General features: G+C 37.4%; 53 protein-coding genes, 1 other RNA gene and 2 pseudogenes (2 of these 56 cut by a window edge). 12 read left to right on the forward strand and 44 right to left on the reverse strand.

Annotated elements, in window-relative coordinates; translation table 11 throughout:
• Positions 1-25, forward strand: partial view of a hypothetical protein gene (locus OZ002_RS03130; protein WP_002293931.1) — the 3' end only. 125 nt of this gene lie to the left of the window's left edge; the window shows 25 of its 150 coding nt (coding positions 126-150); the start codon falls outside the window, past its left edge; it ends in the stop codon at positions 23-25.
• 267 nt (positions 26-292) lie between these two features.
• Entirely contained in the window at positions 293-679 is a 387-nt protein-coding gene (locus OZ002_RS03135; RefSeq protein WP_002288573.1) for a YxeA family protein, read from the forward strand.
• 305 nt (positions 680-984) lie between these two features.
• Here OZ002_RS03135 and OZ002_RS03140 read toward each other — a convergent pair whose 3' ends face one another.
• Both OZ002_RS03140 and gdhA read right to left on the reverse strand, forming a co-directional pair.
• Positions 985-2,331 carry a glucose-6-phosphate isomerase gene (locus tag OZ002_RS03140; protein ID WP_002288574.1) on the reverse strand — a complete coding sequence of 449 codons (1,347 nt, stop codon included), beginning with the start codon at positions 2,329-2,331 and terminating at the stop codon, positions 985-987.
• A 111-nt stretch (positions 2,332-2,442) separates the two neighbouring features.
• Positions 2,443-3,792, reverse strand: coding sequence for an NADP-specific glutamate dehydrogenase (gdhA, locus tag OZ002_RS03145; RefSeq protein ID WP_002306402.1), 1,350 nt, complete (start codon positions 3,790-3,792; stop codon positions 2,443-2,445).
• A 116-nt stretch (positions 3,793-3,908) separates the two neighbouring features.
• Between gdhA and OZ002_RS03150 the strand changes: the two genes are divergently transcribed.
• On the forward strand, positions 3,909-5,162 hold the full coding sequence (locus OZ002_RS03150; RefSeq protein ID WP_002293934.1) for an NAD(P)/FAD-dependent oxidoreductase: 1,254 nt from the start codon (positions 3,909-3,911) through the stop codon (positions 5,160-5,162).
• Positions 5,163-5,232: 70 nt separating this feature from the next.
• Here OZ002_RS03150 and ybaK read toward each other — a convergent pair whose 3' ends face one another.
• Genes ybaK through OZ002_RS03165 form a run of 3 tightly spaced genes read right to left on the reverse strand, consistent with a single transcriptional unit; the run spans position 5,233 to position 7,693 of the window.
• Positions 5,233-5,718, reverse strand: a complete 486-nt coding sequence (gene ybaK / locus OZ002_RS03155; RefSeq protein WP_002306401.1) for a Cys-tRNA(Pro) deacylase — start codon at positions 5,716-5,718, stop codon at positions 5,233-5,235.
• Positions 5,719-5,740: 22 nt separating this feature from the next.
• Positions 5,741-6,499, reverse strand: a complete 759-nt coding sequence (aroD, locus tag OZ002_RS03160; RefSeq protein WP_002293935.1) for a type I 3-dehydroquinate dehydratase — start codon at positions 6,497-6,499, stop codon at positions 5,741-5,743.
• A 15-nt stretch (positions 6,500-6,514) separates the two neighbouring features.
• Entirely contained in the window at positions 6,515-7,693 is a 1,179-nt protein-coding gene (locus OZ002_RS03165; protein WP_325082855.1) for a class I SAM-dependent rRNA methyltransferase, read from the reverse strand.
• 229 nt (positions 7,694-7,922) lie between these two features.
• Here OZ002_RS03165 and OZ002_RS03170 point away from each other — a divergent pair, with 229 nt between their 5' ends.
• The 3 genes from OZ002_RS03170 to OZ002_RS03180 all read left to right on the forward strand — a co-directional run bounded on the left by OZ002_RS03170 (position 7,923) and on the right by OZ002_RS03180 (position 11,490).
• Entirely contained in the window at positions 7,923-10,043 is a 2,121-nt protein-coding gene (locus OZ002_RS03170) for an LTA synthase family protein (protein WP_325082857.1), read from the forward strand.
• Between the two features lie 222 nt (positions 10,044-10,265).
• Positions 10,266-10,991, forward strand: a complete 726-nt coding sequence (locus tag OZ002_RS03175) for a hypothetical protein (protein ID WP_002297641.1) — start codon at positions 10,266-10,268, stop codon at positions 10,989-10,991.
• Positions 10,981-11,490 carry a hypothetical protein gene (locus OZ002_RS03180; protein WP_087625957.1) on the forward strand — a complete coding sequence of 170 codons (510 nt, stop codon included), beginning with the start codon at positions 10,981-10,983 and terminating at the stop codon, positions 11,488-11,490. The genes OZ002_RS03175 and OZ002_RS03180 overlap by 11 nt, the downstream gene beginning before the upstream one ends.
• Before the next feature lie 69 nt (positions 11,491-11,559).
• Here the strand turns inward: OZ002_RS03180 and OZ002_RS03185 are convergent, their stop codons facing one another.
• The 3 genes from OZ002_RS03185 to OZ002_RS03195 are packed head-to-tail and all read right to left on the reverse strand — an operon-like array spanning position 11,560 to position 14,055.
• Positions 11,560-13,008, reverse strand: a complete 1,449-nt coding sequence (locus OZ002_RS03185; protein ID WP_002302594.1) for a sensor histidine kinase — start codon at positions 13,006-13,008, stop codon at positions 11,560-11,562.
• Positions 13,008-13,724, reverse strand: a complete 717-nt coding sequence (locus OZ002_RS03190) for a response regulator transcription factor (RefSeq protein ID WP_002293942.1) — start codon at positions 13,722-13,724, stop codon at positions 13,008-13,010. Before OZ002_RS03190 ends, OZ002_RS03185 begins: the two co-directional genes overlap by 1 nt.
• A complete protein-coding gene (locus tag OZ002_RS03195) occupies positions 13,705-14,055 on the reverse strand; it encodes an SdpI family protein (RefSeq protein WP_002288595.1) in 351 nt (116 codons plus the stop codon). The genes OZ002_RS03190 and OZ002_RS03195 overlap by 20 nt, the downstream gene beginning before the upstream one ends.
• Before the next feature lie 143 nt (positions 14,056-14,198).
• Here OZ002_RS03195 and OZ002_RS03200 point away from each other — a divergent pair, with 143 nt between their 5' ends.
• Positions 14,199-14,972 carry a Cof-type HAD-IIB family hydrolase gene (locus tag OZ002_RS03200; protein ID WP_002288592.1) on the forward strand — a complete coding sequence of 258 codons (774 nt, stop codon included), beginning with the start codon at positions 14,199-14,201 and terminating at the stop codon, positions 14,970-14,972.
• Positions 14,973-15,143: 171 nt separating this feature from the next.
• Positions 15,144-15,510: a transfer-messenger RNA gene (gene ssrA, locus OZ002_RS03205) on the forward strand.
• A gap of 413 nt (positions 15,511-15,923) precedes the next feature.
• Here the strand turns inward: ssrA and OZ002_RS03210 are convergent.
• The gene (locus tag OZ002_RS03210; RefSeq protein WP_113847328.1) at positions 15,924-16,238 is read right to left on the reverse strand and encodes a hypothetical protein; all 315 of its coding nucleotides are present in this window, start codon (positions 16,236-16,238) and stop codon (positions 15,924-15,926) included.
• Between the two features lie 285 nt (positions 16,239-16,523).
• Between OZ002_RS03210 and OZ002_RS03215 the strand changes: the two genes are divergently transcribed.
• Positions 16,524-16,763: a hypothetical protein gene (locus tag OZ002_RS03215; protein ID WP_087625960.1), complete on the forward strand. Its 240-nt coding sequence runs from the start codon at positions 16,524-16,526 to the stop codon at positions 16,761-16,763.
• Positions 16,764-17,124: 361 nt separating this feature from the next.
• Here the strand turns inward: OZ002_RS03215 and OZ002_RS03220 are convergent, their stop codons facing one another.
• The 24 genes from OZ002_RS03220 to OZ002_RS03335 form a co-directional block, all read right to left on the reverse strand.
• Positions 17,125-17,385: a hypothetical protein gene (locus OZ002_RS03220; protein WP_002289617.1), complete on the reverse strand. Its 261-nt coding sequence runs from the start codon at positions 17,383-17,385 to the stop codon at positions 17,125-17,127.
• Between the two features lie 185 nt (positions 17,386-17,570).
• On the reverse strand, positions 17,571-18,068 hold the full coding sequence (locus OZ002_RS03225) for a GAF domain-containing protein (RefSeq protein WP_113847327.1): 498 nt from the start codon (positions 18,066-18,068) through the stop codon (positions 17,571-17,573).
• A gap of 129 nt (positions 18,069-18,197) precedes the next feature.
• Entirely contained in the window at positions 18,198-18,908 is a 711-nt protein-coding gene (gene budA, locus OZ002_RS03230; RefSeq protein WP_325082860.1) for an acetolactate decarboxylase, read from the reverse strand.
• 12 nt (positions 18,909-18,920) lie between these two features.
• Positions 18,921-20,585, reverse strand: coding sequence for an acetolactate synthase AlsS (gene alsS / locus OZ002_RS03235; RefSeq protein ID WP_002319065.1), 1,665 nt, complete (start codon positions 20,583-20,585; stop codon positions 18,921-18,923).
• Between the two features lie 211 nt (positions 20,586-20,796).
• Positions 20,797-21,393 carry a hypothetical protein gene (locus tag OZ002_RS03240; RefSeq protein ID WP_002302581.1) on the reverse strand — a complete coding sequence of 199 codons (597 nt, stop codon included), beginning with the start codon at positions 21,391-21,393 and terminating at the stop codon, positions 20,797-20,799.
• Positions 21,383-22,771 carry a HAMP domain-containing sensor histidine kinase gene (locus tag OZ002_RS03245; protein ID WP_227327122.1) on the reverse strand — a complete coding sequence of 463 codons (1,389 nt, stop codon included), beginning with the start codon at positions 22,769-22,771 and terminating at the stop codon, positions 21,383-21,385. Before OZ002_RS03245 ends, OZ002_RS03240 begins: the two co-directional genes overlap by 11 nt.
• Positions 22,768-23,424, reverse strand: a complete 657-nt coding sequence (locus tag OZ002_RS03250) for a response regulator transcription factor (protein WP_002302578.1) — start codon at positions 23,422-23,424, stop codon at positions 22,768-22,770. Before OZ002_RS03250 ends, OZ002_RS03245 begins: the two co-directional genes overlap by 4 nt.
• Entirely contained in the window at positions 23,399-24,097 is a 699-nt protein-coding gene (locus OZ002_RS03255) for a DUF1361 domain-containing protein (protein ID WP_044144661.1), read from the reverse strand. Before OZ002_RS03255 ends, OZ002_RS03250 begins: the two co-directional genes overlap by 26 nt.
• Positions 24,098-24,119: 22 nt before the next feature.
• Positions 24,120-24,971: a polysaccharide deacetylase family protein gene (locus OZ002_RS03260; RefSeq protein ID WP_002331495.1), complete on the reverse strand. Its 852-nt coding sequence runs from the start codon at positions 24,969-24,971 to the stop codon at positions 24,120-24,122.
• Between the two features lie 16 nt (positions 24,972-24,987).
• Positions 24,988-25,878, reverse strand: coding sequence for an LCP family protein (locus OZ002_RS03265; protein ID WP_044144662.1), 891 nt, complete (start codon positions 25,876-25,878; stop codon positions 24,988-24,990).
• 162 nt (positions 25,879-26,040) lie between these two features.
• Positions 26,041-26,928 carry a polysaccharide deacetylase family protein gene (locus tag OZ002_RS03270; protein WP_142652855.1) on the reverse strand — a complete coding sequence of 296 codons (888 nt, stop codon included), beginning with the start codon at positions 26,926-26,928 and terminating at the stop codon, positions 26,041-26,043.
• Between the two features lie 364 nt (positions 26,929-27,292).
• Entirely contained in the window at positions 27,293-27,787 is a 495-nt protein-coding gene (locus OZ002_RS03275; protein ID WP_325082861.1) for a GNAT family N-acetyltransferase, read from the reverse strand.
• A gap of 94 nt (positions 27,788-27,881) precedes the next feature.
• Positions 27,882-28,697 (reverse strand): PHP domain-containing protein, encoded by an 816-nt coding sequence (locus OZ002_RS03280; RefSeq protein WP_325082862.1) that lies wholly within the window; start codon positions 28,695-28,697, stop codon positions 27,882-27,884.
• 26 nt (positions 28,698-28,723) lie between these two features.
• Positions 28,724-29,611 carry a PhnE/PtxC family ABC transporter permease gene (locus OZ002_RS03285; protein ID WP_325082863.1) on the reverse strand — a complete coding sequence of 296 codons (888 nt, stop codon included), beginning with the start codon at positions 29,609-29,611 and terminating at the stop codon, positions 28,724-28,726.
• Positions 29,611-30,408 (reverse strand): phosphate/phosphonate ABC transporter permease, encoded by a 798-nt coding sequence (locus tag OZ002_RS03290; protein ID WP_002332494.1) that lies wholly within the window; start codon positions 30,406-30,408, stop codon positions 29,611-29,613. The genes OZ002_RS03285 and OZ002_RS03290 overlap by 1 nt, the downstream gene beginning before the upstream one ends.
• An 11-nt stretch (positions 30,409-30,419) precedes the next feature.
• A complete protein-coding gene (gene phnC, locus OZ002_RS03295) occupies positions 30,420-31,172 on the reverse strand; it encodes a phosphonate ABC transporter ATP-binding protein (protein ID WP_002302937.1) in 753 nt (250 codons plus the stop codon).
• Between the two features lie 24 nt (positions 31,173-31,196).
• The gene (locus tag OZ002_RS03300; RefSeq protein WP_002306305.1) at positions 31,197-32,234 is read right to left on the reverse strand and encodes a phosphate/phosphite/phosphonate ABC transporter substrate-binding protein; all 1,038 of its coding nucleotides are present in this window, start codon (positions 32,232-32,234) and stop codon (positions 31,197-31,199) included.
• Positions 32,235-32,553: 319 nt separating this feature from the next.
• Entirely contained in the window at positions 32,554-34,266 is a 1,713-nt protein-coding gene (locus tag OZ002_RS03305; protein ID WP_325082864.1) for a DUF4091 domain-containing protein, read from the reverse strand.
• Positions 34,235-35,791, reverse strand: a complete 1,557-nt coding sequence (locus OZ002_RS03310) for a DUF5597 domain-containing protein (protein WP_142652856.1) — start codon at positions 35,789-35,791, stop codon at positions 34,235-34,237. The genes OZ002_RS03305 and OZ002_RS03310 overlap by 32 nt, the downstream gene beginning before the upstream one ends.
• 37 nt (positions 35,792-35,828) lie before the next feature.
• Entirely contained in the window at positions 35,829-36,794 is a 966-nt protein-coding gene (locus OZ002_RS03315; RefSeq protein ID WP_002302941.1) for an alpha/beta hydrolase, read from the reverse strand.
• Between the two features lie 4 nt (positions 36,795-36,798).
• Entirely contained in the window at positions 36,799-38,166 is a 1,368-nt protein-coding gene (locus OZ002_RS03320) for a glycoside hydrolase family 1 protein (protein WP_002331503.1), read from the reverse strand.
• Positions 38,150-39,064, reverse strand: a complete 915-nt coding sequence (locus OZ002_RS03325; RefSeq protein ID WP_142652859.1) for an ROK family protein — start codon at positions 39,062-39,064, stop codon at positions 38,150-38,152. Before OZ002_RS03325 ends, OZ002_RS03320 begins: the two co-directional genes overlap by 17 nt.
• A complete protein-coding gene (locus tag OZ002_RS03330) occupies positions 39,064-40,410 on the reverse strand; it encodes a PTS sugar transporter subunit IIC (protein ID WP_114003146.1) in 1,347 nt (448 codons plus the stop codon). The genes OZ002_RS03325 and OZ002_RS03330 overlap by 1 nt, the downstream gene beginning before the upstream one ends.
• A gap of 15 nt (positions 40,411-40,425) precedes the next feature.
• Positions 40,426-42,630 (reverse strand): glycoside hydrolase family 3 N-terminal domain-containing protein, encoded by a 2,205-nt coding sequence (locus tag OZ002_RS03335; protein ID WP_002332502.1) that lies wholly within the window; start codon positions 42,628-42,630, stop codon positions 40,426-40,428.
• Between the two features lie 206 nt (positions 42,631-42,836).
• Between OZ002_RS03335 and OZ002_RS03340 the strand changes: the two genes are divergently transcribed.
• Entirely contained in the window at positions 42,837-43,982 is a 1,146-nt protein-coding gene (locus OZ002_RS03340; RefSeq protein WP_002306298.1) for a helix-turn-helix transcriptional regulator, read from the forward strand.
• Positions 43,983-44,101: 119 nt separating this feature from the next.
• Positions 44,102-44,851, forward strand: a pseudogene (locus OZ002_RS03345) (LytR/AlgR family response regulator transcription factor).
• A gap of 52 nt (positions 44,852-44,903) precedes the next feature.
• On the opposite strand, the gene OZ002_RS03350 reads toward OZ002_RS03345, so the two are convergent.
• From OZ002_RS03350 to OZ002_RS03385, 8 genes and pseudogenes are all read right to left on the reverse strand, one after another.
• The gene (locus OZ002_RS03350) at positions 44,904-46,163 is read right to left on the reverse strand and encodes a sensor histidine kinase (RefSeq protein WP_325082866.1); all 1,260 of its coding nucleotides are present in this window, start codon (positions 46,161-46,163) and stop codon (positions 44,904-44,906) included.
• Between the two features lie 76 nt (positions 46,164-46,239).
• Positions 46,240-47,976 carry a hypothetical protein gene (locus OZ002_RS03355; protein ID WP_142652862.1) on the reverse strand — a complete coding sequence of 579 codons (1,737 nt, stop codon included), beginning with the start codon at positions 47,974-47,976 and terminating at the stop codon, positions 46,240-46,242.
• A gap of 13 nt (positions 47,977-47,989) precedes the next feature.
• Positions 47,990-49,006, reverse strand: a complete 1,017-nt coding sequence (locus OZ002_RS03360; protein WP_002346018.1) for a DUF916 and DUF3324 domain-containing protein — start codon at positions 49,004-49,006, stop codon at positions 47,990-47,992.
• 13 nt (positions 49,007-49,019) lie between these two features.
• Positions 49,020-49,730 (reverse strand): WxL domain-containing protein, encoded by a 711-nt coding sequence (locus tag OZ002_RS03365; RefSeq protein WP_002346019.1) that lies wholly within the window; start codon positions 49,728-49,730, stop codon positions 49,020-49,022.
• Positions 49,731-49,771: 41 nt separating this feature from the next.
• Positions 49,772-50,431, reverse strand: a complete 660-nt coding sequence (locus OZ002_RS03370) for a WxL domain-containing protein (protein WP_002331510.1) — start codon at positions 50,429-50,431, stop codon at positions 49,772-49,774.
• Entirely contained in the window at positions 50,428-50,748 is a 321-nt protein-coding gene (locus OZ002_RS03375) for an LPXTG cell wall anchor domain-containing protein (protein WP_142652863.1), read from the reverse strand. The genes OZ002_RS03370 and OZ002_RS03375 overlap by 4 nt, the downstream gene beginning before the upstream one ends.
• Positions 50,749-51,140: 392 nt before the next feature.
• Positions 51,141-52,021 (reverse strand): annotated as a pseudogene (locus OZ002_RS03380) (LysR family transcriptional regulator).
• Positions 52,022-52,041: 20 nt separating this feature from the next.
• The gene (locus OZ002_RS03385) at positions 52,042-52,419 is read right to left on the reverse strand and encodes a MerR family transcriptional regulator (protein WP_002331512.1); all 378 of its coding nucleotides are present in this window, start codon (positions 52,417-52,419) and stop codon (positions 52,042-52,044) included.
• A 222-nt stretch (positions 52,420-52,641) separates the two neighbouring features.
• On the opposite strand from OZ002_RS03385, the gene OZ002_RS03390 reads away from it, so the two are divergent.
• Positions 52,642-53,835 carry an MFS transporter gene (locus OZ002_RS03390; protein ID WP_114003141.1) on the forward strand — a complete coding sequence of 398 codons (1,194 nt, stop codon included), beginning with the start codon at positions 52,642-52,644 and terminating at the stop codon, positions 53,833-53,835.
• 193 nt (positions 53,836-54,028) lie between these two features.
• Here the strand turns inward: OZ002_RS03390 and OZ002_RS03395 are convergent, their stop codons facing one another.
• The 3 genes from OZ002_RS03395 to OZ002_RS03405 all read right to left on the reverse strand — a co-directional run.
• Positions 54,029-55,201 (reverse strand): class C sortase, encoded by a 1,173-nt coding sequence (locus OZ002_RS03395; protein ID WP_200771578.1) that lies wholly within the window; start codon positions 55,199-55,201, stop codon positions 54,029-54,031.
• A 575-nt stretch (positions 55,202-55,776) separates the two neighbouring features.
• The gene (locus tag OZ002_RS03400; protein ID WP_185932191.1) at positions 55,777-57,207 is read right to left on the reverse strand and encodes a SpaH/EbpB family LPXTG-anchored major pilin; all 1,431 of its coding nucleotides are present in this window, start codon (positions 57,205-57,207) and stop codon (positions 55,777-55,779) included.
• On the reverse strand, positions 57,204-57,671 hold the end of the coding sequence (locus OZ002_RS03405) for a SpaH/EbpB family LPXTG-anchored major pilin (RefSeq protein WP_325082869.1). It continues 1,035 nt past the right edge of the window; only the last 468 of its 1,503 coding nucleotides appear in the window; the start codon falls outside the window, past its right edge; its stop codon occupies positions 57,204-57,206. The genes OZ002_RS03400 and OZ002_RS03405 overlap by 4 nt, the downstream gene beginning before the upstream one ends.

The following is a 57,671-nucleotide window of genomic DNA, read 5'->3' on the forward strand; positions in this document are numbered from 1 at the left end:
CCGAGCATTAAACGAATCTAGATAAGGAGTGAACCATTCTAAATGGCGACTGATGAGATCTCGGAAAATCAATAAAAGACGTTTGTAACGGTAATCCGCGACAAACGTCTTTTTGTATTCATTACATATATTTGGAAATTGTCTCTCTTTATCTCTAGATCTAAACAAAAACACAAGTTCTAATATCAACCATCTCGTTTTTTATGACAATTTTGTTAGCTGTTTCGATGATAATATTCCGTTATTATCTGTATAATATTTAATATAATAAAAATAAAAAAGGAGATCTTTCATGAAAAAAATTTTAGGGTTGATCGTTATCATATTGATTGCTTTTATAGGATGGAAAGGTTGGGACTACTATCAGTCTACTTATGTAGGTAAAGATTATTATGCGGTAGTCAAAGCTCCAATGCCTGCAGAAACTGATATCAAAGCAGATAATGGGGAAGTAATTGGAAGAGGTTTTAAATACAACGTAGATGCTTATGCTGAAAACGGTGAAAAAAGACAGTTAGATTTCGATGTCATTACTTCTGGTGACTCTGCCAATGGTTCTGCTTACCCCGAAGGAACGATCTTGCAGTTGAAAGCAAGCGAAAAGCGGATCATAGAGAAAAAAGTAATTACCAGCGATAAGGTACCCTCATCTGTAAAAGAAAAATTAGGCCTATCTTAAGCTAAGAATATATCGTAAAAAAGCACTCGAAGTGAGTGCTTTTTTTTGTTGATTTTAGAAAACGAAAAAATAGAATTGGTCTTCGAAGTCAGCCTCACTGTTCTTAAAGTCCTAAATCAAACTAAAGAACAAGGCAATCAATCGATTTCTATACAAACAAGGGACTGTGACAAAAGTCTTGTCACAGCCCCTTATTCTGAATAAACGATGCAGTATGTTTGAGTACCTAAATGGGTACCAGTTTTCATTTTAAAGCGAACATGTTTCTATCACTGATTTTTTAAATTTAGCGAAAAAACCTTATCTTACAGGCGTTCGTTCAATTCTTTCGCAAGATCTTCAAAGCCTGGTTTGCCTAGAAGTGCGAACATGTTTTTCTTGTAAGCTTCTACACCTGGTTGGTCGAATGGGTTGATTCCATTCAAGTAACCTGAAATACCTACAGCAATTTCAAAGAAGTACATTGTATAACCCAATGTATAAGCATCCATTTCTGGAATTTTGACTAGCAAGTTAGGCACGTCACCGTCTGTATGAGCAAGCAATGTTCCTTCAAATGCTTTTGTATTTACGAAGTCCACTTCTTTTCCTTGCAAGTAGCCTAGACCGTCTAAATCTTCTGCTTGTTCAGGAATTGTGATTGATTTACGAGGTTTTTCAACCTTCACAACTGTTTCAAAAATATTGCGACGTCCTTCTTGGATGAATTGTCCTAAAGAGTGCAAATCAGTTGAGAAGTTTGCGCTTGAAGGATAGATGCCTTTTTGGTCTTTTCCTTCAGATTCACCATACAATTGTTTCCACCATTCTGAGAAGTATTGCATTCCTGGTTCATAGTTGATCAACAACTCAGTTACTTTGCCTTTACGGTAAAGAATGTTGCGCATTGCTGCGTATTGGTAAGCTTCGTTTTCTTCTAGTTTGTCGCTTGAGTATGCTTTGCTTGCATCAGCGGCACCTTGCATCAATGCATCGATATCTGCACCACTAACAGCGATTGGTAACAAACCAACAGCAGTTAATACAGAGAAACGTCCGCCGATGTCATCAGGAATCACGAAAGTTTCCCAACCTTCTGCATCTGCTTCTACTTTAACTGCACCTTTTGCTTTATCTGTTGTAGCGTAGATACGTTTGTTTGCTTCTTCTTGTCCATATTTCTTAACAAGAAGCTCTTTGAATACACGGAACGCAATCGCTGGTTCAGTAGTTGTTCCAGATTTTGAAATAACGTTTACTGAAAAGTCGCGATCACCGATTACTTCGATCAAGTCAGCAATATATGTTGAGCTGATTGAATTTCCGGCAAAGAAGATTTGTGGTGCTTTTCTTGTGTTGCTATCTAATAAATTGAAGAATGTGTGATTCAAGAAGTCGATCGCTGCACGAGCGCCTAAATAAGAACCACCGATACCGATAACAACTAATACTTCAGAATCAGATTGGATTTTTTTAGCTGCTTCTTTGATACGTGCAAATTCTTCTTTGTCATAGTTCGTTGGTAAATCGATCCAGCCGCGGAAGTCGCTTCCTGCGCCAGTACCTTCCCGTAATTCGTTGTGGGCTGCTGTTACTTGGCTTTGCATGTACCCTAACTCTTGTTCGTTGACAAACGGTGCTACTTTTGAATAGTCAAAATGAATGTGTGCCATTTGTTCTCCTCCTTATAGGTTTACTCTACAGGTAATACTTTACGTTTTTTTTTATTATTTTTCAAGCAAATAAACAAAATGCTGACAATATTTCCAAGAAAGTTTCATTTTTCAAACTAAACCTTCTGCTGCCATTGCTTTGGCAACTTTTTCAAATCCAGCAACATTTGCTCCAAGAAGCAGATTTTTTTCGTCGCCGTACTCGGCTGCTGTTTGGCGACACGTATGGTAAATCGTTTCCATGATTTGATCCAGCTGCTCATCCACTTGCTCTCTTTCCCAAGTCAATCGCTGGGCGTTCTGACTCATTTCTAAAGCAGATACTGCCACTCCTCCAGCATTAGCAGCTTTTCCTGGACAATACCACACGCCTGCTTCATGAAGAACAGAAACAGCTTTTACTGTACATGGCATATTAGCGCCTTCTGCTACGATTTTGATCCCATTTTCTACTAAGATTTCGGCCAAGCTTTCGTCTATTTCATTTTGAGTAGCACATGGCAAAGCGATATCCGCTTTTTCTTTCAATGTCCAAACAGATTCTCCAGCATGATAAATAGCAGAAGGACGTTGGTTTGCGTATTCCGTCAAACGTTGTCTATTGATTTCTTTGACTTCTTTCAATAGTTTCACATCTATTCCTTCTGGATCATAGATATACCCGCTAGAATCTGAACATGTAACAACTTTCCCGCCTAGCTCTTGCACTTTTTCGATTGCATAAATGGCTACATTCCCGCTTCCGGAAACAAAAACTGTTTTTTGATTAAATGAATCTTTTTCTTCGTTCAATAGATGTTTGACATAATACACTAATCCATAACCAGTAGCTTCCGTACGTATCTTACTTCCCCAAAAATCCAAAGGTTTACCTGTCAACACACCAGTATCATATTTTTTCAATCGTTTATATTCGCCGAACAAATAGCCGATTTCTCTAGCTCCTACACCGATATCTCCCGCAGGAACATCAATCGATGGGCCGATATGTTTTGACAATTCCAGCATGAAACTTTGACAAAAACGCATGATCTCATTATCAGATTTTCCTTTAGGATCGAAGTCACTTCCGCCTTTTCCTCCACCGATTGGCAGACCGGTTAAACTATTCTTGAAAATCTGTTCGAAAGCCAAAAATTTCAAGATACTTAGATTGACACTAGGATGGAAGCGCAATCCACCTTTATAAGGGCCGATAGCTGAGTTGTATTGGATACGGTACCCTCTATTTACTCGCCAGTTTCCTTCATCATCTTGCCAAGGCACTCGAAATTGAATAATTCTTTCTGGTTCCGTTAAAAGTTCTAAGATATTCTTTTCGATATATTCGGGATGAGTGTCCAAAAAAGACATAACCGTGGGCATGAATTCATCGATTGCTTGTAAAAATTCTTCTTGCCCTTGATCCTTTTGATGTAGCTTTTCTTGAATTGCTTGAACATATTCTGTTGCGTTTGTCATCGTTCCACGCTCCTTTGCTTATCTTCCCTCATTTTAGCTCATTTTCTCTTTTGGCTCAAAACATTTTTTTCTGTTTTCTTTCTTCAGATATGCTACACTTTCCTTGAGGTGAGGGAATGGAAAAACTGTATGATGTGATCGTAGTCGGCGCTGGAACAAGCGGGATGATGGCAGCGATCAGTGCAGCTGAACAAGGCGCACGCGTACTCTTGATCGAAAAAAACAAAAAAGCAGGAAAAAAACTACTGATGACAGGTGGTGGTCGGTGCAATGTTACGAACAATCGTCCTGTTGATGATTTGATTGCACATATTCCTGGAAATGGAAAGTTTTTATATAGTACGTTTGCGCAATGGAATAATTTCGATATCATGAACTTCTTTGAATCACAAGGCGTACATTTAAAAGAAGAGGATCATGGACGGATGTTTCCTGTAACAAATAAATCAAAAACGATTATCGAAGCATTGCTCAATCGTCTGAAAGAACTAGATGTGACGCTTCTATTCTCTACTCGAGTAGAGAAATTGATCCACAAAGAACATAAAATTTACGGTATACGCACGGAATTCGAAGAGTTCCATGCTCCTGCCGTTATCTTAACAACTGGTGGACGGACTTATCCATCTACTGGTTCTACTGGAGATGGGTACAAGATCGTGAAGCGAGTGGGTCACACGGTGACGCCTCTTTATGCGACAGAGTCCCCCTTGATATCGGATGAACCGTATATTCAGGAGAAAACACTTCAAGGGCTTTCTTTACAAGACATCACTTTACGCGTTTTAAATAAAAAAGGTCGTGTATTGACTGAACATACGATGGATTTACTTTTCACCCATTTCGGTATTTCTGGTCCGGCTGCACTGCGTTGTTCAAGTTTTGTCAATAAAGAATTAGAGAAAACGGGAGAACCAGTGACACTTTCTCTGGATTGTTTCCCTACACAAACCAAACAAGAGCTTATTCATTTATTGACAGAAAAAAGTAAAACCACCAAAAAGAACTTGGTAAATGCCTGGCACGGTCTATTACCTGAGCGATTGTTGGTTTTCTTTCTTGAGCGGCTTGAAATGGATCATCTGACAGGACAACAAGCCTCTCAAAAACAAATTCAAGATTTCGTTCAATTATGCAAAGAGTTTAAGCTATCAATCAACAAGACTTTTCCTATTGAGAAATCATTTGTAACTGGCGGAGGGGTTTCTCTAAAGGAAATTCATCCTAAAACGTTGGAGAGTAAAATCATTGATGGTCTGTATTTTGCGGGAGAATTACTGGATGTCAATGGTTATACTGGCGGCTTTAATATCACAGCGGCTTTCGCTACAGGGCATGTAGCAGGAATGAATGCTGGGCAAAGAGCATAATGTATAAAAAAGAAAGAAGAAGACTGGGCAAACAACATCCCGGCCTCCTTCTTTCTTTTATACGTATGATTTATTGTTTTATATCTGCAAATTGTCCGCTCGTTAATGCACAGATATCTTGAGGTGCTAACTCCATCTGTAGCCCTCTTCTGCCAGCCGAGACAATGATTTGTTCATAGCTTTCTGCAATTTGATCAAAATAAGTAGGAAATAGTTTTTTCATACCTATAGGCGAGCAGCCACCACGTATGTATCCGGTCGTTGCTTCCAAATCTTTTAAATGGAGCATTTCTACTTTTTTATTCCCTGAAACTTTTGCTAATTTTTTTAGATTCAATTCGGCTTCTCCCGGTATCACAGCAACAAGAGGCCCCGTCACATTGCCCACAGCAACCAGTGTTTTAAATATACGAGATTGGCTTTCTGGAAGCTGTTCAGCGACCGATGACGCACTTAGGTGGCTTTCGTCCCACTCATATTCGTGCTCTGTATAGGGAATCTTTTTTTGTTCGACCATACGGATTGCATTCGTTTTTACTATTTTTTTCTTTGCCAAAAAATATCACCTCAAACTTGTTCTACAACGGTTCATTTAATAATTGAATAATTTGCTTCAATGCTTTGACCGGTAATTGTCCTGGAGCAGAAGTAGAATCGCTGCTTAAGGAACCAAATGTCATAACGGAACCCGTCGTTCCGCCAGCCAGACGAGAAATTTTACCAAGATTTCCCATGGACATCGTAATAATAGGCATGGAGACAAAAGCATTTGCCCGTCTAGTCAACTCCATCAACCGCAAAACATCTCGTTCATTATTGGGAGTTACTGCCAGTTTTCCGATATCGGCTCCAAAATGTTCCATAACATTCAATCGGTAAAGCAAGACAGGGTCTGCTGGTGTTTCTTTAAAATCATGACTACTGATAATTAAAGGAATGTTTAAAGACTTGATTTCCTCTATCAGTCTTTTTCCTAGACTTTCTACTTTGAACAACTCGATATCGACCATATCTACTAATCCTGTGTGTATCACATGTTCATAAAGGTCGCGATACTGACGGATCGATATGTCTTGTTCTCCGCCTTCAGCTAAGGTACGAAACGTAAATAATAACGGCAGTCCATCAAGCATCTCATGGATAAGAACCAATGTTTCTGCTACTTCATCAAAAGAAAAAACTTCACGATAATGATCGACTCGCCATTCGACTAAATCGGCCCCTGCTTCACGTGCAAGAACTGCTTCACGTAATACTTCCTCTCGGACGGCCCCGATAAGAGGCGCACAAATCTTTGGTCTACCGCTTCCTATATTCAATCCCTTTACCCGAACCATTCTGCATCGCTCCTTCTAATGGTTATTTTTAATTTGATAAACAAACACTTTCAGATAATTGCCTTCTAAAAAGGTATCCGTCGTCTGGAAATCTTTTGGCAGACGATATAAAGCAAGTTGTTCAAAAGAAACATTTTTGGCATGGAATTCCTCTTCAATCATTGTTTGGAATTGTTCTATCGAGACATTCGCAGCATTTGTAGACGCAATAAGTATCCCGTCTTCTGCTAAAATATCCAGACTATCCTTGACCAGTTCCCCATAATCTTTTGCTACGCGAAAGACTTTTTTCTTATTTCTGGCAAAACTTGGTGGATCCAATACAATCATGTCATATAAAAATTGTTTTCTTTTGGCGTATTTGAAATACTCGAATACGTCCATAACAATGATTTTTTGCTGATCGACATCCAAACCATTCACTTCAAACTGTTCCTGTGTTTTTTTTAAACTGCGTTTTGCTAGATCGACACTTGTTGTTTCGATTGCCCCTCCCATTGCGGCAGCAACAGAAAAGGCGCCGGTATAACTAAACATGTTCAAAACTGTTTTCCCAGAAGCGAAACCTTCTGCTAATGATCCCCGTACTTCTTTTTGGTCTAAAAAGATCCCAGTCATTAATCCTTCATTTAAATAAACGGCAAATTTTACTCCGTTTTCTTTTACGATCAAGGGTTCCGGTGCCTCTTTTCCGTAAATGAACTGGCTCTCAGGCAGATTTACTGATTCAAATCGAATTTTCTCATAGCCTCCTACGATTTCCGGGTAGATTTCACGAAAAGCTTGAATCAATAATTCACGATGTGCATATAACGTTTCGTTATACCAAGAAAAAACAGCATAACCTGCATAATAATCAACAATCAGACCGCCGATCCCGTCTCCTTCTCCATTGAATATACGAAAAGCGGTAGTAGAATCATCTGAAAAAAAGAAAGTTCTTTTTTCTTTTGACTTCACAAAAAATTCTTCAAAAAAAGATTGATCAAATGGGATGTTCTGCTGGCTCAATACCCAACCGATTCCCTTATTCTGCTTTCCTAGATATCCTTTTGCGATAAATTGGTTTTGCGAATCAACTAATTCCACCCATTGCGTGGTTTCTTTTTGGGGATGAGCAAGGTCTTCTTTTTGGATCAGTGGATATCCTTTTTTCAATCGATTGCTTGCTCTTTTTTTTACTTGTACTTTCATTCCTTCACCTGCTTTAGCTTTCTCTTCCCAAGTATAACAAAAAACATAGGACTTGTCTTACTGCTCATTTTTTCATGAAGCTTAAAGAAAACCTTAATGAAACAGCATAAACTTCTGGTTTCAATTGACACTATATTGTCATACTAGTAAAATAAATGAGAATAAGTGAGCTGTGTAACATGGTTTCATGACACTTCTGTGATTAAGAAGTGCAGAAAGGAAGATTATCTTGAAATATATAAAAACACCTGCCTTTTTGAATAAGAGGCTCGGATTTTTTTCTTTACTAGTCGTTTTACTTTGGTTGAAAACGATTTTTGCCTATTTAGTTGATTTCCATCTCGGAATCGAAAGTGGCATTCAATACTTTATCTTGTTTATCAACCCTATTGCAACTACATTGTTATTACTTGGAATTGCTCTTTATATCAGACGCCCTAGAATTGCTTATATCACGATGATGGTCATTTATTTTCTTTTGACATTGCTTGTTTTTTCGAATGTCACTTATTATCGAGAATTCACGGACTTCATTACGATCAACACAATTTTAGGTGCTGGGAAAGTAGCGAGTGGTCTGGGAGAAAGTGCCATTCGACTGTTCCGCCCATATGATGTGATCTATTGGATCGATTTTATTATCTTGACTGTTCTGCTGATTGCCAAAAAAATCAAGTTGGACCCTCGCCCGATTCGAGCAAGAATGGCTTTTGCGATCTCTACATTAGCAGTTATGATTTTCTCAGGAAATCTTTTTATGGCGGAAGCTGATCGTCCAGAATTGCTGACTCGAACATTCTCTCGTGATTATTTGGTCAAATATCTTGGCTTGAATGCTTTCATGGTTTATGACGGTGTTCAAACTTACCAGACAAACCAAGTGAGGGCAGAAGCAAGTCCCAATGATATGAAAGAAGTAGAAAATTATGTAAAAGAACATTATGCAGTACCAAATGACGATTTGTTCGGGCTCGCTAAAGGAAAAAATGTGATTTATATCCATTTAGAAAGCTTCCAGCAATTCCTGATCGATTATAAATTGACAGATGAGAATGGTGTCCAGCATGAAGTTACACCTTTCATCAATAGTCTTTACCACAGCAACAGCACGTTCAGTTTTGACAACTTTTTCCATCAAGTAAAAGCAGGAAAAACAAGCGATGCGGAAACGCTGATGGAAAATTCATTGTTTGGCTTGAATCAAGGCTCCTTGTTCACACAATTAGGCGGAAAAAATACTTTCCAAGCTGCACCTGATATTTTAAGTCAAACACAAGGTTACACTAGTGCGGTATTCCATGGGAACGCTGGTACATTCTGGAATCGAAACGAGACCTATAAGAATTTAGGATATGATTATTTCTTTGATTCTTATTATTATGATGTTAATGATGACAATTCGTTCCAATACGGGTTGCATGATAAACCATTTTTCCAACAATCCGTACAATACTTGGAACGTCTGCAACAACCATTTTATTCAAAATTCATTGCTGTATCTAACCATTATCCTTATTCAAAATTCACCAATGACGAAGCAGGATTCCCGTTAGCCAATACAAATGATGAAACGATCAACGGTTACTTTGCGACAGCCAATTATTTAGATACCGCCGTACAAGAATTCTTCAATTATTTGAAAGAAAGCGGCTTGTATGATAATTCAGTCATCGTCCTTTACGGTGACCATTACGGTGTCTCGAATTCAAGAAATAAAAATCTAGCTGAATTAGTTGGAAAAACAAGTTCTACTTGGACAAACTACGACAATGCACAAATGCAGCGTGTCCCTTATATGATCCATATCCCTGGACAAACACAGGGCGGAATCAATCACACTTACGGCGGACAAGTTGATGCCTTGCCTACATTACTTCACTTACTAGGTGTAGATACAAAAAATTATATTCAGTTAGGACAAGATCTATTCTCGAAAGATCATGAACAGCTTGTTTCTTTCCGTGATGGTGATTTTGTTACACCAAAATATACTTACTACGGTGGTACGATCTATAGTAACGAAACTGGTGAAGCTATTACTGAACCTACTGAGGAAGTACAAAATGAAATTGATTCACTGAAAGAAAAAGTTGATAAACAGTTAGCTGTTTCTGACCAAATCAATAATGGTGATCTTCTTCGGTTCTATACGAATAGTGGATTAGACCCAATTGATACCAGTGATTATGACTACAAGAATGGCTTAGAGAAATTAAAAGAAGCTGAAAAATCTCTAGGTGACAAATCAACTAGTGTCTTTAGTCAACACAACGGACAATCAACTGTTGATCTTTATAAAACACAAACGTATCAAGAACTTCACGGAACGACCACAAGTTCTTCCGAATGATAAAATAAATTTAAAAGGAGCAGCGACAAAATTCTTGTCGCTGCTCCTTTTTTCGAATAAACAGTGTTGAAAAGCTTGCATCTACGGTAATAGAATAGGGCAGCTTCTTCACAACTTCTTGCTTTTTACAAAATATTTTCTGGTTTTAATTCGTGATTTCACTAAAGGAATTTCATACTTTATTCATATTCATTTTCTATACTTTTTATAGAGGTGAAAAGTATGAAAATAATCCGCTATGCTACTGCTCGATTAATTTATTACAAAAAGCAGACAATACTCTATTGTTTATTTTCAAGCTTTTCTGCTTTTTTATTGATAGCATGCCTGACTCTTTACCATTTGCAATCGGCTTTAGCCAATCAAGTCCAAGATCGGCTTTCATTTATTGGCGCTTCTGCATCTACAGAGCTTCTTCCGGCTTTAGAATTAGCTAGCCGATTTTATATAAAAGGCATATTCAGTTTATTTTTTCTATTTGCCTTCCTTTTTATCTTTTTCTTTTACTATTCAGTCAGGCAAAACAAGCAGGAATTGATCAATTGGCGCCTGACTGGTCTTTCTAAAACCAAATTATTCCTTTTTATTTTCTGGCAGCTGTTCTTTCCTCTCTTTCTTTGTTGTATCTTGGTTTTATTGTGGATCGTCAGCTTCCAGTCAGTTTATGAAGCGCTTCTTCAAAGGATCAATTTTCTTGTCTTAAAGACTACTGAACTGCCAGATATCCGTGATATCTTGACTTCGGTAAGCGGACTTACAATTCCGATGGATCAACAGACTTTTTTTACCATCGATTTCCAAAATGATCTTTTTTTCACAGATATACTTAAGGGATTTGCCCAAACTCTTATTGGGCTCAGTGGATGCTGTCTCATTCTTAGTCTATTCCCTTTCACTTTTTTTATCCATCATTTGCAAAGTAGGAGGCCTGGACGTAATGAAACCTGAATATTTGATTCATGCTGAACACTTGACCGTTATTTTGTGTCCTCTCGAAAAACAGCATAAAATATTGGAGCACTTGAAAAAAGAGGTTCTTGTTGCAAAACTGGATAATTTTGCGATCGTCCAAAAAAATTGGCCGATGTTTCCTTATCTGAATCTTAAAGACCATGTCCTGTTGGATGTACCGGAAAAAGAAATCAAACAAGATCGTTTGGCCTATCAAGAAAAACTTGATATCTCTCCTTCCTTGCTTAATTGTGCGGCAGCTGAGTTGACGTCTTTTGAAAAAGTAAAGCTGCAATTACTTCATGCCTTGCTTTCCAAGCGAAACAATATTGTTATTGAAGATACATTTGATGAACTTAGTGTATTGGAGATCCAAGAGCTACTCCACTTGCTTTCTTATTTAGCTCATGAAGAAAATCAAGGTATCTTACTCTTTACTCATGATGCTACTATTGCCCAAAGTCCTTATATTGATCGTTTAGAGCCCGCGGGCTAAATCAATCATTTTATAGTAAAAACAAGCGGTATAGAAGATCGATTCATGATCTTTTATACCGCTTGTTTTTTACTCTTCTTTGATTTCTACGTCAGGCAAACGAACAGTGAATTTTGTTCCTTTTCCTAGTTCGCTTTCTACTTCTAATTTTCCTTTATGCAAGCGTACAAGTTGCTGCACGATTGGTAAACCTAATCCTGATTCACCATATTTTGTATTTTTTCTTGAAGGATCTACTTTATAATAACGATCCCAGATACTTTTCATTTGTTGTTCAGACATTCCAATTCCCGTATCTTCAATCGTGATGATCGTTTCAAGATAGCCTTTTTCTAAAGTAATCGTGATTTGGCCGTTTTCAGTAAACTGTATCGCGTTTTGAATAATATTGACCATGATTTGGACAAATCGGTCATAATCAGCGTAAACATCAATATCATCAACGGCTTTCAATGTCAATGTATCTCCTGCTGCTTCTGCTTTAGCTTCTAACTGTGCAACAATATTTTTCAATGTTTCTGTTCCATTGAATTTTTTAATGACCATACTGATTTGATTCGTACGGATTTTTTCATAATCCAAGTTTTCATTCACCAAACGGATCAGACGCTCTGTTTCATTTTTCATCAATTTAATCGCGTTTTCTCGCTGATTTTCAGGGATTGCATTGTATTCTAACCCTTCCAGAAGTCCGTTGATTGTCGTAAGAGGTGTTCTCATCTCGTGAGAAGCATCTGCCATAAATTGTCTTCGACGATTTTCTTGTTCTTCAATTTCTGCTTGAGATTCTTTCAATGAATTCGTCATTTTATTGAAATCATCTGCTAACTCATCAAATTCATCTTTGTCATGTACGGGGAGCTGTACATCAAAATTACCATTCGTCACTTCTTTCGTCGCATTCCTTAACCGATTGATACGCTTAACTTGGAATGCTGCAAAAGCATAGCTGGCAATGACTGCAACGATACTGGAAAAAATAAATCCTTTGAACAGGTTCAGTGTAATTGGACGAACGCTGTTATCGATATTTCGCGCAGGTTGACTAACTACAAGTGCTCCATAGAATTCATGATTCAAATTAAATGGCACAAGTGCGTAAGAGGTCGCCTGTGCTTGTCCTAAAATATTTTTATTCGATGTGAATTTTTCTTGACGTCCATTCCTCAGATTTTTCCATTGATCAGCTGTTAAGGTAAAATTCAGTAAAGCTGTATTAGTCGGATAAATGACACGTTCGTTTTTATCGATAAATATAAAGTTCACATTTTGTTCTGTCAGTACTTGCTCTGTCAGCAGCAGTGCATTTTGAAACGCCTGATCTTGACTAAACTGCGGGAGCGTATCGGCATAGGTTTGCGTTGTCTTTTCAACTGATTCAGCATATCCAAACAGTTGCTGGTAATTGTTTTCTTCAATCGTTTGTTTTGTCAGTTGTGTAAAAGAAACTCCAACGATCAATAAGATCAACGCGACCATTCCGCAAAAAGCTAAGAGTTGCTGATACAAATAACGCATTAGGCAACACCAGAATCATCGAATTTGTAGCCGACTCCCCAAACAGTTTGGATGACTTGTGGTCCGACCTTTTCGATTTTTTGTCGTAATTTCTTGATATGGGCGTCCACTGTCCGTTCATCACCAAAGTACTGATAATCCCAGACTAATTCAAGCAGCTGCTCCCGAGAGAATACTTGACGTGGTTTTTTTGCTAAAGTAAACAATAGATCGAACTCTTTAGGCGTTAGTCCTTCAATTGGCCGGTTGTCCAGATACGCTTCTCGTGTTTTCGTATTCATCTTGAAATGACTAGTCTCGATATCAAAATGATCATCTGAAACTGCTGCTTCTTCTCTTGCTTCTGCCAACTCACTACGACGATGCAAAGCTTTCATTCGAGCAATAAGCGTCAGAGGACTGAAAGGTTTTGTGACATAATCATCTGCCCCCATCTCTAAGCCGATCACCTGATCACTTTCAGAATCTCTAGCTGTCAGCATGATAATCGGCACAGTACTTGAAACTTTGCGGATCTCTCTTCCTACTAGCATACCGTCCAGCGTGGGCAAATTCAGGTCTAGTGTAATCATATCCCAATGTTGTGGGTTTTCTAAAAAGGCATCGAGCCCTTCTTTTCCATCATACTTGAAAGTTGCTTCCCAACCTTCATTTAAGAAAAACATCTGCATCATTTCAGAAACAGATTGATTATCTTCAATCATTAAAATATTCATTATCGTTCCCTCCAGTTTCCAGGTCATATTTCTGTAATTTCTTTTCTGTCATAATAAAAATAGGCATAATTGGAAATACTAGCAAAAGCATTTCAATCAGAAAATAATTCGTATGCCCAGATGTCTTTAAATAATAGCCGATCAATGCCATCAGTAAGCCCATAAGAAAAAACCAGTTTCCGCTTGTCTTTTGAGCCAGCCGCCAATGAGCGTCTGTTTTTGCGGCAAGAGGCGAATGGTACCCATAAAAAGGCAGATTTCCTTTTGAGGGCAGAATCCGAAAAAGACTGCCAATTATTAAGAATAAGATACCAATACTGAAAAAAATCATTCTTTTCCTCCTAAATTCTCTTCTTATAGTATACTCTAAATTGTTGACTGAACCAATATGTTCAGGAATTCTTCACGAAAGGTTTGTCTTTTGTTCATTCTTTGTTAAGATAAACTTATTCCAATAAAAAAGGAGTTTTATTTGTGTCAAATTATCGTGCAATCACTTTCTTTGATCTTGATGGAACATTACTAGATGCGAAATCAAAAATCACACCCGAAGTGGCAAAAGCTATGAACGCATTAAAAGAAAACAATGTTCTCCCCGTCATCGCTACAGGACGTACAGAAGCAGAAATCCACTCTATCATGGAAGATGCGGGCATTACTTCTGCGGTCACCATGAATGGTTCTTTCATTCGAGTAGACGGCGAAGAAATCTATTCTCAAACATTTTCTTCAGAAGAATGTCAAAAAATGTATGATCATGTACAGTTGAACGGTCATGAACTTTCTTACTATAACGATCAGAAAATCTGGTGTACCGGTCATAGCCAAACAATGATCAATGCTTACGACTTCATTCATTCAGATGTTCCGGAAATTGATCCTTTAGGCTTTAAAGAAAACACAGTAAATATGTTGCTGATCTTATCTCAATCAGGTGACGAATACTATCACGAACATTTTCCTGAGCTAACTTTTTATCGGAATGGTCCTTACTCGATCGATACAGTGAAGAAAGGAATCTCAAAAGGGGCAGGTGTCAAACGTCTGCAAAAAGAACTTCAGCTGGAAAAAGTTCCTACTTTTGGATTTGGCGATGGTCCGAATGATTTTGCCTTGTTGGAAGCTTGCGACAACAAAATCGCTATGGGCAACGCCTATGACGGATTAAAAGAACTTTCTACCTTTATCACAAAGAAAAATACAGAAGGCGGAATTGTCCACGCATTGAAGTATTTTGATCTGATTTAAGATCTTTTTTTTGAAGCTACCTCTTTTCTTAAGAAAATCGCTTATTTTTTCTTAAGAAAGGGGCAGTTATTATATAAATAATGGGATATGATCCGCTTTTTTATTGAATTTATCCCAATATATGCTATACTAATTTTGTATGAAAAATACACGTAACCCTTGTTAGCTAACGGGGACGTTACGGATTCGACAGGCACAGTCGAGCTTGAATTGCGTTTCGTAGGTTACGTCTACGTAAAAACGTTACAGTTAAATATAACTGCTAAAAACGAAAACAACTCTTACGCTTTAGCTGCCTAAAAACAGTTAGCGTAGATCCTCTCGGCATCGCCCATGTGCTCGAGTAAGGGTCCTAACTTTAGTGGGATACGTTTCAACTTTCCGTCTGTAAGTTGAAAAAGAGAACATCAGACTAGCGATACAGAATGCCTGTCACTCGGCAAGCTGTAAAGCGAAACCTTAAATGAGTTGACTATGAACGTAGATTTTTAAGTGGCGATGTGTTTGGACGCGGGTTCGACTCCCGCCGTCTCCATTGTGAGATTTCACCAGATTTTGCTAGATGCTTAAATCCTTATTTTATAAGGGTTTGAGCATTTTTTATTTTTGCTGATTTTCGTTAAATGAATGAAAATGGCATTCAAAAAAACACATTTTTTAATATAAATTACTTCCTCCATATTATCAACGCTATTCCTACTTCACAAAAATACTAGTTCGTATATCCTTTTTGAGGTGAACATTAAGTTAATGAAAGGTAAAACATAGTTATGGTTTAAGTATGTTCATTCAAATAAGTTTTTCAATTATAAACTCTAGAAAAATTAATTCATCCTAACATAAAATAATTGTTCACTCAAAAGTTTTTCTAGAACAATTAAAACAGCAGGCTTCACATTCGCTATACATTTGTAAGAAGTAATAATTCCTGTACTAAAAGGCATAATTGCTTTAATTATTTTTTGACTTCTCTTCAAACACAAGAAGTAGTTGTGTAATAATTGCAGAAATAAGGATTCCAATAATAGATATAAAATTTGACATGGAAACGTCTATAACATTAAAAGAATAAAGTGTTGAAGAAAGTAAACTGATTGAAATAACCCCTCCGTAAAAAATAGTCTGTGAATATACCCACTTTTTTTCAGAAGACGTACTTCGTTTGGTTCTAAAACCTATCCCTGCATTTCTACTCTTATCAAAAAACCGAATATTTAGAAGTAATAATATTGCTATTATTAAGATAAAATTACTGTAAAAATCCAAAAGCTATCCTCCTAGCAACTATTTAAATACCCAAAAAAATTACCTCTAGATAATATCATACCTACGTTTTCACTTATAAATTTTTTCATAAAAAAAGCGTTTAGAAGCATAATCGTTAATACAGATGGTAACCAATGTATCTGGTTTGAACTGGGATATCACCCTCTCCATATATGTATTACTAAGACTAATAGATACTATAAAAGACTTGATAGTTTTGCATTGATTTTGCCTAATACTGAGCATAGGTGTATGCTAAACGATACTATAAGGAGTGTGTACATAATGAAAAGAATTCTGTTTATCAGTTTATCAAATTTATTGTTACTTACTGCTTGTGGGACTTCTGCATCAAAGAACATACCTTCAGATACGCAAATTTCGAATAGTATCGATTCAACAATTTCTACAAATGAGAAAAATTCTCCGGTAGAAACTTCCGATATAAAAGTTTCTACCTTTGCAAAAAACAGGGTAAAGAAACTGTCAGCACGTCTCCTTTATTTCAAACAAACTCTGAATTAGCTTCTTCATCTTCTTCAGCAAATAATGATGATAGTTTCGCGTTTACTCCTAACTAAATGCAACCTTTACAAATGCTTTACGATAACAAGCCTGAGCTAAATGATCCTGATATCAGTTTTGCATTTTTTGAAATGATTGGATCGGATGATCTTTTTAAAACTACTAGTTTGTCTATCCGAAAATAGGACAGTTCTGGCAGTATAGGTTTTTATCGAGTTTCTCCACCAGGCCTCGTTACAGAAACAGATTCTCTAGGCGAACCTTTTGAATAAATCAAAAATCATGAACAATCACTGCCAACTAAATAAAGTGCCTTCAAAAGCTTGGTCTTCTCGCTTTTGAAGGCACTTTATTTAAATCTTTATGAAACTAAAGTATGTTCATATTTGTTGCTATAGTTATATAGATATTCTGTTGTTTCCAACTCATAAACGTGAGTATATTTTGCCACTACTTTTCCGCATTTTTCTAATATTTCATTGCGATCGACGTCATGATATTCGTCTACGCAGATCACAACACAATTTTCTAATTTACTGATTACTTCTCCAACCACTTTTTGTTTCAAGCCAATAGGTTGGCAAATATATTTTTTTCCTAAAATGATAGTTTCGTTATTCATATTTCATCCACCCTTAATGTGTTTTTCATTATTTAAAATGATAATACCATTAAAATATGATTATGAAAACCAATAACACTTGTGATTTTATAAAAAAATAAAAGAACCGAAAAACAGAAATGCCCACTGTCTTTCCGGCTCTTTTTATTCTTGATTTCTCTTCTTTTTTGTTTCAATAGACGATTTTAGTTATTAATAAATGAAAAAGCATTTATATTAAAACTTGCTAATAAAAGATCTACATATTTTTCTAGAAATGCTTGATCGATTTCATCATACCCTTTCGTTACTCCGCAATCGATATCTAAAACACCGATTAAATTACCTTCTTTTACCATTGGCACTACGATTTCTGATTGTGCGGCTGAATCGCAGGAAATGTAATTTGCATGGGTTTTGACATCATCAACGATCAATGTTTCTTGTTTTTCAGCTGATTCTCCACAAACTCCTTTTCCCATCTTGATACGTGTGCAAGAAACTCGCCCTTGGAACGGTCCTAAAATCAATTCATTACCATCGAATAAATAATATCCTGCAAAGACAGTCTCAGGCAAAGTCTCATTCAACAATGCAGATGAATTTGCTAAATTTGCTAACCAGTTATCTTCTGCTTCTAATAATCCTTGTTGCTGTAATAATAAAATTTCGTATGCATCTTTTTTCTGTTTTTCTGTCCACATGATAAAAACCGCTCCTTTTTGATCTATGGAGAAGATTATAGCTCAGTTTTTTTGTAAACGCTAGGTTTCCTCCTCAAAAAAACGAGATACGTCAGGTTGATCACCTTGAACGCATCTCGCTGTCTTTTTCTATTCTGCTTGTTGGATTTCTGCTGCTAAATCAGCATAATCAATCGTTTCGTGAACAAAAGTCGGATCATCAACTGGAAAATGCTGTCCAAGGGACGAGATGCGGCTAATCTCAACTTTTCCTTCAGCCACTTCAAAATCCATTACATGTCCGCCAAATGTATGTGTATCATCGATAAAATGCAGGTGAAATCCCGCTGCAGCAACTCCTTGGAATAATTCAGGCGTAAAGAACCCGACTAATGTTCCTTGGACATTGCTTTGTTGGAATTCTGGTTGAGACTCTGAAATTTTTGCTAGTCTTCTGTAAGGTTTTTCTTGCTTCGGCATGATACGGATGTGCATATTTTTGAATAATCCAGTTATCTTCACTGCCAAAAATAGGTTTTCCCCGGCTTCTCTTACTAATATGTCTTTTTTCAATTGTTCTCCATCTGCAGTTTTTGAGACAGAAAAACTAGTATCTGGCGTAAAATCTGTAATTGCTGCATAGGGGGTAAGTTCACTTCCATCTAATTGGGCAACTGAGCCATCTGATCTTCCTTGATAAGCTACGCCATCTAAAAAGATGACTTCACCATCAAGTCCATGCAATGTTCCCAATCCCAGAGTTCCTTTTTTCAATATATGAGCAATCGTTTCTGTTCCATCCATCAAGCCGGCCATTAAAGCCCCTAACGTTCCGTGCTGGTATAAGATTTTTTCAGTCATGTCGACACTTCCTTAATAGAATTGATCTGGTAAGATTGTTTCTCCCAATTTCTCATTATCACGGTAATCAATCGGAATATCAATAATTACGGGTCCTTCTGTCGCAAATCCTTCTTCTAAAGCTTTTTCTAATTCCTCTACACTTGTAGCTCGGATTCCTTTAGCACCAAAAGCTTCTGCATATTTCACAAAATCAACTGGACCAAAGTCTACACCTGATGCACGCTGATATTTCATCTTTTCTTGGAACTCTACCATATTGTAGTGTCCGTCATTCCAAATCAAATGAACGATATTCAATTTTTTACGTACAGCCGTTTCCAAATCTTGTGCAGAGAATAAAAATCCCCCGTCACCGGAAACTGATACGATTTGTGTATTTGGACGCACCAATGCAGCAGAAATCGCCCATGGCAATGCAACACCAAGCGTTTGCATACCATTACTGAATAACAAATGACGAGGTTCATAACTTCTAAAGTGGCGTGCCATCCAAATATAATGACTACCTACATCTACGGTAACAGTCATATCATCTGTTACTTTTGACTGAAGCGTGTTAATGACTTCTAAAGGATGCAAGATACCTGCTTCTCCTTTTGATTGAACAATGTCCCGCTCCGTTAATTTTGCTTGAAGAGATGTTAAATATTCTTTTGCATCTTCTGACACTTGTTGAGGCTCTAATGAACCTGTCAATAAATCAAGAGTGGCTGAGATATCACCGATCAATTCTCTTTCAGGTTGCATAAAAGGATCGATTTCAGCTGGCGCTTCATCGATCACAATGATCCGCGCATCTTTTTCCGCATTCCAGTTTCTTGCTTCGTATTCGATTGGATCATAACCAATTGCGATGACTAGGTCGCTTCGTTTCAAAAGCATATCGCCTGGTTGATTTCTAAACAATCCCACTCGACCAAAGAAATGCGCTTCTAATTCACGTGAAATCACTCCTGCTGCTTGGAATGTCTCTACAACAGGCAATGCTGTCTTTTCAACTAATTGCCGGATAGCTAATGTTTCTTTTTCACTTGATCCTCGCATACCTACTAATAATACCGGTAGTTTTGCTTCCCTGATGCGTTCAGCTAGGTAACGGATATCATCTGCAGAAGCAGAACCTAATTTAGGATCGCTCAATGGCTTGATGACATTACCTTGGACAGGTGCATCCACTACATCTTGCGGGATACTGATAAAGCTCGCGCCTTTTTTTGAACTCTTAGCCATACGATAAGCATTGGCAATCACTTCTGAAATTGTTTCTGGATCTTGGATTTCTGCACTGTATTTTGTGATTGGCTGGAACAGTGCTGCATTATCCATGCTTTGATGGGTCAACTTCAATAGATCGCTTCGTTTTACTTGTCCGGCAATTGCTAAAACTGGGTCACCTTCTGCTGTCGCTGTTACCAAACCTGTAGCTAAGTTACTAGCACCAGGACCACTTGTTGCGATAACTACTCCTGGCTCTCCTGTAATACGTCCGATTGCTTGTGCCATAAATGCAGCATTTTGTTCGTGACGAGTCACGATTAATTCAGGACCTTGATCCTCTAATTCATTAAATACACCATCGATTTTTGCACCTGGTATACCGAATACATAATCAACGTGATGATTAATCAAACTTTCTACTACAGATTTCGAACCTTGTTTCATTTTTTCAGCCATTGAACATCGTCCTTTTTATGGTTTATTTTTAATTATTAGTTAGAAATAATCACAAATAAGTGATACAGTTTCTAAACCTGTTTCATTCAGAAGTATAGCACGTTTTATTTCATTTGTTTAGCCATATGTTTCAAAAAATGAAAAAGAATGACAGTTTTTACATAAAAAACTGTCATTCTTAATTGAAAATTTCAACCAATTTCACAAAAGGTCATATATAATTCAGCAACAATCGTGTCTCATCAATCAGAAAGTTTAATTTCTGTCCATTTTTCAAAGTGACAGTAATCATCTCACCATCTTCTTCGATTTTATCTGCTTTTAGAGGAAGATAGTTCAAGTAATCATCTATAATTTGTTTTTTCCCCCGGTTATTTTGATCTTCATCAAAATAAGATAACCGTACAACTTTTTTGTTCGTTTCATCAATGATTGCCGTTCCGTAGCCTGTTTGCGTGAGGAATTCCATTTGCCAAAATACGCTGTCCTCTGAGATCAAAACTTCATAGTCTTGAACAATTACTGGCTCTTTTGGCATGGATAGCTTTTGAAATAGCTGATTTAATTCCTCTCGCAGCCGATTGACCATATCTAATTGGCTCTGATCTGATTCTTCCATAATAGAAAAAGATTGGGCTTGGCTCATTGCTGTTTCGATAGAGGGAGAAGAAGCTGAACTTAAAGAAGAGATATCTACTGTTCTTTGTTCTTTTGCAGTAATACTACTCGCTAAAATATCTGGTAAAAAAAACAATCCTGCACTGAATACCAGAAAGAAAGCAGAAAGAAGATATAATTTAATTTTCATCTGTTTCCCCTCCTAAAGCAAAATCGATCGTGATCATTGTCCCTGAGTCTAGCGTACTTTCTATGTCAAAAGAACTATTATGCAATTCGGTTATTTTCTTTACCAAAGCTAATCCAAGTCCTAAATGTTTCGTTGTCCTTGAAGGATTTCCTGTAAAAAATTCATCTGTTACTTTAGACAAATTTTCTGCTGGTATCCCTCTCCCATTATCGGAAAACTGCAGAATATAACGCTTTTCTTTCTTTATTCCTTTGACCACTAATTTTCCATCTTCTGCTATAGCTTCTAATGAATTCGCCAGAATATTCATTGCTAGTAACTTGAAAAGATTGATGTCTAGCAAAATATTGGCAGGTTCTAGTTCGATGGTATAAGTAAATCCTTGTTTCATTCCTTTAAGAAACTTGTTTAGATCATTGCTGATCATGCTGGTCGATATTTCTTCAAGAGAGACATTTGTTCTTTCCAGTTCTATCAATTTCAAAATATCATTGGACAAATGTTTTAGCCGGTTGCTTTCTTCAAGGATATAATCGACAGATTCTTCGGCTGATTGGTCCAATTTTTCCCATTTCAGCATTTGAGCATAGCCAATAATGGAAGTCAGCGGCGTTCGAATCTCGTGAGAAAAGCTAGAAACAAATAAATCTTGCTTTTCCTTTGCCTGACGGAGAGTTTCTAAATCGTGGTTCAATTTATCAGCCATATTGTTCAAACTGTTCCCTAATTTCCCAATTTCGTCTTGAGTATTGACTATTGCCCGTTCTTTCGTCTTACCTTCTGTGATATGCTGGGCTACAGAAATCAGCTGATTGATAGGCTTCAAGATCATGCTTGTTAGAAAATAAGTGACGGGAATGATAGCCAAAAGCAAAAAGAGTAAAATCAGCCGAAAATAGACAAGGGAATCTTTCGCGATTTCTTCATAGTTCTTTGCTTGATGGTAAGTAGCTAAACGATAGGTAGTGTCGGGTATCTTTGAAGTCGAATAAAGTATCTTTTTGTTTTTAACAGTAACCATATCACTGATTTCTACAATACGATTAGACAACTCTTTTGGAGAATCGTATTTTTCAAACAAAGTAGGCTTTGTACTAAAAACCGTTTTACCTTTTTTGTCTAGAATCTCAAATTCTCCGATTTTGGCTGCAGCTACGAATTCACCATTTTTTCTCATTTCATCTGTTGTTTCATCTCCGTCTGTTTTCGTCGACAAAAGCAGTAAGAGATTTTTCTGCTGGTTGACCAGCACTTCTTTTTCTTGAGAAACTGTGCGCTGGTAAATCGCATGCAGTGTAAAACCACTGACCACCAAATAAATGAGTAAAAAGAAGAATAATAATGAAAAGAAAACTTTGCTCGTATATTTCAAGTTCACCCCTCCAATAGGTAACCTACACCATAAATCGTACGCAAGTCCTGTCCTAATTGCAATTTATTTCTGATTCGTTGGATGTGTAAATCAAGCGTTCTGGAGTTGGGTTCTTCTTCCCTTCCCCAGATTTTTTGATAGATTTTTTCTCTTGGCAAAATAATTGCTTTATTTCTAATTAAGTAAAGAAGTAATTCATATTCTTTAGGAGTCAAAGAAACAGCTTGATTTCTTGCAGTGACGGCTCTTGTTTTTTCATTGATTTCGATATACTTCCATTTCAATAATTTATTTGAGCTAGATTTTCCGTTTCTTCGAAGAACAACTTCCACCCGTGCCAGCAATTCTTCTAGATCAAATGGCTTTGTTATATAATCTTCAGCTCCTGACCTTAATCCGCTCACTCGGTCGGAAATCTGGTCTTTGGCTGTCAAGAAAATAACGGGGAGATCATACTCACGCATATACGCAAATACTTCATAACCATCGATTTCAGGAAGCATGATATCCAACAACGCCAAATCAAATTCCTGCTGCTCGATGATATCTGCCGCTTCCTTTCCTGTGAATACTGAATAGACCGTATAGCCATTTTTTTCTAATGTACGAACTAAAAGTTTATTGATTGCAAGATTATCTTCTACTACTAGTATCTTCATACAGATCCTCACCTTCTGCCAATAGAGCAAATTTTATCCCTAACTTATAAATATACACGAATATCAGTGAAAAGAAAAAGATGAGTACGATCAATAAAAAAGATGGACTGTCTATCCTGGTAAATGCTTCGATCAATCTCATGAGCGTTTCTTTGCTGTCGGTGAAGACGTCTGTACTGTTCAATCTTAAAAAGCGACCGAAGTAAATCCCTATGGCGTTGATAAACAAGATGATGCTGACAACTAACCATTGATAGACGCCTATTCCGATTTTTTTGACGATTATATCGGTAACTATCCATAAGCTTTCACAACCCAAAAATGTGGTTGGAAAGACAGAAAGAACGACTAGCAACAATTTATACCAGATTTCCATCTCCATACTTATCATCATAGTTGATGGATCATAAGGTGAAAGCAAAGACAGATGGAATAAATCGGTGAACAAATAAAAGTTATTGGGAAAAAACAGTAACCAGAATAAGATCAGCATGAGAGAGACTAATTTGGATCTGCTGGATTTTATCCACATCGCTAATTCAATCGGGATATATGCCAGAATCGTATTAGTAAAAAATAAATAAAAAACACTTTTTTCATAAAAAGAAAGATAAAGAACGAGCAGCAACAAAATGTAATATCCTCTAATAAAATACATCTGCTTTTGAATCATTGGACATCTCTCCTTTTTTAAACTAAACGGGTCGGTGATCATTGCGCCCATAATAATTTTCTGCTTTTGATGGATTATCTAATAAATCGCTGATGGTCGTAAAAGTGTATCCTTCTCTTTTTAATTCATCAATCAGCACAGGAACAGCATCTACGGTCTCAGGATAGATATCATGTAGTAAGATAATTGCACCGTCATATACTGTGCTTTTTACTTGCTGCAGAATTTTTTCCTTTTGTCTAGATTGCCAATCTTTCGAGTCAACAGACCATTCGATCATTGGGCGATTAATGATTCCTGCTCCTTTTTTTGTGATAGAGCCATACGGAGGTCGGACATATGCTGGCTTTTTACCGATTGCTTTCAAAATAGCGTTATCTGTTTGAGTAATTTCAGCACTGATTTCCTGGTCAGATAGACCTGCTAAATCTTTATGTGAAAATGTATGGCTGCCGATTTGATGACCATCTTGTACCTCTTTTTTCAAAAGTTGTTCGTTCTGGGAAACATTTTCTCCTAGAACAAAAAAAGTGGCATGTATATCTTTTTGTTTTAAAACTTCTAAAAGTTTCGGCGTTGTGGACGGATTAGGCCCGTCATCAAAGGTAAGAGCAATGGTCTTTGATGATTTCATTGTATCTTCCGTTTCTTTATTTTTTTCATTTTTTGTTTGCTGTTCCTTTGTGGTGATCGTTGGACTGGTAGAATTTTGTATTTCTGTTTGCTCTTGTTTCCTGGAGCTTTCAGTATTTTCTATTGTTTTGTCTTCGTTCGTTGAGGGCGTGAAGACTCTGTCTGCCATATAGACGCTTCCCCCTGTGATCCCTATTAGAAGGATGATTATTCCAAAGGCTATCAAACTTTTTTTAATCATATTCCTCTCTCCTGCTTTACTGTAATTGCTGACTGATTCGTTTGATTTCTGCATCAGTCATTTTTTGGTAAGATATGCCGTCAATTATTTCTTCTTCCCCTTTTAATTGATCCGTACTCATTTTAAATTTGTTATTCTTCGTTATATATAATTTCAGCAATTCTCCCAAAGGTAAATTGGTTTTCATATTGTTGCCTAAAACATTGATGATTTTGTCTACTTTAGGTATGGATTCCAGAGTCAATAGCTTCTGCATAATCGCTTTGATCACTTTTTGCTGTCGAATTTGTCTCCCATAGTCACCATTAGGATCGTCATATCTCATTCTTGACCAGGCAAGTGCTTCTTCTGGAGATAACGTAAGGGAGCCTTTTGGGAAATCATAGTGATCAAAGCTGAAAGCAAAATCATTGACCACTTCAATATCGCCAACGATACTTAGAATACTCTCCAGCCCTTTCATATTCATTGCCATGTAGTAGGGAATAGTAGTATCAAGCATACTCTCTGTCGTTTGAATAGCAGTTTGTTCCCCTCCGTAAGCATAAGCGGCATTCAATTTGTCAAATCTGTTTTGTCCTGCGATTTGAACATAGGTATCTCGCTCTAGACTAATCAATTTTATTGCTTCATTTTTCAGATCAACATGAGCAGCAATCATTGAATCCGATCTTCCTCGTTCCGTCCTTCCAAATTCTCCAGTATCTACACCTAATAGCAGTACATTGAACTGATCGGGTAATTGTGTGTCTGTATCGGCTGAATATTTCACATTCATGTTGGCGGCTGTTTTTTTTGAAACCTCAGACAGGTTTTGCAATTTCATATATTCGCTTACACCATAAGCACCCGCTGCTATAATAAACATCAATAGAAAAATAGATATGATTTTTAACGTTTTATACATTTATCTTCTCCTCCTTTGCTGTTAAGGATAGAAGCAAAATCTATCTGATTTGTATCTAAATACCATACTTTAGAGAAATTAAAAAAAGGTTGTGCCAAAATTCTTGTCACAACCTCTTGATAAACGGTATTCCAAAAGTAGCTTTTTCGAAAAATAATTTATTTACTGAACTGGTCGATGATCGTTTCTGCCATAGTAGTTCTCTACAGCCGTTGGATACCCTAATAAATCGCCAACTGTCGTGATGCGATAGCCTTGCTCTTTTAGATAATCGATCACTTGAGGAACGGCACGAATCGTTTCAGGATAGATATCATGGAATAAAATAATTGACCCATCGTATACTGTTGCTTGGATCTTCTGCAAAATCAAATCAGGATTCCTTGTCTTCCAATCTTCTGAATCAACAGACCATTCGATGATCGGTCGCTGGATGATCGTTGCTCCTACATTCGTGACAGAACCATAGGGCGGACGAACAAAAGCGGGGGTTTTGCCAGTGACTTTTTTGATCTCAGTGTCTGCTTTCGTCACTTCCTCCGTCATCGACTGGGCAGAAAGAGTGGCCAGATTCTGATGATCGTATGTGTGATTGCCAATCTCGTGGCCTGCTTCAGCTGTCTGCTTCACGATTTCAGGATGTTGCGCCGTATTTTCTCCTAAGACGAAAAAAGTGGCATGCACGTTTTTTTCTTTTAAGATTCGCAGAAGCTGCGGCGTTGTGGTCGCTCCTGGTCCATCATCAAAGCTGATTGCGACGCTTTTGACAGTCGGGTCTTGGATTGCTTCTGTACTGTCTTGTGTTGATTGTGATGACTGACTTTGTACCTTTTCCGCTGATTCTTGAATGGCTTCTTTGACGTTAGCTGTTTCAGTTGATTGGCTTTTAATGGTTGATTGTTCTGATTGTTTGAAAGATTGTGACGAATGCTCCGAAGAGTGTGTTTGCCCTTTTACTTCGGTGATCAAGGAGGCCACCGAAGTAACTTCGAAAAATAAAATACCTAGCAAAACAATAAGCCCAATAACTAAAAAAGACTGTTTTGACATACACATTCTTCCTTTAATTCTTATTTTTGCAGAATTCTCAAGAAACAAATTTTTTGCTACTTTATAATTACTTTATTATCACTTTATTGTTATATTATCGTCAGTTAGTTCAAAATCAGCGTTCGATAATACTCAGTCTAAAATAAAGGGCTAACATTTCTTTAGAAATTTCTGCTATTTCTCATTGATACTAGGATAAATGATAAATGAATGGCATATGAGATAAAAATGATTTTTTTACTGTTATTTGATTAATTAATATGATAATTAAAAAAATTCATCCTCACTTTACTCTTTTCAATTGAAACATTCTATGATAATGACCGCTTCCAAGTGTAAAAACACTTGAAAGCGGTCATTATTATTATTCGTAAGATTTTCCTAAAATAGTTAAATCAGTCAACAGATCATCCATGTTTGCAACTTTAGGTAAATGCCCCCACTGCTCAAATCCGTTTTTTCGGAATAGGTTGATGCTCGCTTGATTGGTAGCAAACACAAAAGCTAAAAGTGTATCGATCTTACAATCTAAAAGTTGAGATTCAGCAAATGATAATGCTTTTTGTCCTAATCCATGTTTTCGGTAATTTGAATCAATATAAATACTTATCTCTGCAGTTTTTGCATAAGCTGGTCTCCCGTAAAAATCGCTAAGACTCACCCATCCTGCGATATTTTGATCGATCTTCATAACCCACATCGGGCGTTCTTTTGATTGATGGGCATCAAACCATGCCTTTTTCGATTCTATTGTAACTGGTTCTAAATCAGCTGTAGATAAGCGAGTTGGAATCGCTTGATTGTAAATTTCCACGATTCTAGGCAAATCCTGGATCTGTGATAAAGAAAAGTTGATCATCGTTCACAATCCCCTCATACGTAATTGAGGTTATTATATCATTATCTATAGTTGCTGCAATCATTTTTTCATTTTTCTGAAACAGGTAGTTTATTCAATTATAGAGTAGTTGATCGGGAAATTCTCGCGCATCTGTGATCAATGTTCTGCCAAATCCTGTAGTCCCTCTTATTCCATGAAAATCAGAACCGCTAAAACAAGAAAAATGATATGTTTTGATGAGATCTGAAAGGATCTTAAGGTCTCTTATACGATGAGCTGGATGATACTTCTCCAAACCATCAATCCCGAATGAAGCGAGTTCTGGGATTAAATCATAGTTATCAAATTTTCCTGGACAGGCTAGAACAGTCAATCCACCACCGTATTTGATTGCCTCTATGGCATCATATACATTTATTTTTTTTCGATTATCAGAAACTTCTTCTGCTGTCATAAGTTTTTGATAAAACGTATGGTCCATCTGTGTACCATAGCCTCTTTTTTTCAATAAACGATATAAATGACAGGGATAAAGTGCAGTTGCCTTCTCTGCTTCCTTCCAAAGTTCCTCTTCCTTCAGATGATAACCTTCTGCCTGCAGTTTTTTTAACTTAAATAAAGTTTGATTGGTTTGAAAATGAAGTAACGGTCTGCACAACTGCTTGATATAGCTCCGATTTGAAAGATTATATCCCAATATGCGGACATGTTTTTGTCTTTTCAAGTCAAAAGCACTAATTTCGATTCCTTCGATCAAATTAACAGGCGACTCAAAGAATACTTCTTTTACTGCTTCTATCCCTGCGAATGTATGATGATCCACGATTGCTAAATGGTTTATTTCTTGAGCTGTCGCTAAAGACAAAAGTTCTTTTGGATGAAAAAAACCATTCGAATAGCAGCTATGCACATGTAAGTCTGCCTTCATTCCCGTTCTCCTCTTTCTATAAAATTTTATGTTTTGACAATATATTTTTCTTTTAATTTCAAAGAAATAAATTCTAACAGTACAGCAATCGTCAAGATCATATAGACCATCACGCCGATTTCTCGAAAATCAAAATAAAAGTTACTAGCCATCGTCAACTGAAAGCCTAATCCTCCTGCACCAGCTGCAGCTCCTACCGCAATCGCATTTGTAAAATTGATTTCAAACCGAATGAATGTCCAAGAAAGCAATGTCGTGAAACAATGAGGGAGAACACTTTGAAAAACAATCTGCCACCAGCTCGCTCCACACGCTTTCAAACTTTCGATCATGCCAGACTCCATTTCTTCAATACTTTCAGAATAAACTTTTGTCAAATAAGCAATGCTGTGAAAAGACATCCCGATAATTGCAGCATTCGCTCCTAATCCGATCAAAATAGAAAAAATCATGACCCATAAAATCGTGGGAACTGCTCGAATAAAAGACATCAGCCCTCTTATCGTATTGGAAAGAAAGCCACTGCTTAAGTTTCGGGAAGCTAACAGGCTAAGAAAGAAAGCAAGAAAAGCACCAATCACAGTTGTTAAAACAGAGAGACCAATCGTTATATCAAGACTTTCTACTAAAGAAAACGTCGTAAATCTTCCAGATAACTGCGGACGCAAGAAAATATTGAACATATTGGAGAAAAAAGCAGAAACTGCTTCTGTTAACTTGACATTCCCGTAATCCATCGTGATCACAGTGTATGCACAAACCAAACATAAAAGTAGCAGCATGAGCCTTACAATGATCCGTTCTTGACGCCATAGTTTAACTTTTACCCTCTGATTTCTTTTCCTGAATGCCACCTTTGAATAAGAGGTTGGATTAAGTATGGCATTCGTTTCATTTGTCTGATAATCCATCATCAGCGGATCATCCTCCTTACTGTATTCGAAATTGCCTCCAGTGAGATAACTGCAATAATGACAGTCAGCGTAATCATACCGACCACATCGTATTGGAATTTTTTGTAATAAAAGTCAAATAAAAAACCAATACCAGTCCCTGTCAGTATCCCGACTAGCGTAGCATCACGAATATTATTTTCTATTAGAAAAAGAAGCCAGCTAAGGAGCTGATTCAAACACATCGGCAAAACACCTTGCCAAATGATTTGCAAATAGGAAGCTCCAGATGCCATCATCGCTTCAATGACGCTGCCAGATACTTCATCGATTGTTTCCATGAATGAACGGGTCAAATAACCAAATGTCGTAAAAGTAATCGCCAAATATCCGGTAAACTCGTTTTGTTTGAAACTTAACAACAAGATTATTGCCCATACAACAATAGGGACATTTCTGAAAAAACTCGCCATGCCTCTAGCGATCACTTTTGTGAAACGATTCAAACCGATTTCTCTTGATCCAATCACAGCTGCTATCAAGGCAAAAATAGCACCTGATGTCGTAGCAGTCACTGCCATCAGTATCGTCTGGACGAGTCTAGATATGATGATCGATAAATAGGCTAGGGAATCACTTGTCGGAATAAAGTTGGAGAATAGCCAGAAAAAACTTTTTGGCACAGCAGAAAAAGCTGCTCCTGCCCGAAATCCAACGCCATGTGCTGAAATAAAATAAAGAAAAGCAATCAGCAAAATATAAAACAAGCGATATCTTTTTTGTTGTCTGAAAAATTTTTCTGCCTCTATTTTTTCCATTCTCTCATCCTTTACACTAATAATTTTTTAGATTGATAGATCGTTTCTATTTTTTCTTTTGTCAACTCGTATGGCCTTCCCTCAAATACGATCTTTCCGCTATTCACTCCAATGATCCTATCGGAATAATCGATGGCTGTTTCCACTTGATGCAAGTTGACAAGGCAAGTAATCGCCAATTCATTGGTTATTCTTTTTAAGTAATCCATGATCGTTTTAGCAGATTTTGGATCAAGAGAAGCTATTGGTTCATCACATAAGATGAGTGCCGGATTTTGCATGAGTGCTCTGGCGATTCCGACCCGCTGCTTTTGTCCACCACTTAATTCGTCACATCGAGTGTACGCAAATGCCGAAAGATCCACCTTTTCTATAAGATCAAAAGCCTGTTCTTTTTCTTCTTCTCGATAAAGACCAGCAGCTCCACTGAGTGTTGTTTTATAACCCAAACAGCCATGCAGTACATTTTCGATTACGGTAAGGCGACTGACAAGATTATAATGCTGAAAAATCATACCAATACGTCTTCTTTTCTTTCGCAGTTCTTTTCTTTTCAGTTCATTCATTTCTCTATCCTCAAATCGAATCGTACCACTATCTGCTTCGATTAATCGGTTGATCGTACGCAAGATGGTTGATTTTCCCGCCCCAGACGGCCCGATGATCGAAACAAATTCTCCTTTTTCAAGTGAAAATGAAATATCCTGCAATGCTTGATTTCCGTTTGGATAGGTTTTCGTGATGTTTTTTACTTCTAATAGCATTTGGCTTTCCTTTCCAGTCTTTTCTTATTTGTTCATTTCTTTTATCTCATCATAAAAGTCATCTGAGACTTCCACATACCGCTCATTTCCTTCTTTTGTGAACATACCTGGGACATCAGCATCTTTTGGTGCAAAAATAGCTTTATTTTCAGCTGTACTATCAGCAGTCATTCCTTTGATGATCTTATCAATATCTGCTTCAGACAACGTCTGTTTGTTTGCTGCAATTGGTCCATTCAAGACCGGTATGGAAAGAATAACTTGTGCTTGTTCCCCTCGTACCGTGTCAAAAGGAGCTTGAGCATCTTTTTTTACTTCGTAAATGACTCCTGCCTTGTTTTCTTCTCCTTGGATCACATCAAAATATTGCGGCATATTCATAAAAGCAGCTACATCCGCGTCGCCTTTTAATAAATTGATCATGGATCCTTGATGAGACCCGCCAAACAACACTTTTTCAAAGAATAGACCATCCATGATAAGATCATCTGTATTCTTTAAATCAAAATGTTCAGCGATTTTGTTGCTCGGTACAGTAAAACCAGAAGTTGAGGTATTCGTGACGAAAGAAATCGTTTTGTCTTTGATTGGATCAATCGTATAGCCACCTGTTTCTTCATACTCTTTGCTGTTTTCTGGTTTCACCGCTAAAAAGCTGTAATATAACGCATCTTCCAGCGTTCCGCTTGGCCCAGAATTGGTCAATATGGCTTCTACTTGCTCATTTTTCTTGTTTGCTTCGATATAGCCTTCTGCACCCATATAAGCTAAGTCTACTTGTCCATTTGCAATAGATTCCACGACCACGTTGTAATCTGTACTTGTCACTAATTCAACTTTCTTATCTGTAGCTTTTTCAACCACCGCTTTTACCGCTTCTCTTGCCGGTTCAAACTCTGCAGCAGATTCATTAGGGTAAAAGGCAATTTTGATCGTATCAGAGGATTGGTTTTGATTACCACTTACTGTCTGATTGGACGAACGACAACCTGCTAATACCATTAGAGTTGCTATTAATACTATACTCACCATCGTTTTTTCTATTTTTTTCAACTCAAACATATCTTAGCTCCTTTTATTTATTTGCTACATCTTTAGTGTACCCTCTATTTGTAAAGTTCTAATTTGTATCTTTCTTAATTCAAATAAAGATTGTAAAAACTATGTAAATTCGTGATTTCTCTATTCCAAAAGTTTATCTAAGCAGGAACAAGGTTCTTTGTCTCTTTTCAGCTAGCTAGATCTAAACTGGTTTAAACAAAGATTTACAAAACTCGCTGTGCTGGAAATATTTTTACGGTGGATTCTTTCCTATCTCGGTTAAAAATGAAAAGCATGACCTGCATATTGCAGGTCATGCTTTTCATTCACTATTATTTAATTAAATAGAAGTTTCTGTGATGATCGCAATCAATTTCTTTCTTAACTGATCGAATTGACTGTAAGACTGATTGAATAATCTCTGCACAGACTGATGGCTGTTTTCTATCCAGTTTTCTGGCTTTTTCTCTCCAAGAAAATCAGCTAGGAGCTGGTCTGTTTTTGTTTTGTTTATTTTCTCCGCTTCTTTTAGCAGATAAAAATCTTCTACACCACGATACAGTTCTTTATAGCGAAGAGACAAGAGCAGCCTGCCGGAGACAGATGGATAGACCAAGCACAAATCACCAATTGGAAGTGAACTGGTATTGTAACGAATATCTTCTCTTGCATGTTCCGGCCAGCAGTTATATGCCCATCTCAGCAGACCATCTGTTCCAAAATAATAAGCTAATGCTCCTTGTAAGCGGCTTTCTGTCAAGGGACTGTGCAAGAATGTGTTTGGTTTATCTGGATAATTGCAGATGTAGTATTGTGTTTTTCCAGGAAACTGTTCCTTCAGCCATTCATAATTTTGACAAGTACAATAAAAAGATGTGACTGGATAGTCGATCTCTGAAATCAAGGCTTGTAAGACTGGTTCCTTGTCAAATGCCACTTTCAGCTGTAATGTTGGTTCAATTTCTTTTAGACACTTGACAGCTTCTTTAAACGTATCGATTTCATGTGCTTTTGGCTCATCTGCCATGAGACGAACTTTGTCCCAAATGTTCTTTTTCTTAAAATAGGTAAACAATTGCTGGAAATATTGTCTGAGCTCTTCTTGTTTTTCGATGAATGCCATTTGCTCTATTTCCTCATCATAATAACGGATCACAAGTTTTTCTGGATGTTCTACTGCTTTATTCAAAGGGAAGAAGGGTGGCTGCCAGACGCCTAAAAGGCCGAACACATCGATTTCTTTATCGATCCCTGCTTCAAAAAAACAAGCTAAATACTTATCCAAAATTGAAAAATCACACTGGATATTTCCTTCTTTTGTTTTGAGGACTTTGACCATTGAGTATTCATACAAGTTAGCTGGGAAATCTTTGACAATATAATTGAACCATCCTTTCCAAGGGATTTCTCCTGCAATGACTGTGATGGTTTTTTGGCCTAACTCAGCTAAGGTTGAAGCCATTGTCTGAATCAGTTCAAAATGTTGATTACTCCAAAGAGGCACTTGGAATGTACGAGAAAGATTAGAAGGTTGTTGCCAAATGTCTAAATGGAAGGAGTCAGTTACTTTATCACTGAAAGTAAATGCTTCTACAGTTACTTCTAATCGTTTCTGTCCGATGACTGTTTCTTTTGTCGTTATTCCTGCTTGATAAATCGTGATATCTATCGGATAGGTGCCGGTTTTTTGTTGACCATCAACCGGTATTTCTACGTAAATAGGAGTAAAGCGATCACCAGAATAAGTATGTGCTTTTTCTTCTAACAGTTTATCTCCGTAGAAAATGTCGTCTTTTCCGCAATAATATTCAATAAAATTCGACTTGATAGGCAGTTCCGAGTTGATTTCTATTCGGTATATAGGTATCTCAATCGCATCTGGGATCGTAAATTGATCGTCTAAGCTGTAATGGTTTTTCTTCCCATCATGCAGCAATAACTGAAATGCGGCTGTACTATTTCGATAAACAGATAGATTTTCGAGTGGCTCCGGTTCTTGGGCAAACATACTAGTAGATGGTTTAAAGGTTTCGTTCGTCAGCAAGATATTCATGGACAACCTCCTGTTCTTTTTTCGGATAGGTATATAAAGAGAATTTGATGATTTTAGGCATATTACCGATATATGGCGTATAGCGCTCATCCCCATTTAAAACACGCTCTGTGGTCCATTTTTTTCCTTCAAAATATCCTTCTTCAAAATTCAAAATTTCTGAACACAGCTCTTCATCTACTGCATCGTGGAATAGCGCAAAGTTACATCCAGCAAAAAAATAATCATTTTCTAATTGAAAAAAGAGGCCAGCAGTGTTCAGCTGCTCTTTCTTGTCTTTGCTTAAATATTTGATCAAAAATCGGTAATTTTCATCTTGATACTGATACGTCATGTCCTTTTCCTTTTTAAAAGAATGGATCTTGATTGTTTCATCCGTTAAAAACGGGGTTAGTTCTTTAATTATTTGATAACACTTAGTAAAATAAGGCAAACTTCCTGTCGGATCAAAAGCCGCTTGGTCTAATCCTAACTCTTTCAAAAAAGCCTGATCCTCATCTATTATAGCTTCCGTACTTTTTCTAAGATCTTCGATTCCAAATGGAGAATACAAAAGTGCGCCTTTCCCAAATGCATAGAAACAATTAGATAGATATCTTAGATCTTTTCTTGTTTCTGGTATGAAAAGGGGTTGATCAATCATTTGATAATCTTGAATGATTTCCCGAAAATTTTCTTCATAGATATCTGGAGCAAAAGCCGTTAAGCTAGGTGCATTTTTTTCCCATACGTTTAATACATTTTTTGTAGGACCACCGCTAGGATAGTCGCCCGCGCTTTTTCCTTCTTTATGCAGCCAAGCATTGGTGAACAACGGGATATCTAACCATTTTTTTGCTTCTAATGCCATCTTTTCCAGTGCATGACTAAAGGCATAGGCCATGAATGTCTCGTCTGAAAATTCCTGCCAGCTGTTTGCTTGAGGATATAATTCTCTGATTCTTTCTGGAAGTGTGGATCCATATATTTGCTGTGCTTTTCTAGAGTAATCCCTTGCCGTTTCAAGACATCCAACCTCATTTTGGATCTGCATCATGCATACTTGATCTTTCAGCGGATGCTGACTGATAAATTGACATAGGCTAGATAATGCGCGACAATCTGCTTCAATTGCTTTCTCGCAAAACGGTGAGATACAATTTAACTGCTCTTGTTTTTGGTTGACTACTCTAAAATAATTTTCTGTATCTGTCTTGATCCACGGAGGAACATAAGTAGATAAACCGTTTTTCCATAAACCGAACCACAGAAAAACCAGCTTGATCTTATTTTCAGCTGCTTTTTGTAACTGAGCTTCTATCAAATCAAAGTTGAATATTCCCGGAATTGACTCAATGTTTTCCCAATAAACAGGTACAAGCAGGGTGTTCAATCCAATATTGTTCACAAATGGCCAAATATTTTTTTCCATAGAAAGTGCCGTGGAAGCTGCTGAATTATGCACTTCTCCCCCTAAGAGAAGACAGGGTTTTTCATCCATGAGAAAATAGAACCGATTGTTCTTATTGATTATTTCATATTTCATTTATTTCCTCCGATCATCGATTCTTTGATGGAAAAGTTCAAAGATTCCAAGTCAATTCATTTACCCATTGACTGATCTTTGTTTTTGTAAATTTCTCTGGCGAAAATTCACACAGCTGGTTGAGGGACAAACTTCGAATGATTTTGTACCTACTTTTATCGGCTAAAAATGGCAAATGTTCAAGTAAGATCGAACGATTTGCTTCAATGGCGTATAAATTTTTGATCGGTACTTGCCAAACGTCTTCTATTTTTTGTGTAGTTTCTACAGCGGCTTGTGACCAAATGATTTCCAGCCACTCGATACAAAGCTCAAACCACTTGGCAAATCGTGGGTCCACCATCTCTTCACTATTTCCACTCCATTTATTTCCTAATGATAATCCGTGCTTTCCTTTTTGAAAAATATGTGTTTCAAATGGTACATCGTTTTCTTCTAACGCTCTCAAATACAAAATAGAATTCTCGATAGGCACCACATTATCTTCGAATGTAGAAAACAAAAAAGTAGGTGGCGTTTGCGGTGTCACACACATGTCTAAAGAAGGAGCCTTGATCTTCATCGCTTCTGCAAAGGAGCTTAAGATAGCCGGATAGGCAAGGATACAAGCACTTGGTTTTCGATCGGACAAAGTAGACAAAGCGGCTGCTAAATGCCCACCGGCAGAAAAACCGATCACTGCTACTTTGGATTGATCGATTTTTGCTTTTTCAGCTAGTAAGGCAATCAGATCCATGCTTTTTTCTGCATCCGCCAGTGCTTTGTGGAAATCACGGTGTTCTCCAACGTGATAGCGCAGCACACCCGCATGATAACCTTCAGCAGCAAATTTCAATGCAATCGGTTCTGCTTCTCTTTCACTGCAAAATCCATACCCTCCTCCTGGAATCACTAGTATAAACGGACGTTTGTCAATACGGTGAAATTCGGGTTTTTCTTCATGAAGATAAACCGTTAGAGTCGTATTGGCTTCGTTGTCAATAGTCATCGTATTGATCTGCATAGGCTCACTCCTCTTCGTTTAATCCATTTTCAGCAATCAATTTTTGATACCAATAAAAGCTATCCTTTTTATAACGATCCAAAGTATTCAAAGAATCATCTGTTCGATCAACATAAATAAAACCGTATCTTTTTTCGATTCCTTCATGGGTGCTGATCAAATCGATCGCGCTCCACGGACAATAACCGATCACCTCTACACCATCTTCCATTGCTAGATACATTTGCTGGATATGCTGTTTCAAATAGTCGATGCGATACTTGTCATGGATTTTTCCATCTTCTGTTAATTGGTCTTTTGCTCCTATTCCGTTTTCGGTTATCAATAACGGCAGACGATATCTTGAATAGATCTCATTTAACGTATAACGGAACCCTTCTGGATCGATTGGCCAGCCGAATTCAGTCATTGGCAAATGTGGGTTCGTTGTTGTTTGAAAGAAATCCGGGATACCAAAGCCAGATTGCTGATCGATCTTGTTTTCTTTTTGATAATAGGCTGACACAGTCATGGTATTGTAATAATTAAAAGCGATATAATCGCATGTACCTTCTAGCATGATTTTTTTGTCTTCTTCTGTTACTTCAGGACAGGCATTGATTTTTGACAAAATGTGCCAGGCATTATGGTTATAGACACCATAAACCGCAGCATCTAAAAACAGCCAGTTTCTTAAAGCACTCATATTCATTGCAGCCAACTGGTCTTCTGGTTTATCAGAAGCAGCATATACACTGGCAATGTTCGGCGCGGGTCCGATCTTTCCTGGATAATTCCCATCATGATAATTTTTCGTGACTAGGGCTTGAGCAACGAGCATATGATGGTTTTCTTGAAACTTTTCTTTCATTGATTTATTACTTGTACCAATGATCGAACCAGCTAAAGCCATGACATTTTGTTCATTGATTGTTTGCCAATAGTTTACTTCTTGACCGAATGTGTCAAAAAGCAGCTGGCAGTAATCAGCGAAAGCTTGGATCGTCGCCCTATTTTCCCATCCTCCCTTTTCATGGATTTCATAAGGCAAATCAAAATGGAACACCGTCACGATCGGCTCGATCTCATTTTCCTTCAATAAAGCAATGAGTTTCTTATAAAACTCCAGCCCTTTTGGATTAACTTTTCCATTAGACATGACTCTACTCCAAGAAATCGAGAACCGATAAGCTTTTAATCCTAGCTCTTTAAATAAACGAACATCTTCTTCAAAGCGATGGTAATGATCTACCGCCACTTTGAAATCACTTGTTCCATCAGGTATTTCTTTCATATCTTGAACAGACGGCGCTTTACCGTCTGCATCCCAAGCTCCCTCTGTCTGATACGCACTAGTGGAAGCTCCCCATAAAAAATCAGTTGGAAATCTCATTCAATCGTACTCCTTTCGCTGCACCGATCAGATTTGCTTCAGACTCAAAGGCGGCAGCTTCTATCGTCATTTTCGTAATCGTTTGTTCGATCATCGGCGACACAGAAAAGATGGCTTCATAGTTTTTCTGGATATCTCTGATCAGCCTTTTTTGTTTACTGATTCCACCGCCAATAATTATTTTGTCCAAATCCAGCAAACACTGGATATTGAAACAAAGAATCGCTACTTGATTGCAGTATGTGCGATATAAAGTTTGTGCTTGTTCATCTTCTTTTTGATATAGATAATCAAATACAAGAGGTCCTTCTGGTTCACACTGAAATAATTTTGCCAGTTCTTTTACTAATCGAACAGCTGACAAATTGATCCCTGCAAATGATTCAGCCCCATTTATCCCACGATCTTGTATCAAGAAACTAACTTCTCCAGCTTGACAATGGGGTCCTTTTCTCACCTGCCCATCTAGCAAAAGTCCAACGCCGACGCCTGTTCCTAGAATAATTCCTGCACCATTTTCAATCCCTTTTAAATGACCGTAACTTGCTTCTCCCAATACAGCAGCTTTCGCATCATTTTCTACAAACACACGAACGGGCAGATGTTTTTCTATTTCTTGCTTTAAATTGACTTCATTCAGGCATGCGACTGCTCCACCAAAAAAGACGGTTGACGCTTCTTTCACCGCACCAGGAACAGAAAATCCGACAAATTCAATGGGTTCGATCTGCTGATAAGAACGGATCAATTCGACAAGGACAAGGATAAAATTGTCCTTATCTGTTTTTGGTGTCTCTATTTGTCTTTTTTCTCTTATTTGCGTATCCATTATTAAAGCTGACTTGATATACGTTCCACCGATATCGATACTTAATGTCCACATGCTTTTCCCCTTCATTATGCTTCGACTTCTGCATTGATGATTTTTTCTGCTTTCGTTTCTGCTTCTTCTTTTTCCAGCGCCGCTTCTAACTCTAGTTCTTTCTTATCTGCGATCTTAATGAATGGGTACCACATCACCACACCGATTGCCATACAAATAACCATTAGGATCGTGTAGTTCAATCCGCCTGATAAAGGCATCTTCACAAATGTAGGAGTTGTCCAAGGTAATAGCGACATAGTCGGATTCAAAGAAATCGGCAATATGGTAGTGGTTAATCCCCACGTAACGAATCCTGCAATCAATTGTGTAAAGATTTGCGGAATAAAGAAAATCGGATTCAAGATGATCGGCATCCCAAACATCAATGGTTCTGTCACATTGAATAAGGATGGAACAAAAGATAATTTACCTAACTGGCGCATTTTGGCTGATTTGCTTTTGATCATGAAAAATGTCACGAATCCCATGAATCCAGCTGCGTACATCCCCATGTAGATAACAGACGGAACTAAATAGGGTAATGCTTTTCCTTCTTGGAAGGCAGCAATGTTCCCAACGACCATCGTCATACTGATTGCGCCTAAAGGTCCTTGCAAAACAGCATTGTGAATACCGAAGAACCATAAAACAGCTAATAATTCCATGATAATGATGATCGATAACGGACTCGCTACTAAAGAGTTCAACGGGGCATTGATTACGTCGATAAAGAATTGGAAAATCGTTCCTGATTGTGTCAAGCCAAAAAATACTCGCAAAGCAAATACAACAACAAAAATGATCGTAACGACAAATACTGGTGACAAGGATTGTGTGACCATTGGCGGCACGCTTTCCGGTAATTTGATCATAATATTTTTCTTAGCTAAGAAGGCATAGAAGCGGGTAATGAGCAAAGCGACAAGCATACCGATAAATAATCCTTGTCCGCCCAGATAATCCAATCGTAACGCACCGACAGCTTGTTCAACTGCTTTCCCATCTTGTGTGACAGTTGTCATGACGGATTGCGGCATCAGCATAATGAAACTTGCCAAAGAGATGATCGAGGCATTCCGTTCATTGGTCCCTAATTGTTTTGCATAAGAGAAAGCTAAACTATATACGACATACAACGAGAAAACACCTGTAGCACCATTAGTGATTGCTTCTACATGAGGAAAAATCCCCACATTTTTCAAAAAATCGATCCAGCCAGGAAATGGAAAATTACCAATAATTGTAATGAAGGCAATCCCTAATGTAATTGGACTTGTTCGGATAAATCCTTCCATCAATGCGGCTAACACTTTGTTCTTTTGTAATTTCTCCGACATCGGCAATAGTCTGCTACTTAAAAACTGTTCTAATTTTTCCATCTTTCTTCTCCTTTTTTATAATTGAATTGTACGGTCATCTTCTGAATCTACTGTCGAGAGAGAAAAAGTAAATTCGCCAGACTCCCAAATTTTTTCCCCTTGATTGTTATAAAACATAAGTGCTTCTTTTGATAATGTATAGTTAATCGATTTTTTCTCATCTGCATGTATAGAAACGACTTGACTAGCAATCAACCGTCTAACTGGTTGCACAATAGAAGCTGTCTTGTCCTTTACATAAATATGGATAACTGTTTCTATTGGTTTTGCTGAATGATTGATTACTTCATAAACAAGTTGCAACTTATCTTCTTGATCCTGTATCTCCTGCCAGCTTGCTTCGACTTTTCCATACGTTTTACCAGTGCCAAAAGCAAACAGTGGCTCATTGGATTCATCAATATACTTGGACACAAAGCGAGTGGAATGCGTACTTGTTTCTAAAGGTCGGCCAGTTGAAGCATGTGCATAATAGATTGGAATCTGTCCCTCACTCCGTGGGAAAGTCATGCTGAGTCGAGCACTTGGCGCTGCTTTTCCTGCAAGAAGATTGGCAATACCGATGCCTCCCATCGTTCCAGGATACCAAACGAGCAGCAAACTAGAGAAATAAGGTTCGATCTCCGTTAGGACAAGCGGACGTCCGGTATATAAAATCCCCACGATTGGTTTGCCCAATGCTGCTAACGCTTTGATCAACCGTTTTTGCTTTTCAGGCAATCGAAGGTTAGTTTTAGAAGCCCCTTCTCCACTTTCTAAAAATTGTTCTCCGATCGTCAGTAAAATCACGTCAGATTTTTCAGCAGTTTCCAATGCTTCTTGGAATAATGTTTCTTCGTCTTCGATTGTTCCATTCAGTTGTTCAATTCCAGCTTTTAACGGTCCAAATGGTTCATAAGAATCAAACAGGTTGAATCCTTTTGCAAATAATAGCTGTTCTTTTGAAAAATGCTGTTCTAGTCCATCTTTTAGTGGAATACTATCTTGAGGTTTACCACTGACAGAAGCCCAGAATCCAATTGTCAGACGACTTTTGCCATAAGGACCGATAACTGCGATTTTCTGGTGTTTTTTTAATGGAAGCGTATCCTCATTCTTCAGCAAGACACAACTCTTTTCTACTAACTTAACTGCTATTTCTTTCGATTCTTCCGTCAAGATTTCTCCCGTGTTCTCTTCTTCGAGCCCACGATAAGGGTCTTCGAATAATCCAAGTTTGTTCTTTAAGTCTAAGATCCGCCACACTGCTTCATCTAACAATTGCAAGATCTCTTTATTTTCTTCTGCTAATTTTTCTAAAGAATTGGCATAGACAGAAGTCATCATATCGAAGTCCACACCGGCTTCTAATGCTTTTTTAGCTGAATCTGCTTGATCTTTCGCATAGCCATGTACTTGCAACTCTTCAATGGCCGCATAATCAGATACCAGTACGCCGTTAAAGCCGAACCTTTTTCGAAGAATATCCCGATTAAGCCAGCGATTACCAGTAGAAGGCACGCCATTCAAAACATTGAACGCGGTCATGACTAGCAAACAATTGGCTTCAACTGCCGCTTGATAAGGAGCGAGATATTCATTGAAGAGACGTTGGTTGGACATATCGACCGTATTGTATTCCCTCCCAGCTTCTGGAGCCCCGTATCCTGCAAAATGCTTGATACATGCGCCCACTCGGTATTTGTCAATCAACTGGAGATTGTCTCCTTGATACCCTTGGACAGCGTGTTTAGCAAATTCTTTTGCAGTATACACATCTTCTCCCGGAGACTCCATCACCCGTCCCCAGCGAGGATCTCTTACTAAATCAAGCATAGGTGAAAATAGAACATGCAGTCCGCTTAAATAACTCTCTTTCGCTGTTTCTCGTGCGGCTTTTTGAATCAAGTCAAAATCATACGATCCAGCTTGTGCTAACGGAATAGGAAAAATGGTTCGGAAACCATAAATAACATCTGACATAAAGAGGAGCGGAATTTTTTTATTCCTTTCTTCCATTATTTTTTTTTGGATTTTTTTTAGTTTTTCAGGTTCATTTATATTATAAATGGAACCAATCTGACTTAAATCAAAATCATCAGGAAAGCCTAATTCCTTTGTTGGTCCGGTATTCATCACATCGCTATCAGTAAATAAGTCGCCGTTCAACTGAACAGTTTGTGCGATTTTTTCTTTTATTGTCAAGGAATCGACTAATTGCTTTAATTGTTTTTCATCCATTATTTTCTCCTTTTTTGTAACCGTTTTTACACTTTTAATTATAACGATAAAATTTTCTTTGTTATACAACAAAAGAAGACTTTATATAAAAATAGAAGAGAGATACCTGAAAAAATTAATATTCAACATGTTATTTTTGCGATACAATGGAGGAAAAAGGATAGACAGGAGGAAAATAATTGAAACAGACAGCGATTTCTAAAATAATGGATTTGTTATACAAAAAATATCTGATCCCCATGGTTTTATTCGATTCAAGCGGCGAAGTTTGCCACCCGAAGATTTCATGGGAGATACAGCCTATCATGGAAAAATTCATTTCGCCTAAAGAGAATCAATCCGTATGTTTATTTAATCACTTTCCTTTTATGTTTGCTAAACTGGATTTTATTACAGACAGCAAGCCCTATTCCTTATTAATCGGCCCTTGCGGTATGATCGGAGAATCTCCTGATACTTTCCTTTTCAAAGGACATAGCTATCACTATGGTATTCACTATACGAAAGAAACAACTGCAGCTTTTGAAGAATTCGTCCAGCTTACCTATGCTTTTCTAACACACGAACTCTTGAAAAAAGAGGAATTGCACTGGGTTTACCAAAAAGAAATCAAGCAGCGATCTACCACGGATCAACGGTTAGAGGACAGTTTGTACGACCGCCGGATGCAAGAAGCCACTTTTGATTCTTATCAATTCGAGCTTCGATACACGGAGTATATCAAACGGAATCAGCCAGAAAAGATTGATTGGCTCTTCAAAAAGATGCAAGAAACGTATCATGTCGAATTGTCCGAAAATGAATTAGAAGGTTTGAAGCTGAAGTTCTCTGCTTTCGTTGCCATCCTGACGCGTATTAGTATCGATGAAGGAGTCCCGATTAATCAGGCCTTCAGTTTATCTGATGCTTTGATCCAAGGCTTGTTCCGTATCCATTCTTCTAGTGAATGGCACACATATATGAAAGAAGCGACTTATCGTTTCATGCAACTGATCCATCAGCAACCTCTAGCCGATAAATCCATGCTAGTCAAGCAACTAATCAATTATATAGACAGCCATATTTACGACCGTGTAACGCTTGACGAGCTAGCTGAGACATTTGACAAGCACAAAACACATCTTTCTGCTTTATTCAAAAAAGAAATGGGCCAAACGATCCACTCCTACATCCAAGAACGGAAGATCAATGAAAGTAAACATTTGTTGCTTTTTACGGACAAGAGTTATAAAGAAATCAGCGTATTGCTTTCATTTGCAAGTCAAAGCCATTTTATTCAGGTCTTTAAAAAAACAACTTCCCTTACGCCAAGAGAATACCGCGATCAACATTATGCTTATTCCGTCCATTAAAACGATAAAAGTGTATATTTTCTGATTAATAAAAAAACAAATATCATTTATATGATGAAATTTATAGAAAAAATCTGTTATACTAATCGTAATGAAATCTGTCTTAGGGGAATCGAACCATGAAAATCTACTACATTGAAGATAACTTGTTTCATCAGGAATTATTGAAGAAAGAATTACTAAAACATAAAGAGTTGAGTGCCCTCTCTCTTCAAATATACCCGAACAGCGAGTTGGAAACGATTTATAAGCGTTTAGATACACTGGTCTTTTCTTCTTCTGATTTGTTTATTATCGACATTGATTTAAAGACATTGCATAGTGGCATTGATTTTGCTAAAAAAATACGGAACAAGAATCCAGAATGCTCGATTATTTTTCTATCAAACGATAATACACGCGGATTAGAAATCATTAATCAGCAGATTCGCCCAGATCGCTATCTTGATAAATAAAACTTAGAAGAAGTTGCACAATCATTGAAACAGCTACTTTTAGAAAAATTGGAAGCTCAAAAACAATCTTCCTCTATCATTGAACTGCAAGGCGCCACAAAGGTCTTTTTGATTGCGCCAGATGAAGTCAACTATATCTCGACGATCAATGGTTCTCGTTCCACCTTGGAATTTTATGGAACAAATGAGAACTTCGTTATTCATGATAAAATGAAAAATATCAAACAAAAATTCCAAGACTATCATTTCTTTAATGATCTGAAAAGTTTTTCTATCAACCCATTCAATATCAAAGAAGTAGATAAACAAATGATGGAAGTCCATTTCAAAAATAAAGATACACTTCTTTTAAGTTCTTCTAGTGTAAAAAAATTGTTACGCCATATTGACCAACTAAAACAAACAAACGGGTAGGACATGTCTGTCCTGCCCGTTTTTAACTTCCTTATTCCACTTTGTTAGCTATTCATACAGTTTTACTGATTGACTTCTCATAAATCGTCAATTCCAAGACAAACATTTTCGTACGCTTTAAATATTTGATTCCATAGTTGGCATTCAGATATTTATCCGTGATTTTCGAAAAGTTATAAAGACCGAGTCCCCCATTTTTTTTCGTTGAGCTTCCTCTTTTCATCAATTTAGCTAAGCTTGTTGAGGACATATCAGCAGGATTCTCGATTTTGAAATAAAACCGCTCCTTTGTTTGATTGATCGTAATACTGATTGGCTCTTCTTTTCTTGTTTCATCACAATGCTCAATGGCATTATTCAGTGCAATAGATAACAGACGAAGAACATCGATATAATCTGCCTTGATATTATTGATGATATTCAGAACTTGGATATCATAAGAAATGCCAGACTGATTGGCTCTTTCCATAAAATGATAAAAAAGCCCACGTACTGCCGGATCACTGATTCGCTTCAAGGGATTGTGTCTCGCATCATCGATCGCTTCTAAAGAATAATCCTTTAAATGGGTCAATAGTTTAATAGAATTCTCCTGACTGTCATTCATCAAGCTGTATTCCAACGCAGAAATATAATTCAAATAATCATGACGGAAATCATCTAATTTCTCGTAGTATTCTTTTGTCTCCTGATTGTCTTTCAAATAAAGTTCAATCACTTGGAACTTTTTCTTATATATAATAAAGACAATAAAAAAAGCAGTATAAAAAATACTATATAAAAGCGTGATGATCGAAGTAAGGATATAATCCAACGAGTAAAAACTAATACCTAAATGAAAGATGTAAATCAGCACATAAATCACAACAGATAAAATCGTCAAGCCTTTCAGTTTTTTCGTATAGCCACTAAAATAATCGAATATATCATACTTTTGATCTGCTTTTCTGATCAGCAAAAATAAACTAGTTGCTAGTACTAATTCTACTGAAAGATTCAAATAGCTAGTATAAAATCTCAAATACCTTGGAATATCGATTGCTAAGAAAAAGGAAATACCTACCACATTCAATAAAAAATTTTGTAACAGGATCGATAAAAAAATATTTTCTACCAAAAGATATAAAAACCAACACATTGCAGCATAAGCGATTGCAAAGAAAACGAATGTGTATGGAACAAAAAACATATTAGCTATCATTAGCCCCAAATAAAACAAGAGGAATCGCCATTTTGACGCCCCTTTAAACAACAGACTCATCCAAATAAACAAATTTAGATAAGCAATGAGAACAAACATGATTGACTCCATCAACTAACTCCACCCTTTCGCCTCTATCATAACAAAAATAAGAAGGAAAAACAGCCACGTTTCCCCTTCTTATTTTTTATGGTGCTCTCTCGATCGTCCATTCCAACTGTGACTGATATTCACCAGTATAAGCGCCTGGTGAAACAGCTAACCGGAATTGATGGTTCGCATCTTGTTGCAGAGAATAATCCGTAGCATTGTTTTGAACGACTGGCAAATCCACTGCTGAGCTATCATTGATTGACAGCTTTTCTTCCCCATTCAGATAGGTCAATTGCGCAGGCAAATCTCTTGTTCCGTCAGAAAAAGATGTGGTCTGTTTGACTTTAAGCTGCCAATCTTTCGGAATTCCTGTCGTATCTTCTACAACTACCCCAACAGTTGCTTGTGGTGAAGAATAAACAGTGGTACCGGAAATAACCATGTTATTGAATTGGATCTCCGGATTGATCGATTTAAAGCTGACGTTTCCTTGATTCAATATGATTTTAAAACTTTCATGATTAGATAACTGGCCTTCTGCATCTTTGGCATAAACTTCTACTTGATTATCACCAGTGTTAAGATCAGCGAGAGAAATCTCTTGTGAGAAAGGAAGCCATGAGTCTTTTGCTGTATTGCTGACATTGTCTTGCAAGACTCTTTCTTGCCCATTCAGCTTATAAAATAAAGAAACAGCATTACTGTCTTTATCTTTCCATTCCCCATCGATCGTCAATGACTGATCTATTGGAAACACACTGATGGAGGCATTTGCTAAAGAATCAGAGAGTTTGATTTGTGGTGGTACCAATGTTTGGACAAGTGTAATAGCCGCATCGTCTTCCGCGACTTGTCCATTACTATCAGAAATTTTGATATGGACATTATTTGTTCCAATATTCCCTACATTCTTCAAGTCAACTGGGATTTCAAATGTACCATCTTCTTTAAAACTACCATCTGGAATAGGCACTTCTTTACCATCAATCGTCAATACAGGATGGATATCGTCCTTTGCACCAGCCCAAGAACCGGTTAAAGTAGTTTGATAAGAAGAATCGTCTTTTATATCGATTTTTTTGTCTTTAGTAGCTTCGTCAAATGAGATCCCTAAATTTTGGATACTTGGCATAGATGTAGCTAGAAAATGGTCCCAGTCAAAATCTCCACCGCCAATTGTTGGATCATATATGGCTGTATGGAGCGAGAATTGTTTGTTTTTCAGCGCTTCTTCCGTAACTGTTGCTTTATAAGACAAAGTGACTTTACTTCCTTTGGCCACCAACAATTTATATAACGAATAAGTATCGTCATATGGACCATCATCTAGCTCTGTGCTCGATATCGGGACTTGCTTCATTCTTCCATCATATGTCGCTGTATCATTGTATAGGATTTTTGTTGAAAAATTAAAAACTGAGATCACATTAGTTTGCAAATCCTTCGTTGGATCGACGAATTTCCCCGTATCTTCCAAACCACCTAGCTCATATTTGAATTCTGGTTCTCCTTTCAATTGAAGACCTTGTGTTTCATCAGGAAATAAAATAACAACTGATGATTGTTTATATTTATCTGGTAAAACACCATCATCTAACTTCTCTAAAGTTGTTGTAACAGTTACTGTATCTCCAACTGCAGTATAGTTAGGTGAATGGTCCTTGTCATAAGAAATCGATGCTTTGACATATCCATCAAAAATCGTTGCCTCTGGAATCTCTGGGTAATTTGCCTCTGCCGATACTTCAGTACTTTGAAAAATCACGCTGAATGCGCTGATAAAAAGCAAACCTAACACATATAATTTATTTAGTGGCTGATTCAATTTCACTTGAAAGACTCACCTACTTTTTTTGTTTAAGTAATTTGTAACTTAAAAATGCGATGATCAATAATAACAAGATTCCGACTGTGATGATAGCTGGGAGATATGAGATTCCTTTGTCTTCTGTCACTGCTTCTTTGTTGATTTTTTTGGCTTTTTCTGACTGGATCGTAAAATCAGTTGTCAGATGCCATGTTTTATCTGTATTGCCTTCGTTGGCATCGATCGTCACCGTATAATCACCAGCTTCGATCTTCTCCTTATTCAAACTGATTGGAAAGTCAAAGTTCGTATTAGGGGCAATCGACATATTCTCCTTTTTTGTTTCATAAAGAACATCTTTTGACCCTTTTTTCGTGATTTTCGCATCAAAATTAACTTTGCTGATGATTCCAGGTGTTGGATTTTGCACATTAGCAAACACAGTCGTATAGGAATTTTGCAGACCAGCTTTTGCTGAGTTCAGTTTCAAATCGGGCGTGACGGCATCTGTATCGTTTTGCAGTTTCACACCGATCACGTACGCATATTTATTACGGATTGCTGTTCCGTCTACTTTTTCACTCACATTATCTTTTTTACTGATGTGTATTCCACCAAGAATGATTCCTTTGAATCGATCTTTTGGCATTTGAACTTGGAAAGTCACATCTTTGGATTCACCAGCTTGTAATTCAATTTCTTGATTATTAGGAGTGACTAGCTGATTCAATACATATTTAGCAGACGAATCTTTCTTCAAATCTGTTTGTCCGTAGTCAATGACCCCGTTACTGTTTGTGGCAGCATTATTAACATCTACGTTAAAAATCGCTTTTTCTTTTGCTGAGTTAGCTAAATGGATTGAAATCTCTTTTTTTTGATTTGGATCTAATTGCAAATCAAAGTAAGAAACGTTTTTATTTTTTTGAAAGTCGGGAATATTTGCATTGACGCTATACGCTGATTCATTTGAATCAGCGTATGTCGTCAATGGCATCACTACAATACTTAATAAACTAAGAGCAGCAACAAACAATGATTGAAGTTTGTTCATTTTTCTCTCCATACTAAGCAGTTGGGCCTGCTGTGAGTGTCCAAGTGATCGTTGATGTGTATTCTTTTGCTTGCGCAGATCCTGAAGGGACAGATAATTGAACATTTATATTGTTTCCTTCTGTTCCTTTAAAGACATCCAACCATGTTCCTTGACCTTTTAAACTATCGGCTGTCATGACTGTTTTGGCTTCAGTGTTGTCAAAGATCAGATCACTTGTTACAGGTGCTTTACTTGTATTATCAGAAGTTGTTTCTGCTACTCCGTTTTTAAATAATAATTCTGCACCTTTTAACTCTGAACTGTCACTAGCAACAAATTTTGTAGCTGCAGCCGTTAATGTCCATCCGCCTTCTACTCCACGTTTATCAGTGATCTGAACATGTGGCTCTGCATTTTCAGCGTTGTATACTTGGCTAGTCGTTGAGATATCTTTTGTGCCAAATGTGATATTTGAGACATAGTCGATTGACAAAGGACCGTTATCTCCAGTACCGTGGTTATCTGGGTCGTCCGGATCTACTGGGTTCACTGGATTGTCAGGATCATCTGGATCTACCGGGTTTACTGGATCAGAGTTATCTCCTGTAAACGTGATCTTTGCTGTAGAAGTTGCAGAATCTTTGGTTGGCTCTGTTTCATCTGCTTGTACGTTCAATGCGCTTAATAATGAGCTTGATAGCAATACTGTCGCTGCTAATGTGTAGAATACTTGTTTTTTCATCGTTGTTCTTCTCTCCTTATTCGTTCATGATAAATGTTTCATTAAGCTGGTGCGTCTGATAAAGTCCAGACAAGCGTAGCTGTGTAATCACCCACTAAGTTACCTGATGGGACTTTAAGCGAAACATTTGCTGTGTCCATTTCATCTGCCCATGTTCCTAATCCTGTATTCGCAGCCGCTGTCATAATGTTTTGTGCAGCATCATTAACTACTACTTCGCTTGTAGCAGGAGGTGTAGCCTTGTTATCTGCAACACTTTTAGCAGTTCCGCTAGGTAATGTTAGTTCTGCACCACTCAATGTTTTATCTTCTGAAGTAAATCCTGGTTTTTCTGTATCGTAATTTACTTGCAAATGCCAGCCAGCACCAGTTCCTCGTAAATCTGATACTTGTGATTCTGTTAGAGACGCAGGTTTTTCGGCAATATATGTTTCTGTTTTCCCAGAAATCGTTTGAGTACCAAAGTCGATGTTTGAGATATAATCGATACGCAAGTCCCCAGTATTTCCAGTTGGATCATTTGAAGGAGGATTATCGTCAGGATCGATTGGATCGATCGGGCCTACTGGATTATCTGGATCTTGTTTCGTTAGACCGATTTTTGCTGTACTCTTACCACTTAGGTCATCTGCATGTACGGCCACTGTTCCCGCTAAGATTGTTGTGCTGATTAATAATGTAGCTAAAATTGTTTTTTTCATTCTCTACTCCTCTTTCTATTCCAAAATATAAATAATAAAATAACTACTAAAAGAAATACTCCACTCCATGTAATAAATGATTGCTGTTGCTCATTGGTCTTCGGGTATTTCTCTTGTCTGGATTGATCTGCTGATTTATCAGCATCTTGCGAGGATGGTACGGATGGATCAGTTGAACTTGGCGGAACGCTTCCTTCAAAAGTGATACCTACACTACTTTTTTCACTTGCAGCAAACACCACTTGGTTGAAAGCAGAAAGTTGTATCAGGCAACTCAACGTAAAAACCAATATCAAACTTTTTATAAATCTTTTCATGAAAGCTCCTCCCATTTTTCTTTTCGAACACCTCCAAAGTTATAACCTTCATTTCTTTATAATGATTACAATCCAGAACAACGCTTATTATAGCCGATTCCGTTCTATCCTTTTTTTATTTGTAAGCGCTTATTTAATAAGTTGTGTAAATTTTTTGATTTTTTGATTCAAAATGAAAAATAAAAAAAGGAGTGTGACAATAGTTATGTCACTCTCCTTTTTTCAAATAAACGATGTTCTAAAGCTTGTATTTGAGGTAATAAGTCAAAATTACATAAAATATTTGAAAAGCTATTTTCGTACATCTCATCTTATTTTCTGAAACTGACCACTTTTGTCACAACCTTTTTTATCAATTAATATTATTGAGTTTCCTTGATTAGAAATGGTTATTACTGTTCAAAAGCTTCTTTGAAACGGTGGATCAATTCATTGACTACAGGTGACAAGATCCGATTCTTTTTCCAGACTAGCATGCAGTTCGTTTCAATCAGCGGGTCAAGCGGAACAAATCTCACTTCCTTTGAATGATGACTTACAGCCCCTTCTATGACTAAAGCAACTCCTACCTGATTCTCAATTAGCGAGAACACATTGAAAATCAAATTGTACGTTCCTGTGATCAACAGCTGTTCTTTTTTTATACCTAACCAGTCTGCAAATATTCTTTGTATTTCTGGACGCTTGGAAATCAAAAGAGAGACATTGGAAAAGTCTTCTTTTTTTATTGCATCTTTTTGTGCTAAATCAGAAGCTTTTGAAATGAGTAATCCCATTTTTCCTTTCTTGGCAGCAAAATCGTTTCATATTTTTCTGTATCTACTGGATCTAGCAAAATCGCTAAATCTAACAGACCTTTTTCTAGCCGTTCCGTGATGTCATCACTTGTTCCGCTATGTATATGAAATTGAACGCTGGGATAATCTCGGATCAACTCTTCTAGTAATAATGCCAATGTGTCTGAATTATCAGCTTCCACACAGCCGATCGTAAATCGTCCGCTGAATAATTGTTTCTTTCTGTTCTCGAATTCTTGAGTCGTTTGATTCGTCAAATCTAAGATTTCTTCTGCTCGGCTTTTTAGAAAATAACCTGTATCTGTCAAGATCATTTTACGATTTTCACGTACAAACAGTTCTATTCCTAGCTCCGCTTCTAGTTCCTTTAATTGTCGGCTTAAGGTGGGTTGTGTAAGATGCAAAACTTCTGCAGCTCGGGAAATCGTTCCTTCTTCTGCAATTGTCCAAAAATATTTTAGCAAGCGTAACTCCATAACGATGCTCCTTGATTTTTTTACTTGATACATTCCATTTTATTTCTAGATAAAACATGATCATATTTCTTGATTTTACCTTGCAAACGTTCTAAACATTCTTGCATTTCAGCAATTTTTTTCGTCAAAAGTTCACTTTCTTCAATCAAAAGCTTACGTCGTTCAGATACAGTTGCTTCTCCTTCGCTAGATAGACGAATATATTCGATCAAAGACTCAATCGATAATCCAGCGTTTCGCATACAAATCGTAAAATCGACCCATTTCAGGTCTTCTTTTGTATAATCACGAATCCCGCCTTTTGTCCGATTAACTGGCGGAATCAGCCCGATTCGTTCATAATAGCGCAATGTATCGGCCGAAATTCCCTTTTCTTCACTGACTTGTTTGATATTCATTTGATCACTCTTTCTTTTATTATCTTACCACTTCTCTTATGTATCTTATTATTCTACAACTTTAAGTGTACTCTAAGTCAATAACTATTTCTATTAAAACTGAGCTAGATCATCTATATCAGTCGGATCTACTCTATTTGGAATAAAAAAGACTTGTTTTTTTATTCTTTTTTGGATATACTTTTAACAATTTAGGAAAATTTTAGGAAAAGGGGTATAAAAATGACAAAGTATCAGCGAAAGGTATTATTATCGACATCGGCGGGAATTGCATTAGAGAATATGGACATTATGTTTTTAGCTTTTTCATTATCTTCAATGATTGCTTCTTTTCATATTAGTGGTACGCAAGCGGGGTTCATTTCAACGATCACTAATTTGGGGATGCTCATTGGAGGTATTTTTTTTGGCATCATAGCTGACAAATATGGTCGCGTGAAAGTATTTTCTCAAACGGTCCTTCTGTTTTCGATTGCTTCTTTATTGATGTATTTTGCTTCAAATATCTACTTAGTTTATCTCTTTCGCTTTATCGCAGGTGTAGGAGCAGGAGGAGAATATGGTGCATGCATGTCCTTGATTTCCGAAAGTTTTTCCAAAAAACAAATTGGCCGAGCTTCGTCGGTTGCTGGTATTGGTGCACAGGTTGGTGCGGCTTTGGCTGCGATTTTAGCTGCTTTGATCATTCCAGCGTTTGGTTGGAAAATGCTATATGTCGTAGGTGTACTTCCGGTACTAATGGTATTGTTCATTCGTCGCGGTTTGACTGAACCAAATGAATTCAAATCTATACAATCCGCCAAAAAGAAAACCAAACTTAGCCGACTATTTGAAACAAAACATCTTGCTTGGCAAACTTGTGGCCTTAGTATCATGGTGACTGTCCAAATTGCCGGTTATTTCGGGTTGATGAACTGGCTCCCTTCGATTATGCAAGATCGATTAGGACTTTCAGTTTCTGGTTCTTCATTGTGGATGGTAAGTACTATTTTAGGAATGTCTTTGGGGATGATGACTTTTGGCATGATCATGGATAAGATGGGGCCTAAACTAGCCTTTTCTTTATTTTTGATTTGTTCTTCTTTATCTGTCTATCTACTTGTATTAGCTCATAGCCAGTGGAGTTTGGTAGCCGCAGCTGTGATAGTCGGCTACTTTATCAATGGCATGTATGGTGGATATGGCGCAGTAATCAGCAGTTTGTATCCAACGGAAATCCGTGCGACGGCGAATAATTTCATTATGAATCTTGGACGAGCTGTTGGTGGTTTTTCTTCTATCGTCATCGGTTTCTTGATGGATCATTATAGTTTAACTGCCGTGATCTTGTTTTTGAGTGGTATTTACCTAGTCAGTCTGCTAGTTCTGACAACTATTACTGGTATTACAGAATTAAGAGAAAGCCTGCAGCATTAAAATTCGATGATATAAAGAACCAAAAGAGAGACTGATTAAAAAGTTATACTATAATAATAAAAATCTTCTGAAACATAAAAAATAGAAACTGGCGTTCCAGATAGTAAACCAAAAATAGCAGTTTACACGTCCATTTCGTCAGCTTCTCTTTTTTTATTTAGTCGGTTTCCTCTGCTCTTTTAGACGTCTTCAGTCATCCTTTCTCAAACAAATAGTACACCTCTTTTTCTTTTCGCAGTTTGTATCTTCCTTTTTTCAATTTTATTGAAAACTGTTTCGAATGTTTATGCTTTACATGGATTTTAAGTAGGATCTCCTCATGTTGCAAGCGATAGTTCCCGCCCTTTAAATCGGAAAACATGACTAATCCATATTCATCAGAAGCTTTCACGAATGGAACTTTTTCTCTAGTAATATAGTGTTTGCCGTTGAGTGTTTTTACAGAAAAGACCATTCCTTCGATTGGTCGTCCGTTTTTGTTCTTTACATAAAAAGATAAAGGATAGTTTCGCTTAGCGATGGCCAAAGAATCTAAATAAGCTATGATTAACCAAATTAAGCCGATCGATCCAAGTAGTATGCCAATAGTTAATGAAAAAAATTTCCATTTTTTCCATTGATCAATTCCTTGGATTGCTTTTTTTGCCTCTTTTGCATGATAAGGAATACGATGACCAGTCACAAGCAGTCGATGTGTATTGACCATGTAAGGAGTGCAGGTAAGCAAAGTCACGAGATCCCTACCTTTTTGGATACCCAAAGAATCTACTTCATCAGGTAAGACTACTTGGATTTTTTCTACTTGATATGCCAATGTCTTTCCATTGATCTGGATGAAAAATTGGTCTTCTTTCTTCAATTTAGGCAGATCTGTAAATAATTTTGCTTCTGGAAGACCACGATGCCCAGAAAGAACGGCATGGGTGCTTTTCCCGCCAGTCGGATAAGAGCTTCCTTCCAATAATGACGTTCCTTTTTGCAAAAATATCTCCGTTGTCTGATCAAATATGGGTAAACTGACATTGATTTTTGGGATTTCGATGACTCCAAGCATGTGTGCCATAAAAAAGGCATTACTAGGTAAATCTTTTAATACTTTTGCATCAACTGTCTGGTTGAAACTGGCTATCCCCAGTGATACATTTTTTTCTGCCAGCTGCTGGTTTTTCTTTGTCATTTTTTCTTGCTGTTTTTTTATTTCTGCTGAATTCTTTTTCGATGCTTGCTTTTGATAATGGATGATCATCTGCTGGGCAAGAAAATCATTCAGTGAATCTTCTACAAAAGGATAGGAAAAGATCCCGATCCCAACGACTAAAATGATTGCCATGAAGATGTCCAGTATTCTTATTCTGCTTTTTTTCATCATGTCCACCTGTTTTCTAATATGTATATGAAGAGGTTGTGAAATCAGCGTCTTGACCTGAGTATTAGAGAAGCAAACGGAAAAATAGTTCCTCATATTTTACTGTTTGTTGAGCTAATACCGAGGGTCAGCTGATTGAACACCGTTTAAGAAAGAGGTCGTGAGCCTGCCGTTCAGCTCTGAGTCACAAGGAACAATTTCAAAAAACAGCTTCTCATGTTTGATGAATATTATAACTTGTGACCGAGGAGTTGGTAGGAGAACACCATTTATGTGAGGTTGTGAAATCAGCGTCTTGACCTGAGTATTAGAGAAACAAACGGAAAAATAGTTCCTCATATTTTGCTATTTTTTAGAAGGAAAAGCTGTGACAAAAGTCTTATCACAGTCCCTTCTTCCGAATAGACGGTGTTCAAGAGACAGCCTATCGGCAATAAGGCACGATTTTGTAAAATATGAGGAGCTATTTTTCAAAATCGTGCCTTATTGCCGATAGGCTGAACATCTCTTTCACAACCTTTCTCCCCATCTGATTCACTGTCGTTTATTATCGTATGATTTTTGTTTCCAATAGTTTAAGCTTCTGTTTCTTGATGGCGTTTTTTGAAGTAGATCACTGCTCCTCCAACTAAAGCAGTACCTACCAAGATGAATACGATGATCCCCATACCACCAGTTGAAGGCAAGATTCCTTTAGGCTGGTTATCAATCGTTGTTTCATCAGAAGTTGTTGGATCATCATCTACTGTAAATTCAGTGTACGCTGCTTCATTCTTAGGTAACGCATAGCCTTTTGGTGCTTTTATTTCTTGTAGGCAGTACGTTCCTTGTTTCAGTCCTTCGATTGAAAGTTTCCCTTCTGAATCAGAAATCAATTTCACTTCTTCCCAGTCAGAACCTGAGACTTCACTTGACCAAGCATATTGGTATTCTCCTGAGACAAGGTTTGCTATTTTCTTCATCAATTTAACGGTTGGATCTTTTGCTCTTAGAATAGAAAATTCTGCCCCTCCTAATTTTTCTTGTGTGTTCACGTCTTGTTTGATGAAGTGGAAATCACCGTATTTTTGGACGTTTTCTACAGTAATCGTGTTATCTGTAGTTGTATTTTCCCGATTGACTACACCGGTTGGATTCCCAAGATTTGCTTGATCTGCCCCATGGATGATTCCGGTTGTTTGTTGCAATTTTCCGTTTTTTACTATAAAAGTAGTTTCTTTTTGTGGATCGGTTAATTGATAACCATCTGGTGCTTTTGTTTCAACTAAAGTATAATTGCCGTCTATTAATCCATTGACACTGATGGATCCTTCAGTATCAGTTGTGAATGTCAACGCTGACTCAGCAGGATCATAGAGAGCAACACCAGTGTTTTCATCAAAACCGGTCACGAATTGATTCTCTGAATTTTTGATCTGGAATTGCGCCCCTGCTAACTTATCTACCCCAGAAAAGTTCCCAGCTTTCTGGATTTTGATATTGCTTTCTTTGATGACATTTTTAGCATATAGATGAATCGTGTCTAAAGGTTTGTCAGGGTCTGATGAATTCGGATTATAAAAGGGTAAGCTTAACACGATATTTGGCGACGTTTCGACACCAGGCTTTGGTGTTTCTACAAAGACGTATACAGCATCTTTCCCATCAGATTTACCTGGAAGAGTCAGGTTAGCTAATCCTTCACCAGAAGTCGTTACACTTGCGAAGGGTGTAGCGTCTGCTGGAACTGCTGTGTCTTTACTTGGATAGTACGTAGCAGTGATGTCATATACATTGAATTCAACGCCGTTCAACGGTTCGCTATTTGGAAATGTCAATTCCGTTCCGTTGCTTATTTGATTTTCTGGTGCTGAAGTGAATTTCAATTTATGCAAATTAACCGTAACATTTTCTGGTGTAGGTGATACAGCTGCAGAAACATCTGCAGTTCCTAGGCCGAGAACGAAAGGAAGCAGCATGATAGCAGTTCCTAAAAACGTCCATATTTTTGTTTTGATGTTTTTCATTTTATTTCCCTCCTATTGTTTCCTTTTTGTTGTTTTTTATAAAACCAAGCTGTCCCTGTTGAAAGGACTAGCAACAACCCTAAAATTGAGAAACCTCCAAGCATCTCTTCGCTTGTTTTTGGAAAGCTTCTTCCACTTTTTTCATTTGATGGACCATTTGTCTGCATCTGAACTGGCGTTTTTCCATTATTCGTCGGATTTGCTTTTGGTTCGTTGATGATTTCCAATGGTATAGAATGAAGCGGATCATAACTGCCTTTTCCAACTTCAAAGAGAATGGTTGATTGACTCAATATATATCCTTTAGGCGGCTTGATCTCCACTAGTTCGTAACTTCCAAAAGACAAACCATGGACAGAAAATGTTCCATCTTTACTGGAAGTAAAAATCGTTGCTCTTGAATCATCTTTGGCTACCCAATGATTTATCCCGTTTTCTTGCGCTAAGTATTGGTCATTTTTTTT

The sequence above is a fragment of the Enterococcus sp. E4-150 genome (assembly GCF_035726465.1).
Taxonomy (GTDB): Bacteria; Bacillota; Bacilli; order Lactobacillales; family Enterococcaceae; genus Enterococcus_B; species Enterococcus_B faecium.

Bases quoted from the DNA above. Each gene is read 5' to 3' on its own strand.
- OZ002_RS03315 (WP_002302941.1), bottom strand. From the start codon at position 36,794: ATGCAGATCAATACGATGACTATTGACAACGAAGCCAATACGACTCTA.
- OZ002_RS03325 (WP_142652859.1), bottom strand. From the start codon at position 39,064: ATGAAGGGGAAAAGCATGTGGACATTAAGTATCGATATCGGTGGAACG.
- OZ002_RS03240 (WP_002302581.1), bottom strand. From the start codon at position 21,393: ATGAAAATTAAATTATATCTTCTTTCTGCTTTCTTTCTGGTATTCAGT.
- OZ002_RS03165 (WP_325082855.1), bottom strand. From the start codon at position 7,693: ATGAAAGTACAAGTAAAAAAAAGAGCAAGCAATCGATTGAAAAAAGGA.
- OZ002_RS03335 (WP_002332502.1), bottom strand. From the start codon at position 42,630: ATGGATGAAAAACAATTAAAGCAATTAGTCGATTCCTTGACAATAAAA.
- OZ002_RS03185 (WP_002302594.1), bottom strand. From the start codon at position 13,008: ATGCGTTATTTGTATCAGCAACTCTTAGCTTTTTGCGGAATGGTCGCG.
- OZ002_RS03400 (WP_185932191.1), bottom strand. From the start codon at position 57,207: ATGAAAAACATCAAAACAAAAATATGGACGTTTTTAGGAACTGCTATC.
- alsS (WP_002319065.1), bottom strand. From the start codon at position 20,585: ATGGCTGAAAAAATGAAACAAGGTTCGAAATCTGTAGTAGAAAGTTTG.
- phnC (WP_002302937.1), bottom strand. From the start codon at position 31,172: ATGCTATTAGAAGTAAAAAACATCACGAAAACCTATCCAAACGGAAAT.
- OZ002_RS03375 (WP_142652863.1), bottom strand. From the start codon at position 50,748: ATGAAAAGATTTATAAAAAGTTTGATATTGGTTTTTACGTTGAGTTGC.
- OZ002_RS03300 (WP_002306305.1), bottom strand. From the start codon at position 32,234: ATGTTTGAGTTGAAAAAAATAGAAAAAACGATGGTGAGTATAGTATTA.
- OZ002_RS03340 (WP_002306298.1), top strand. From the start codon at position 42,837: ATGGATTTGTTATACAAAAAATATCTGATCCCCATGGTTTTATTCGAT.
- OZ002_RS03140 (WP_002288574.1), bottom strand. From the start codon at position 2,331: ATGGCACACATTCATTTTGACTATTCAAAAGTAGCACCGTTTGTCAAC.
- OZ002_RS03385 (WP_002331512.1), bottom strand. From the start codon at position 52,419: ATGAATATCAAACAAGTCAGTGAAGAAAAGGGAATTTCGGCCGATACA.
- OZ002_RS03360 (WP_002346018.1), bottom strand. From the start codon at position 49,006: ATGAACAAACTTCAATCATTGTTTGTTGCTGCTCTTAGTTTATTAAGT.
- OZ002_RS03175 (WP_002297641.1), top strand. From the start codon at position 10,266: ATGAAAATAATCCGCTATGCTACTGCTCGATTAATTTATTACAAAAAG.
- OZ002_RS03255 (WP_044144661.1), bottom strand. From the start codon at position 24,097: ATGATTCAAAAGCAGATGTATTTTATTAGAGGATATTACATTTTGTTG.
- OZ002_RS03350 (WP_325082866.1), bottom strand. From the start codon at position 46,163: ATGGAGTCAATCATGTTTGTTCTCATTGCTTATCTAAATTTGTTTATT.
- OZ002_RS03225 (WP_113847327.1), bottom strand. From the start codon at position 18,068: ATGTGGACAGAAAAACAGAAAAAAGATGCATACGAAATTTTATTATTA.
- gdhA (WP_002306402.1), bottom strand. From the start codon at position 3,792: ATGACAAACGCAACAGAATATGTTCAAGCAATTCAAGAAAAGCTACAT.
- OZ002_RS03330 (WP_114003146.1), bottom strand. From the start codon at position 40,410: ATGGAAAAATTAGAACAGTTTTTAAGTAGCAGACTATTGCCGATGTCG.
- OZ002_RS03250 (WP_002302578.1), bottom strand. From the start codon at position 23,424: ATGAAGATACTAGTAGTAGAAGATAATCTTGCAATCAATAAACTTTTA.
- OZ002_RS03280 (WP_325082862.1), bottom strand. From the start codon at position 28,697: ATGAAGGCAGACTTACATGTGCATAGCTGCTATTCGAATGGTTTTTTT.
- OZ002_RS03195 (WP_002288595.1), bottom strand. From the start codon at position 14,055: ATGATTTTTTTCAGTATTGGTATCTTATTCTTAATAATTGGCAGTCTT.
- OZ002_RS03270 (WP_142652855.1), bottom strand. From the start codon at position 26,928: ATGTCAAAACAGTCTTTTTTAGTTATTGGGCTTATTGTTTTGCTAGGT.
- OZ002_RS03265 (WP_044144662.1), bottom strand. From the start codon at position 25,878: ATGTATAAAACGTTAAAAATCATATCTATTTTTCTATTGATGTTTATT.
- OZ002_RS03260 (WP_002331495.1), bottom strand. From the start codon at position 24,971: ATGATTAAAAAAAGTTTGATAGCCTTTGGAATAATCATCCTTCTAATA.
- OZ002_RS03370 (WP_002331510.1), bottom strand. From the start codon at position 50,431: ATGAAAAAAACAATTTTAGCTACATTATTAATCAGCACAACAATCTTA.
- OZ002_RS03395 (WP_200771578.1), bottom strand. From the start codon at position 55,201: ATGAAAAAAAGCAGAATAAGAATACTGGACATCTTCATGGCAATCATT.
- OZ002_RS03310 (WP_142652856.1), bottom strand. From the start codon at position 35,791: ATGAAATATGAAATAATCAATAAGAACAATCGGTTCTATTTTCTCATG.
- OZ002_RS03215 (WP_087625960.1), top strand. From the start codon at position 16,524: ATGAAAAGAATTCTGTTTATCAGTTTATCAAATTTATTGTTACTTACT.
- aroD (WP_002293935.1), bottom strand. From the start codon at position 6,499: ATGGTTCGGGTAAAGGGATTGAATATAGGAAGCGGTAGACCAAAGATT.
- OZ002_RS03180 (WP_087625957.1), top strand. From the start codon at position 10,981: ATGAAACCTGAATATTTGATTCATGCTGAACACTTGACCGTTATTTTG.
- OZ002_RS03220 (WP_002289617.1), bottom strand. From the start codon at position 17,385: ATGAATAACGAAACTATCATTTTAGGAAAAAAATATATTTGCCAACCT.
- OZ002_RS03390 (WP_114003141.1), top strand. From the start codon at position 52,642: ATGACAAAGTATCAGCGAAAGGTATTATTATCGACATCGGCGGGAATT.
- OZ002_RS03150 (WP_002293934.1), top strand. From the start codon at position 3,909: ATGGAAAAACTGTATGATGTGATCGTAGTCGGCGCTGGAACAAGCGGG.
- OZ002_RS03275 (WP_325082861.1), bottom strand. From the start codon at position 27,787: ATGATCAACTTTTCTTTATCACAGATCCAGGATTTGCCTAGAATCGTG.
- budA (WP_325082860.1), bottom strand. From the start codon at position 18,908: ATGACTGAAAAAATCTTATACCAGCACGGAACGTTAGGGGCTTTAATG.
- OZ002_RS03305 (WP_325082864.1), bottom strand. From the start codon at position 34,266: ATGAATATCTTGCTGACGAACGAAACCTTTAAACCATCTACTAGTATG.
- OZ002_RS03190 (WP_002293942.1), bottom strand. From the start codon at position 13,724: ATGAATATTTTAATGATTGAAGATAATCAATCTGTTTCTGAAATGATG.
- OZ002_RS03320 (WP_002331503.1), bottom strand. From the start codon at position 38,166: ATGAGATTTCCAACTGATTTTTTATGGGGAGCTTCCACTAGTGCGTAT.
- OZ002_RS03365 (WP_002346019.1), bottom strand. From the start codon at position 49,730: ATGAAAAAACAAGTATTCTACACATTAGCAGCGACAGTATTGCTATCA.
- OZ002_RS03285 (WP_325082863.1), bottom strand. From the start codon at position 29,611: ATGATGGATTATCAGACAAATGAAACGAATGCCATACTTAATCCAACC.
- OZ002_RS03290 (WP_002332494.1), bottom strand. From the start codon at position 30,408: ATGGAAAAAATAGAGGCAGAAAAATTTTTCAGACAACAAAAAAGATAT.
- OZ002_RS03135 (WP_002288573.1), top strand. From the start codon at position 293: ATGAAAAAAATTTTAGGGTTGATCGTTATCATATTGATTGCTTTTATA.